Raw genomic sequence first — 57,671 nt, 5'->3', positions numbered from 1 at the left:
CAGATTTAAATGCTTTAAATGCGATGTTGCCCATGAAGTATCTGAGCTGGTTGCCAGCGCAACGCCCAGCCCTGCATCCTTTGCATCCCGAAGATACTCGGCCACGCCTTCTCTGGCTTTTTCATTTCTGATATATTGCGTGTGAAGCGCTGCAGCCTGATACTGAATATCCTCTATATTCAGCTGATTTCCTAATTCCTTTTGCAAATAAGGATAAAACTGTTTGTCATCTGAACCAACACTTTTCACAAATTCCTCCAGCGGGAGTTCAAACTGAAATTGTGATTGCAGCACTTTTTTAAAAGCATGATACCAAGCAGTTTCTGTGTCTAAGATAAGCCCGTCGAAATCAAAAATAACACCTTTTATCATGAATTTCCTCCTTCACCAACGTCTTTCTTTTTTAAGTAATAATATTTAATAGAATCGTAACCGTAACAATACTGACCACCGTCGAGATAAACGTAATCGTTGATACAAGCTCCGGCTCCGTATCAAATTCAATGGCATACATCGTGGTTGTTGCGGCTGTCGGCATGGCAGAAATAATAATCAATACTGTCCCGATTAACGGGTCCATCGGCACAAGCCAGACAAAGATGGCTGCCAGAATCGGTGCAGCAATCATTTTTAAGGTAACGGAAGAAAGCACAACCTGCCAATCTATCTTTAATGCTGTTAATGATCCCAGCTGCATACCGAGCATAATCATCATCACCGGAATAGCGGCGTCTCCGACCATTTCAATCGTAGAATGGATATAATCTGGTATTGTAATAGATTGCAGCGAAAAGAAAAAGGCTAATATCGCCGCATAGGTTGTCGGCATTTTTAAGATATTCATAAATGCTCTCCGCATCCCGCTCGTACTTCTGGATGCATAGTAAATGCCAAAGAAATTATTCTGCAGGGATTGAACTACCATGATAAAAATGGCATAAGGCACTGCCGCATTGCCGATACTATATAAAACTACCGGCAGACCATAATTCCCCGAATTCATAAAGCCAGTTGAAAGAATGGCAGCACTCTCTTTATTCCCGTCCCAGCCAAAAATTTTTGCCAGCATTTTATTAATAAATACCATGACATAAAATAAGGCAAACATATAAATGAGAATCACTAAAAATCCAGAATCAAATTCTGCATCATACAACGTTACAAAAACAAGTGCCGGTGAAAGAATATATAAACAGACAGCAGACACCGACCGCACATCCAACACACGGATACGCTGCAGGATAAATCCAGTTGCAAAAACAGCCATAATCGGTAAAATAACTTCAATAAATAATAACATATGTACATCTCCACGCTTTTTTTCAATTAATTCAAGTGTATCATATGGCGTCAACTCTATTTTTATGCCAAACTGTCATCAGCTGTAAATTCCCTTCAAAATAAAGTTTCTATATAAATTGAAGTAAGAAATTACACTTTTATTTTCATATAAAAATGGCGAAACAATGATTGAAAACAGTAACTAGCGACGGTTTTTGATGGGGCGAGTAATCGCAATGGTTTTCGGTGGGACGAGTAATCGCAGTCCCAGTCCCAGAAGAAAAACACGGAGACTCCTGGTCGGCTAAGAACGGTCACGTCCTGTGACCAACGACCGACACTAGGACGTCCTGTCCATCGTGGGAAAGCGCGGAGGGAAGACCCCGCAGAAAAAAAGCGAACTTTTTTTCTACCCGCGGGGCATAAGTGCGACTTTGCTTCTGTCTGCGCCTGACGGCTTGCCAATCAGCAAGTCTTCTTTAAAGGAGATGAGCTCGGGGCCCACGGAAAGCGTAGTGTTTTTCTGTAGCGGTAGCTATTAATATTAATTTCAACTTAAATATTTAGTTATCATTCCTTAAGAAAATCCTCGTAAACTAAAAAAAGTTGACAAATCAAAAGAAAACGTACATACTAGTAAAGTTAAGAAGTAACAGTTGTGATTTGGCATTCTGTGAAGCTTTTTGTAAATGCTTATTCACACTGGCGCGGCTAAGGGGCCGCAAGGATGCAGCAGAAGGTTTGGGGCTGCATTGCTTAAGTTAGAAAAGATGATTTTAGAATATTTACCGCGGACATTCCGTAAGCGTTATACGGATAGATGGCTCAGCAAATCTAACTGAGTCAGGACAAATAAACGAATCATATGATTTAGGAATGGATTTAATTTCTCCTGAATTTTATGTTCCAACTTAAAATTAATTTTGATATCACGTGTTACTTTAATCATAAAGGGGTACTCTTTAAAGAGAGTATCCCTTTTCCAAATTTCACATATTTTTGAAAGGAGCATCTAATATGCCGACAGACTTGCCAATCGGTTCCATTATAGCCATGACCGTTTTACGAAAAATAGATACTGGATATGTTTTATCTGCTTATGGAGAAGAAGTGCTGCTTCATCATAACGAAGCACAATCCGTCTTAGAGCTGGACCAATCTGTTGATGTCTTCCTCTATGTAAATAAAAAAGAACAGGTAAATGCCACTACATATTTACCCTCTGTCACGCTTGGATTATATGATTGGGCGGAGGTTGTGGGTGTTCTTCCCCGTTTAGGTGTTTTCGTCAACATCGGCACCTCGAAGGATATTCTTGTTTCCAAAGACTCCCTGCCTTTATTCCAGGAAAGCTGGCCGCGTTCCGGAGATCGTTTATATATCACGCTGCAGCTTGATAAAAAAGGACGCCTGTTGGGAGTACCTGCATCTGAAAATATTATTGCGAATAATGTCTTTGCCGCACCGGAACAGCTGAACCAGCAGACGGTTATCGGCACTGTTTATTATACGAATAAAGAAGGGGCAGCGATCATCACCAGTGAAGGCTATCGCGGTTTTATCCATCGAACAGAGCGAAAAATGGAACCTCGCGTCGGACAGGTGGTTGAAGGAAGAGTGATTGCCGTGAAAGAAGACGGATCCATTAATGTCTCTCTCCGCCCGCTGAAGCAGGATAGTTTATCCGATGATGCAGATGCTATTTTAAAGCATCTGGAAGCGAATAACGGCGCCATCCCTTTTCATGATAAAAGCGACCCCGAAGAAATCCGGGCCACATTTCAAATCAGTAAATCTGCTTTTAAACGTGCAGTAGGAACATTATTAAAGCGGGGACAAATCAAACAGGAAAATGAACAAATCATTAAAGTGGAATAATCCAGTCATAAAAATAAAAGCAATGTCTGCTTTTTCGAACAGACATTGCTTTTATTTTTAAGCTTCTACACTTTTGTAAGCGTCCAGAACTGCTGATATAATGAATCCAATTGCTCCCGCAAACATACAAGCAATTCCAATTCCGCCAAATCCAGCTCCTGCAAAATCAACTTTTGGTGCGATTGATGCTACAAGAATCAATAAAATTCCCACAAGTGCCAAGAATAGATTTGGATAATAACCAGCATGGGATTCTTTGGAAGTCATTCTAACGAGAAAAATACTGATAAGTGCTGTAATCGCTGTTAAAATAGCTCCAAATGTGATAACTGCTTCTACCATTTCCTCACCCCGCCATTAATTAATTACACTACTTTTAGTCTACAATTGAAGAATAAGAAAGTCAATATTCATCTCATCTGCATAGGAAGGAATATTGAAAAGGTATCAGGTTGTATATTCGCCATTAATCCGCACATAATCATAAGACAGATCGCATCCCCAGACAGTAGCCTGATCTGTCCCCAGCGCTAAAGACACCGTTATCTTTATTTCCGGATTCTCCAGATAGGATTGAATTTGGTCCAGGTTCTCCTTATCGCCAATCGGTTTTCCTTGATAAATTAAGGTATCTCCAAAATAAATTGCTATCTTTTCCAGATCCACTTCTATTTCATCTTCACATTTTCCGATTGCCATGGCGATACGCCCCCAATTGGCGTCTTCTCCAAAAATAGCCGTTTTCACAAGTGGCGAATTAACAATGCTTTTCCCTATCTTCTTCGCTTGCAGAAAACTGGAAGCTTCATTTACAGTTACCTCCACCAGCTTGGTTGCTCCTTCTCCATCACGGGCAATTTCTTTAGCCAGATCGATACTCATTGCTGTCAGAGCTTCTTTGAATGCTTGTAAATCTACCTTTCCAGCAGCCCCGTTTGCCATAATTGCTACCGTATCACTTGTACTCGTATCCGTATCAATACTGACCATATTAAATGATTGATTGACCGCTTCCTTCAATAATTTCTCCAGCTCATCTGCAGAAATAGCTGCATCTGTAACAAAATAAGAAAGCATCGTAGCCATATTCGGCTCTATCATTCCAGAGCCCTTCGCCATTCCAACCAGGGTAGCATCACCGATTTTGCACATTTTTAGTTTGGGATAGGTGTCTGTTGTCATTATTGCTTCCGCCGATTTATCTAATCCGCCTTCCACCAGATTATTTTTAAGATTTTTTATGCCTGCCCGCATCTTATCCATTGGCAGCTGGTACCCTATCACTCCTGTCGATGAAGGTAAAATATCCTCTGGAGCGATGTCTAATTCCGCAGCAATTAATTCGTTTAACTCGATCACATTTTTTATGCCTTCTTCTCCTGTCGCTACGTTTGCATTTTTACTATTGATCGCAAAGCATTGTAATTTTCCATTCGCAACATTTTGCTTTCCAATAGGAATAGGCGCTCCGCAAAATCTGCTTTGTGTAAACATGGCAGCCGCATTTGCCAGCTCTGTTGATAAGATAACCGTGAAATCCAGCGTTTCATCTTTGATTCCCAGGCTTTTCGAACATGTATAAAAACCTTCAGGCATATTTTCTAAAATATATTCCTTATCTTTCAGTAAATTTTTCATTTTTATGTACTGCCCCTTTTATTTAAAATCTCAACTTTCGCACATTAAAAAGTAACTTCATTTCCATAGAAACAGGAGTTGATTGTTCCTTCGCTAACACCCTTGATAAAGATTATAGAAGGTGAAGTGTAAAGCACCGCTGCGGCGACCATTTAGCTTCCCTAGGGGCACGCTCTTCAGCTAACTTTTTCCAAGAAGAGCACTTAGCAAAAGTGGATCTTCAGATGGTGCTGATCCCTCAGGAGTCAAAACGGTCCGCCTCCGCTAGCAGGATATTCTATGCGTGAAAAACAACTCACCAAACAGAAGTTTAATCAGATAGAACCTATTTTTCATGCTGCATGGTAACATGATCCGCCAAGATTCCTTTCTGTGCATCGAAGCGATTCCCTGTATTTCATATCCATGCTGTCATGATTGGTTATTCAGGCGAAAGCTGCTATTTCCTTCAGCTTATTAAAATCTTATTTCTTTCATTCGCTGTAGAATCCTGTCAGAGCGCAGGCCAACCACGCAGACTCCTATGAGAACAGGGCGAGCTGAAGATCCACTTGAAAAGCGGTTTTCTTTTCAAGTTAGCTGAAGCCGTCCCCATGGCAGACTAAAAGCGCAACGTCCTGGGGTTGCGATTACTCACCCCATCGAAAAGAGTTGTTGCAACGTCTGCACTAGTACGTCCTGGGACTGCGATTACTCGTCCCATCGAAAACATTTGTACGTCGGAAAGCGGAGTGGTTGGCCGGAGCGGAGCTATGCACCATCATCAATTCCAAAAAGGCCGGATATTTCACCAAAATGCAAGCATGGTAATGAAGAACATGTTCATCTTGGAATAGCAATATATATTTGCTTATTCTTAGGTGCGAAAATTGAGTTAATATCTTAAAATATACTAATCTATAGTTGTCGTAAGAAACTTTCTGATGAAAAATAATATATAATAAATATGCACTAAAATGATTAAATATGCAATATGTATTTTGAAATTATTCGAATAAATAGACGGGTAACATGCAGGGGACCCAAGATAACACTTTTTCTTCTAAAGAAAACATGACATTCACAAATGCTTTAGCTAGGACTCGGACTGCGATTACTCGTCCCATCAAAAGCACTGCACTTATACTTTATTCCTTTAATTCTTTATACTTAAAGTGCAAAAATAGAATACAATTCCCATAAATGGAGGTATACTTATAATTGGTATATATTTCTATGATATGAATATAAGGAGGAGGAAATATGCAAACGTTCGCAAATTACGCCTATGAACGACCGGATCTCCCGAAAGTGAAAGAGGATTTTTATCAAAAGCTGGAGCAATTCCAAAACGCTGCTTCCATGGAGCAGGCAATCACTGCTATTGATACCATTAACGCGATTCGGAATCACCTTTCAACCATGTATAACCTTGTATTCATCCGTGCTTCCATCGATACCCGCGATGCATTTTATCACGAAGAACGGGATTTTTTTGATGCGCATCTTCCGGAAATTCAGGAATTATCTACCGCATTTTATAAAGAACTCCTGAAATCTCCTTACGAAGCCCAGCTTCGAGATAAGTATGGTTCCCAATTATTTGATTTGGCGGAATGCGAAATCAAGGCTTTCTCGAAAGAAATCATTCCACTGCTGCAGACAGAAAATAAGCTGACCTCTGCTTACTCCAAATTAATTGCATCTGCCGACATTGAATTCCGGGGTGAATCATATACGCTGGCACAGCTCGGCCCATTTGCAGAGGACCCGGACCGCCAAACCCGAAAAGAAGCATTGGAGGCCAGACAAAGCTTTTTTGCAGACAATAAAGAAAAGCTGGATCGCCTCTATGACGATTTAGTGAAAACACGTCAACAAATTGCGGAAAAGCTAGGTTTCAAAAACTTTGTTGATGTTGGCTATCTTCGCATGCAGCGTGTTGATTATAACGCAGAAATGGTCCAGCGTTACCGCAAACAAGTGGAGGAAGTCATTGTACCGATTGCCACAAAGCTTTATGAAAAACAGGCTAAACGAATTGGTGTAGATTCCTTGAAATTCTATGATGAAGCCTTTGTTTTCGCTTCTGGAAATGCCGCTCCGAAGGGCAATCCAGATTGGATTATTAAAAATGGCAAGCAAATGTATGATGAATTATCAGAGGAAACCAGTGCATTCTTTCAGTTTATGCTGGACCGCGAGCTGCTGGATTTAGAGGCAAAAAAAGGCAAGGAGAGCGGCGGATATTGTACGTATATAGAAGATTATCAGTCTCCGTTTATTTTCTCTAATTTTAATGGAACCTCTGGAGATATCGATGTCTTGACGCATGAAGCAGGACATGCTTTTCAAGCTTATTCCAGCCGTCATTTTTCTGTGCCGGAATATTATTTTCCGACAAGCGAATCTGCTGAAATTCACTCCATGAGCATGGAATTTTTCACCTATCCGTGGATGGAAAATTTCTTTCAAGAGGATGTGGACAAATATAAGTATGCACATCTCTCTGACGCGATTCAATTTCTGCCATATGGCGTTGCAGTAGATGAATTCCAGCACCTTGTTTATAAAAATCCAGACTGGACATCAGAGGAGCGTAATCAGGCTTGGCGCAATCTGGAGAAGAAATACCTGCCGCATCGCGATTACAATGGAATAGAAAGCTTAGAATCAGGTGCTTTCTGGCAGAAGCAGGGGCATATCTATGAGGATCCGTTTTATTATATCGATTATACGCTCGCACAAATCTGTGCCTTTCAATTTTTAAAGAAATCACAGGAAAATCGGGAAAAAGCATGGCAGGACTATCTGGACCTGTGCAAACTCGGCGGCTCCAAGCCATTTTTAGAGCTTGTTCAATCTGCCGGTTTAGCGTCTCCTTTTGAAGAAGGAACGGTCGAAGCGGCGGTTGATTTTATTGAAGATTGGCTTGATCAGGTTGACGATCAGGCGCTATAACACATTTAGGTGAGAAGCTGATAAAGAAGGCTTCTCTCTTTTTTTGTCTGCTGGGTTTTGCCCTGACATTATGATAAAATAGGAGTAGTTTTAAGGAGAAAAGGAGATTACAATGACTTATCGCGCATTATTTTTAGATATTGACGGAACCATCCTGCAGCCGGACCACACCTACACGCCGTCCACGCAAGAAGCAATCCGGCAAGTAAAATCTGCTGGGTTAGATGTGTTTTTATGCACAGGCAGACCGTTTGTGGATATCCAAAATTTAGCCTCTAATTTTGAGATCACCTCCACGGTTACCTATAATGGCGCCTACGCGCTTCATCAAGGAGATGTTATTTTTAACGCACCGATGAAACAAGAGGATGTAGAGAAAATGGTATCCATTGCCGGTCAAAGTGAAAGTGAGCTGGTGCTCTACACAACCGAAAATAATTACTTCACTTCTCTAACGAATCCGTATGTGAAGGATTTCAATAACGTATTCCAGCTGCATCAAAATAAAATCTTCAGACCGGATGTCGCAGATAAAATTGTTTCAGCTTCCGCAATTAATGTGACAGAAGAGCAGGTAAAGGACTTTGAAATCACCGAGGATTACCACCTCTCCAAGGTCAACGTGCCTCATGCGAGTGAATCCTATGATGTGCTTCGGACTTCTGTCAATAAAGGGATTGCTATTAAACACATGCTGGAGCATCTGAATATCTCTCCTTCTGAGGTAATTGCTTTTGGAGACGGAATGAATGATAAAGAAATGCTCCAGTTTGTCGGCACAGGCATTGCCATGGGAAATGCCGATTCCAGATTAGTGGAATATGCGGACTTTCAAACAACATCAGTGACAGATTCAGGTATTTTTAACGGATTGAAAAAGCTTGGTCTGGTGAAATAGGTTAACGAAAAAGCATGGAAAGGCAGTATTTCCATGCTTTTTCTATCTAGCTAATATATCATTTAGCGCAGCTTCTCATACTCCAGCATGACCGCTTCCGTAATCGGATGATTCTGTTCTAATCCGCTTACCTCTGCAAAAGCTGCCGCCGGCCCTTTTTTTTGAATCATTCTTTGAAGCTTCACTGCTTCTTCATCGCTTTTATTTTGAAACCGTAAAGCAGCTGCCATCGCTTTGGCTAAATATGTCGGCGCAGCAGATGTAAATTCCAAATACATACTTGCCGGTCGTACAAATCTGTCTTTCGGCCCCAGCTTGCGAACCGGTCCTCTGCCCACACGGGTAACTTCATCGGAAATATGCGGGTTTTGGAATCGGCCGATGATTTTTTGGATATAGTCTGCATGCGCTTTGGCGTCAAATCCATAGGCTTCTATTAAAGCCTGGCCAGTCTCCTGTAATACGCCGTTTAAGGTATCCATCACCGCTTCACCCTGTAGTGCTTCATCAATGGTTTCATATCCATGGCAGCTTCCCAAATAAGCTGTCGCTGCATGCCCGGTATTGACAGTGAACAGCTTGCGCTCAATATATGGCCCAAGTTCTTCAACATAGGTGATTCCTTTAATATCAGGTAGCTCGCCTTGAATAAATGTCTTCTCCACGACCCATTCATAATAAGGCTCCACACGAACATCCAGCAAATTCGCATTTGTTTGATTCGGTACTATTCTATCTACTGCCGCATCTGGAAAACCAAATAAATCGTCAAAGCCTTCCTGATCTGTTTCACTGATTTCCTGGTAAACATATTCCTTTAATAACGTACTGCCGCCAATCATATTTTCGCAGGCAATGATGGCAAGCGGCTCGCGGTGAATATCGATTCTTTCCACAAGTCCTTTGGCAATCGCTTTTGCGATGACAGGCAAAATATTCGGCCCGACAGCGGTTGTAACGATATCCGCATCGATGATAGCATTCGTCACAGCCTTCGGGTCTTCTATACTGTTAATACCAGAAATATGTTCTACAGTGACCGCATCACTTGTTTCATCTGCAAAATGAACCTGGTATGATTTGTGTTGATTAATGCTTGAGATAATTTCATCGTTAACATCTACAAAGGTAACCTCGTACCCTGACTGATCCAGTAAAAGTCCAATAAAGCCCCTGCCGATATTTCCTGCACCGAAGTGAACCGCCTTCATCAGTCATTCACCTCATTAAGGGTTGCTATAATTTCCTCCTTAGTAGCTGCCTGTGTCAATTTCTCCACATTCTCTTCTTCTGAGCAGATAATAGCAATCTGCGATAATATTTCTAAATGCTCATCCCCTTTTCCCGCAATACCAATCAACAGTTTTACGATATTTCCATCGCCAAAATCAACGCCGTCTGGAACCGTGACAACTGACAGTCCGGTTGCTAAAACTTCTTTTTTCGCATCTTCTGTCCCGTGCGGAATAGCTAATGCATTTCCCATAAATGTCGTTGCAATCGCTTCACGCTCCAGCATCTTATCAATATAGCTTTCTTTCACATAACCATTATTTAATAAAATGCCGCCAACGTAACGAACCGCTTCCTCCTTAGATGCGAGCTGTACACCTAATTCAATATTCTCTGCGCTTAAAATTTCTTTTGTCATGGATATGCACTCCTTTTTTAAAACTTGGATAAAGTAACTACTTATCTTAATTAACGGTTTTCCTCTTGGTAAAACTTTTCCTGAATAAATAATTGAAACTGCTTTGTCAAAGCTTGCTTAATTTCTTTTTCTTCTGCTTCCTGAAGCAGCTGCAGATACGTATCATCCTGAATAATCAAACCGCTGATAAAGCTTAAAATATCTAATGCTTCCGGATGCACGGCTTCCGGAGCAAGCATGATCAAAATACGTGATACATCCATCTTTGTTCCGTCCATTGCCTCTACTTCTTCCTTCTTAGGTAATTGAAAAACATAGAATCCCGGCCCGTTAATCGTATCTGATCTGGTATGAAATAAAGCAAGCTTTGAATCAGGAATCCCTAAACCGCCCTGAGCTTCTCTCTTGGTCAATTTTTCAAACAGAATTTTTTGATTTTCAATCAGGCCGTGCTGCTGTAATTGAAGACAAATAGATGCCAAGAAACGCCGCTTCCCTTCTTTCAGATGAAATAATTTAAACCGGTTTAACACCTGTAAAATGGTGTCTGAATAACGATGCATTTCTTGAAGGTTTACTAGAAAATCTCCTTCCATCATCTTATTTGTTTTCACTGATGATGAAGGCCGTGTTAATGCTGCTTTTCGGATGGCTGTCTTCACTTTGGCAGCCTCGTCCTCTGTCAGCATCGGTGAAATGTGCACATAGCTTTGATTCAAATTTTCTAAAAGAACGGTCGAAACAATGACATCATATTCTAAAAGCTCCTCTTGCTTTAAATCAAAAATGGATTGGTGCCTGGCCAGCTCTATTTCTGGAAATTTACGTTCTAATTTGGTGGCCAGCATTTTTGATGTCCCAATCCCTGTGGAACAAATAACCAGAACACGTACATCTTGACGCTCCTCGGTCTGCAGAAGTGTCGCTGCAAAATGCAGGACAATATAAGCAATTTCTTCTTCCGGAATCTGCAACTCCGGAAAGACAGATGCAGTACATGCTTCAATTATTTCGAAAAGCTCCATATAATCCCGTTTGATTTCTGCCAGCATCGGATTATGAATATTCATCTGCTGTTTCATTCGATAGATAGCTGGCTTTAAATGCGTGGTTAAATCGTTTAAAAAGCGGTTATTTGCCGATAAATCAATCTGCAGCTCTTCTCCTGCTTTGCGAATGAGCTCCTTCACCCGATGTGCCAGATCCATACTGGCCTCTTCCAGCAAATAGGATTGATTTTCTCTAAGCTTTGCTCCCATTAAATGCATCGTAATATAGCCAATCTCGTCCTCCGGAATCTCGATGGAAAAAGCAGTCTCCAGTTTTTCAATTAATTTAGCTGCAATGTGGTATTCCTGCTTCCCCTGAATCTCCTGTTTATACCCCTCATCAAAATGGATGGTATCTCCTTTTTGCAGTCTTTCAATCGCAAGCGCCAAATGAACAACCAGCCCGACATACGCACTGTCTGCCAAATAATAAGGAAGCTCCCTGCCGATTGCCTGCACCTGCTCTTCTATTTTCTCTAATTTCAGCGGGTCAACGAGACCTAATAACCGGTCAGAAATTGTTTCACCCTTTGCTTTTTCTTCCTTATTTTTTGCTTTGATTTTCTCCACAAATTCAAATAAATCAATATGACGGGAGATTAAATTACTTAATACAGCCCGTTTTTTCACTTCATCCCCTTGAATTTCTACGCCATATCCTTTTTTCCGGACAAGCTCTAAATCAAAAGTCTGGATACGCTTCTCAATGTCATCCAAATCCTGAGAAATTGTAGCGATCGTCACATTCAATTCACTGGAAAGGGTAAATAATTTAATCGGCTCATGAACCTGAATCAATGTATTCAATAAAATAGATTGTCTTTCTTCTTCCGATAATTCGACCCCGTCCAGCAGTGCAACCTGTTCTTTTAATTGCTGCTTCTGCTGCAACTTTCCGTTAATCCTAATTCCAGAACCTGCCTTTTTATAAAAAGTCAGTTGATAAGCCGCTAATACATCCTCTAATTTCTTTAGTTCACGGTGAATGGTTCTGGTACTGACGTTCAGTTTATCCGCTACTTGTTTTACTGTTTTGTCTTCTTCATCCGATAGTAAAAAAGACAGGATATTTCGTTCACGACTAGTAAGATACATTGCCATTCACCTCCCTTCCGCAGATAGCCTTCCCTTAATAGAGAAGGCTATTACTTTATTATAACTGCACAGAACACATCAATCCTTTAATCGTTCGACCAATTCATCGTAGCGCGGGCTGTTTAAGAAATTATCGACAGAAATATGCTCTGCATCCGGACGTTTTGCTTTCGCCCTGTCTGTCAGTGTTTTTTGCGTAATGATAATATCCGCATCATCCGGGATTTCATTTATTGCTTTATTGGTTACATCGATGGCAATATCGTTTTTCTTGAATTTATTCTTTAATAAGGAAGCTCCCATTGCACTGGAGCCCATTCCGGCATCACATGCAAAAATAATTTTATTCACTTCTGTTGGGTCCTTCACAGGTGTTTCGATATCCGCTTCTTCCTTTTCTCCTGTCAGAGAACTGCTGACACTGCTTTTCTTTCCTTTCATTGCTTCCATCTTTTCAGTAGAAGCGGTAAGATCCTCTTCCCCGCCTTTTGAAGTCTTCAGGATAAGGGAAGCAATACCAAAGGAAACGGCAGTTGCTATAATAACACTTAAAATAACTCCGACATAACTGTTAGCAGGTGTCATGAATATAACAGCGAAAATACTTCCTGGTGAGGCAGCAGCTCTCAACCCTGCATCAAATAATTGAAGTGTAAATATTCCTGACATACCACCAAAAATGGCTGCAATAATTAACGTAGGCTTCATTAAGATATAAGGGAAATAAATTTCATGAATACCACCTAAGAACTGAATAATTGCTGCCCCTGGCGCAGATGCTTTGGATACGCCTTTTCCAAAGAAAGCAAAAGCAAGTAATATTCCTAGACCAGGTCCAGGATTCGCTTCAAGAAGGAACAGAATAGATTTTCCTGTTTCTAATGACTGTTCTGATCCAAGCGGTGTCAGAATACCGTGGTTAATCGCGTTATTTAAAAATAGTGTCTTGGCAGGTTCGAGAATAATACTGGTTAACGGTAATAAACCCGCACTGACAATAGCTTCAACACCTCTTCCTAAAGCATTTGTTAAGCCAGAAACGATTGGTCCAATTCCAGCTACAGCAATCATCGCAAGGATAGCGGCTAAAATCCCAGATGAGAAATTATTATATAACATTTCAAAGCCCTGGCGAATTTTTGCCTGAAATAGATCATCCACTTTCTTCATCAGATAACCGGCTAACGGGCCCATTACCATCGCTCCAAGGAACATTGGCTGTTCTGCTCCGACAATAACCCCCATTGTCGCAATGGCACCTACAACTCCTCCACGGAAATCATAGACCATACGTCCGCCTGTGAAACCAATCAATAATGGCAATAAATATTTAATCATTGGATCAACTAAGCTAGCCATCGTTTCATTTGGAATCCAGCCATCCGGAATAAATAAAGCTGTAATTAACCCCCAAGCAATAAAAGCACCGATGTTCGGCATAATCATTCCACTGAGGTTACTTCCAAATTTTTGTACTTTTGCACGTAATCCACCGTTTTGTGTTGACATATTGTTAAACTCCTTTCCCTTTTGAATTCATTTCTTATCTTTATTTTATGCCGTGTCCTCTAGGGAAAACAACTTAATCAAAATGCAACTTTGTCACGTGTTTGTTGCCAAAACAATATTAGAGAATTGTCATGCTTGGATAGAAGAAGAGATGCGATATAGCGTTAAATGGGAAAAAAGAGACATCTGCCAGACAGGTAAAATATATCCTCTCTAACAAAATGTCTCTGGTAAGCCTCAACAAATTATCATGTTCTTCATTTTTTTTGACCAAGCAATTTCACAAGAAAAAGCCGCCATATAACATGGCTCCAGCAATAATAAATGCCGGATGCACCTGTTTTATTTCTATCAGATAAAAACTGATAACAACAATAATGGCTGTTTGCAGCAGTCCAATACTGATATATGCTTCTGTCCAGAAATTCCAGGCAATCACACCCAGCAGCACTGCAATAACTGGCTGGACAAATACCGTCAGCCGATGGACGCGTTCGGATTTTTTATATTTGAGTAAAATGCCGCCCAGTAAAATCATTAAAATCAACGAAGGGGCAACCGTGGCAAAGATTCCGACAATGGAGCCTGCCACACCGCCTAGTTCATAGCCGACGTATCCTGCCATTTTGGTGGCTATCGGTCCGGGCAGTGAATTGGCAAAGGCCAGCACCTCTCCAAATTCCTGCACAGACATCCACCCATAATTACGCACGACCTCATTTTCGACCAGGGTTATCGAAGCAGGACCGCCTCCATAGCCGATGATTCCCGGAATAAAGAAAGCAACAAAAATATCCCATAAAATCATGAGCGTTCACCTTCTTTCTCCTTCTTTTTCACCGGAAGAGCAAAAGCGATAATTAAGAGAAAGCCAATCACAATGCCCGGATGAATATGCAGGTAATTTAGCACTACAAATATCACCGCAATCATGATAATCGCACGTATCCAGCCGAGACCTTTTCCCGCTTTATGAAGGAACTGCCACGTCAGAACAGCCATCATCATCCCGACAACAGCTACCACCGCTGCAGTCATGCCCTTCACCCAATCAAATTCGCGGACCTCTGATAGCGTTCTTAATAAAATAATAACTAATAAAACCGTTGGAATCACAGAAGCAACCAACGCATTCAGCATACCAATCCAGCCGGAGACACGATAGCCGATATAGCCTGCCAGCTTGGTGGCTATCGGTCCAGGCAGGGTATTGCTGATGGATAACATATCAGTAAATTCGTCCTCATCCATCCATTTATACTTCTCGACAGCTTCCTTCCGCATAAGCGGGATCGAGGCCGGCCCGCCGCCGAAGCCCAGCATTCCTATCCGGAAGAAAGCGATAAAAATATCCCATTGCTTTTTCATGAATATAACAATCCTTCTTTATCTCATTTTCAAGCCTGTTCTACCATACAGCGATATGCCCGTCTGCTCTGGACTCGGTTCCTCCAGAGAGCACGCCGGTTTCCGGGTTGCGCCAGATGATTTGCCCGCGTCCGAAGCTGTTCGGCTCCAGCTGTATGTGTATATCATGTCCTTTTTGACGCAATTCTTGAGCAATTGTATACGGAAATCGATGCTCTACCTCTATCCTTTTCTCTTTCAACCATTGCCATCTTGGTGCATCCAAAGCAGCCTGCGGATGAAGTCCAAAATCAATCGTATTCATCACAACCTGAACATGTCCCTGCGGCTGCATAAACCCTCCCATCACGCCGAATGGGCCAATTGCTACATTGTTCTTTGTAATAAAACCGGGAATAATCGTATGATAGGTTCTTTTCCCGCCTGCCAGCACATTGACGTGCGTCTCATCCATAGAGAAATCCCATCCTCGATTTTGCATCGCAATCCCTGTTCCGGGGATCACTACTCCTGAACCAAAGCCCTTATAATTACTCTGGATAAAGGAAACCATATTCCCTTCTTCATCTGCTGTTGCTAAATAAACTGTTCCGCTGCCAGCAGGGTCTCCTGCATTAGGAAGAATCGCTTCCTCGCCAATCAATGCCCTTCTCGAAGCCGCATATTCCTCACTCAAGAGCTGCTTCGTTGTATAGCGCATTTGGATTTCCTCGGTAATATGCCGCTTCCCGTCTTCAAAAGCCAGCTTCATCGCTTCCATTTGCTTATGATATGTATCTACCGATTCCTTGGCTGTCATCGAATAGCCTTTTAAAATATTCAACGCTTTCAGCGCAATGATTCCCTGCCCGTTCGGAGGAATCTCCCAAACATCATACCCCCGGTAATTGACCTTTATCGGAGCTACCCATTCTGTTTCATGCTTTTCTAAATCCGTCTTTGTTAAAAAACCGCCGGCTTCCTCAGAGGCCCGGGCAATTTTGTCAGCCAGCTCTCCTTCATAAAAAGAAGCGGCATCCGTTTCTGCAATCGCTTCTAACGTCGCTGCATGATCAGCTGATTTCCAGATTTCCCCCACTTTAGGAGCTCTGCCGTCAGGTGCAAAGGTTTCAAACCAGGCAGCAAAATCATAGCCCTCTTCCTTTTGATACATTTGATAGGCTTTCTTCCAGAAGCGTGCTAATATTGGCGATATCGGAAAGCCTTCCCGGGCATATTCAATAGCCGGCTGCAGCGTTTCTTTTAAAGACAATTTGCCAAATCGTCTGGACAACTCTGCCCATGCTTTAGGTACACCAGGCACCGTTACAGGTATCCACCCGAATGGAGGAATCGTATCATATCCTTTTTCTTTGACTGCCTCTATGGAAATATGTTCAGGAGACCTTCCGCTGCCATTCAAACCATGCAGCTCCCCTTTTGTCCATACAAGGGCAAACGCATCTCCGCCAATTCCATTGGATGTCGGCTCTACCACTGTTAAACAGGCCGCTGTCGCAATCGCAGCATCAATGGCATTGCCGCCTTTTTTCAAAATTTCTAACCCCGCCTCCGCTGCCAAAGGCTGGCTCGTCGCAACCATCCCTTTTTTTGCGTATATAGATTCTCTTGCAATTGCATAAGGATTAAATTTTTGATGTATCTGCTCCATCTGCTCATCCTTTCAAGGACTATTTGGTTATCGTCTGACCGGCAAGAAAAACCGGATATCCCATCAAAAAAACACGGAATATGAAAGACTCTATCCCCTTTCTTTAAGTCTATCATACTTGTTCTGGAATCTGTAAGCGTTCTTGCTAATCTATCCATCTAAAAAAAGACTCTTCCTGCCATTCATAGGAAAAGTCTTTTCAAATCAAATTTAATTATCTGCGAAAAAAAGTCCAAGCTGTGCTAATAAGGCACTGCACAGATACGTTCCTGCAAATACAAAGACAGCAACAATCGCAATTTTCCAGGAGGTTCTCCGCAAATCAACAAGCCGGTTGGCTACGGAAATACCGGCAACCGTCAAAATTGGTGTTGTAATCGCAAGAAAGTCTACAGACTGGATTGCTTCAACGAAAAAATCTGAAATCAGGCACATCGTTAAAGATGTAATTGATACCCAGCCTAAAATAGGAAAATCACGGATGACTTTGATTGGAACTAATTTCATAAGATCAGCAATAATCACACCCATAAATGAAAATAACCAAAGGATTCCTAACCCGACAAAGGTCATGGATGTAATTGGTGTCGAATCCGGGTTTTTAACCAGCTTGATTTCTTGTGCAAATAAAATCAATGCTACACTTAATAAAAGTACGAACGCATATCGGATATAACGGCGCATGGTCGGGTTCATTTTTTGTCACCTCTAACTAAGAACTTATATACAACCTGCTGTAACGGAGCGGCAAGGAATACCATCGTAAATGTACCGATAAAGCTGGTTAACAGCTGACTGGCGGAAGCATAGGCTAAAATGGTGTTTTCCATTTCAGGAACTCTTGCTACCAGCGTGGCAGATGCCGCACTCATCATGCTTCCTGAACCTACTCCAGAAGCCATCGCAAGTGCCTCAACACGAATACCGAAATCAAGCAAAATCGGTGCAAATATACTAAAAAACATCGTCCCGAATAACGTACCGATGACATAAAGCGAGATAACTCCCCGCCCTTCCGGAGATTCCAATGTATACTTTTCGGAAATATACGCAAGCTCTCCTTCCCTTCCTAATCCTAAGGTGGCTCCAATTGCTTCGCGGCGCAAGCCTATCAATATAGCAATTGGCAGTCCGAAAAGAACTGTTCCCAGATTACCAATCTCCTGAATAATAAACACCCAGCCGACCTGCAGAATCTCTCTGATCTGCGGAGCAACATCGGACCCGTACCGAGCCATTAATGGAAGCATAATAAAAATTAAATATTTGCTTGCAAAATCAACATTCTTCTTACTGTATATCTTTTTCAGAATACCTTTCCGCAAAAACGGCAGAGCAAGGATCATCGCAATGGCAATCGCAAAAACTAATGGAAGCATCGAAATGGTCATTGAACCGATTGTAAACGATTGAATACCAATCAGCTCAGCTGCCGCAATAACTGCCAGGACAAACAATACAAAATAAACAAAATTTTTGACCATATCTATTCCCCAATTCTTAAAGTACGTGTTTAAAAAGCCCCTTTTATTAGGCCTTTTGAACATCCTTTTAAACGCAACTAGTTGGAACCATCCACAATCTGATTAATCACCGAAAGATATTCCGAATAAGAACGTTTGTACAATTTTTCCTTGTCCACATTTTCATCTATATTTTCTAATACTTCCGCAACAAATTCCGGGAAAATGCTATAAATAAATTCCGGATCCACATCAATGAAATCATCACCATGAATCGTTCCTGTAAAGCCGCTGTAGCCGATTTGGATACATGGAATCATATACGATAAATCACCAATATCCCCAGCCGCACTAATAAAGCTCTCGTTATCGATTTCATCAATTTCCGAAAAATTATCAAAAACAGCTTGTACAAAGGTGGAAAGGTATCTGTTCTGAATAAACGGAAGGTACCCCATTTGTGTATGTGTTCCCACGTCCCCCTGCAGGGCAATCGCGCTTCCCTTAGCTGCATCATCCAGTTTGGCTGCCGCTTCTTTTAAATAATCCACGGTTTTTGTCCGGAGATCGGTGCCAACTGTGATTTCATTCGGAACCACATTGGTCGACATATCGGAGCCCATTACAATAGGATTAATACGAACATGCTCCTTCTCATCCAGCTGCTGTCTCATTAAACCGACTGCAGTATTGAAAACCGTGGACATGCTGTAGGCATTCTTGCTGGAAAACGGATCAAAACCGGCATGCGTTGCTTTTCCTTTAAAGGTATACTTTTTATAAAGAAAACCAGCTAAATCGCAATTCACATTCACTGTCCGGTTATCAAACTCGCCGCCAATGGCATGTACGCAAATAGCTAAATCGATATCATCAAAAACACCCAGCTTCATCAATTCCGGCTTGCCGCCATAATGCGTGATCGTTCCCTGTTCAATCAATGCATCACGATAAGCCAAATCTAAATACTCTTCTGCTGGGACAAAGATAAAACTTATTTTATTTTTCCAATTCTTGCTGGCATTCGTCTTCACGTAATAACGATAGATTGCCAGTGCGATGCCCACTTGCGTATAGTGTCCACAGTTATGAGCCGCTCCTGTCTCTTTATCAGCGTACATATGTGATGGTGCATACACGGCATCCAGCTCAGCAATAAACGCAATATGTGTATCCCCTTCTTCGGGCCCTAATGTCGTCTTGAATCCTGTCGTACTGAAATGCTCGATGTCCACATCTGGATCAACTTCCTTTAAAAAGCGGATGATATTCTCTTTTGTCCGCTGTTCTTTATAGCCTAATTCCGGGTGGTAATAAATATCCTCTGCCACGTCTTTTATCAGCTGATATTGCTCTTTAAAAAACATAATGGATTCTGAACGCTCCTTTTCAACATGTTAAAGTGTTAAAGCATGATAATATCTTATCATTCGACAAATTTCACGTCAATACAGCTTTTTCACACTTTTTTGATATTATTTTGAACATCATGGTACAGGCTTCCAAAAAAGAAAAAGCATAGGAAACAGAGGTATCATAAAAAATCTGCTTCCTACACTTTTTTTGCTATATCAACCGCATAGCCTATTCACTGACTTCAATATCATATTTCCGTAACCAATAATCAATCTGGCAGAGATGAGCAATTAACTGCGGCCCTCTCATCAGCTGACCATACCACGGATCCTTGAACTCTTTCCCCGTGCTTTCTACAATTTTCTCTACCTTATCCTTCTTCAAAAACTCAAAGATCCTTGCTTCGGAGTCGGTTAAAATCTTCCGCATCCACTGCGACACCTGCTCCGTATATTCCGGCTGAAATGTCCTTGGATAAGGGCTCTTCTTCCGGTAAAGCACCTCTTGCGGCAGAACGCCTTCCATCGCCTTTCGTAAGATCCCTTTCTCCCTGCCATTTGCCATTTTCATTTCCCAGGGAATATTCCAGACATATTCCACAAGATGATGATCTGCATATGGAACACGCACTTCCAGCCCTGCACCCATGCTCATTCGATCTTTTCTGTCCAGAAGCTGGGACATAAACCACTGCATATTTAAATAAAACAATTCCCTGCGCCTTGCATCTACCTTGCTTTCTCCATCGAGGCGAGGCGTTTCATCTATTGTCGTTTGATATCTGTCCTGCACATAATCTGCAATTTGTAATTTGCTCTGCCAATCATCATGCAATAATTCAACTCTTCCATCTAAAGACCGAATCCATGGAAAGCTGTCTCCCACGGCCGTCGGATCATGGAACCAAGGGTACCCGCCGAATATTTCATCTGCACACTCTCCAGACAAAGCCACGGTTGTATGCTTCTTCATTTGCTGGCAGCACCATAATAAGGAGGAATCAATATCTGCCTGCCCCGGCTGGTCTCTCACTTCGACCGCTTCTTTCAGCAGGGAAGCAAGCTCCATCCCTGTAATCACTTCTTCATGATGATCTGTTGAGAAAGCTTCCACCATTTTTTCAATCCATTGCTGATCACTGGAAGGCTGAAATTTACTCTCCTGAAAATGCTTTTTATTACCTTGGTAATCGAGGGAGAAGGTCGATAAAGCGCCCAGTCCTTTTTCTTTGTAGTGATTTGCCGCTATGGCTGTAATTGCACTGGAATCTAAACCGCCTGACAGGAAGGTAGCCACAGGTACATCTGCTACAAGCTGCCTTTGAACGGAATCGATAAACAGCGTCCGTACTTTTTCTGCTGTCTCTTCTAAGGAATCCTTATGCTCTTTACTTTCTAAATTCCAATAACGCCAGACCTTTATTCCTTCTCTCGAAACAGCCATCGCATGCCCGGCTCTTAATTCATTGACATCTTTAAACAACCCATGCCCCGGTGTTCTGGAAGGCCCCAAACCAAAGATCTCCGAGAGCCCGGTCCGATCAATTTTTGTTGTTACCTGCGGATGCGCAAGAAGCGCTTTTATTTCGGAACCGAACACAAACGTTTTTCCTTTTTCACTGTAAAAAAACGGCTTTACCCCTAAACGGTCACGTGCAATAAACAGCTTCTCCGCCGCATTATCCCAAATAGCAAACGCAAAAATACCGTTTAAGTGGTCCACACAGTCTTCCTTCCATTCCATATAACTTGTTAACAGGACCTCTGTATCCGAGGATGTCGTAAATGTATACCCCCGTTGCATCAGGCTTTTCCGTAATTCCTCTGTATTATAAAGCTCTCCGTTATAACAAATAACGTATTGCTTATGTTCCGCCTCTTTGGTCATTGGCTGTCTGCCGCCCTCTAAATCAATAACAGAAAGACGGGTATGGCCAAATCCTACGTGACCATCCAGCCAATAATCCGTTGCATCTGGACCGCGCAAAGACAATGTAGCTGCCATCTTTTCTAATGTGTCTCTCTCGTCCCTCGCACGTTTATCCCAGCTAATGAATCCGGTAATTCCACACAAATGGCCTCATCCTCTCTGGCAATGTCTCCAGTTCCACATTAGCCTATGCTATGCCGGCCAAGTTCGTGCATAACCAGAGGAATGTTTGGTTAGAAAAATGGATTGTTATGATGGTGTTCAAGTTTCATTTCATACTTTCCGCCAAAATAAAAAGACCATCTTCACGATGATCCTTCATTTGCAAATTTATTTATCTTTTATCGTTACACCCTCTGAGCTTCCGATGATGACAGTATCCGCCATATCAATGAACAGACCAGTTTCCACCACACCTGCAATCGCCTGTATTTTCCGGTCTAAGTCAGCTGGATCCTCTATCCTTTCAAACGGACAGTCTACAATATAATTTCCATTATCGGTGACAAGCGGCTCTCCATCCTTCAAACGAAGCACCGGCACACAGTCAAGCTTCTCTATTTCATGAGCTGTACGTTCCCAGGCAAACGGCAGGATTTCTACCGGCAAAGCATACGCTCCTAAATGGTCAACCATTTTTGACTCGTCCACGATAATAATTAACTTCTCGGCAGCCTGCGCAATGATTTTCTCTCTAAATAACGCTGCACCGCCGCCCTTGATTAATTGAAAATCCGGATCCACTTCATCTGAGCCGTCAATGGTTACATCCAATTCCTTTGTTTCCGCAAAATTAGTCAGAGGAACGCCGAATTCCTTTGCCCATGCACCGGTCTGAATAGAAGATGGAATTCCTTCTATTTGAATGCCTTCCTGCTCAATTCTTTCACCTAAAGCGCGAACAAGCCAATATACCGTGGAACCTGAACCTAAACCGACTTTCATTCCATCCTTCACGAAGGTCGCCGCTTTTTCGCCGACTGCTTTCTTTAATTGCTCCTGTGTATTCATCATATTTGCCTCCTGAATGAAGATTCTTAATATCCGAGATGATCTGACGCTTATAAATTACTCATTATGTATCCGTATCCATTATAGCGCAAATGAGAGTTTTTAGAAATAATCAAATATGTAATTTGAATGAATTTAATGGCAAACAAGTATGATGGTCCCCGCGTCAACCGTCAACTTACAAAGAAGCATTATTATGATATAATCCACCATATAGGGAACACTTATCGAGATGGGAGTGAACTGGCAATGAAACGAGTTTAGCAGAGATTTTTCGGAATGAAGGCAAAGCGGAAGACAGATCAGCTTTAGCTAACACAACCGTTGAACTAATTACAAAGTTTTCAACTCCAATTCCTGAAGACTGGAAGAATAAACTGCACCAACAAGAAATAAGCACATTGGGGTCACTTATCAAGCAAGTAGATGAATTTCAAACCACAGAGGAAATAAACCAATATTTAAAATAGATAAAACACGGGGATTTCCGTGTTTTTTTGTACCTGTAGAAATGTAAAGCTTCAGTACCTTTTTTGATGAAATTTTTAAGTACAAACAATATCAAACGTTAACTAACAAGAACGTTCCCAAGGACCAGCATGTAATATTGAAGCATACTCTTTAATGAATAAGCATAAATGGTTATTTTCCAGTAATACCCTTTATTAATCAATGCTCCTGCAACAGCTTCATCAATGGACTTTTTAAAATGCTCGTCTACATTTATATAATAGTTAGTTGGCGTTAGATACTGATTGTGTCTTTCGGGTTGTAATCCATAACAATGCCACTAATTGCATTTAAAACTGATTTGGAGGATTCTTTTCTGTCATCCTAATATACAACCTTGTTGCCAAGACCATTCACATATTCCCGATACTTACTTAGAGTGACAATATAAGAATCGTGTACAAATGGCTTAAAACGATTCAATGTATCTTCAACCATCAAGTTGTCACTAGATAAATTAATAAACTACTTCGATTTTTATTCAGTAGATTAAGGATATATTCTGTTTCCTGCTTCCCTAGCTAAAGCTAAACTGACAGTATTCATGTGGTCATCTCATTTATTTAATTTATATTAAGAAAAAGAGCCACCACCTGAAAAGTTGATAGCTCTTTGATAGGGTGGAAGGATTTATTGCAGTTTTATTTCATTTTTTCTTACTGGTTAGGGAGGTTAAAACATCATAGGTGTTAGCATTTAAATATAGGAGTGAACCTGAGTTTTGTGAACAGTGCAGATGCAGCAATAGGACCAGATAGGACAGAAAAAGAAGGTTTATCCACTTACTGATACTTTCCAAGATGCTGAAGCACAAGGTAAAGGAGTCAGAACACAATATGAATTTTGGAACGGGAATGCTTCTCCATCTTCCCATAAAATAAAAAATAAAAGTGTTACAATAGAGTAAGATAAGAATTGAAGGGAAGTGAGTAAGGTGGAATCAAAATTTAAATTTAAATTGAAACAAATACTAATACTTCTAGCTTTTGTTGCAGTGCTGATAATTCTTAATATCACGTTAGAATTTTCACCCTTAGCAAATATTCTGGTTATGGTTCCCTTTATTTTGCTAGGATGTTGGTTCACTTACCAAAATTATAAAAGAAGAGAGACGGAGATTAAACATTCCAATAAAAAGGATTACTCTTAGGGGAAATCAGGCAGTCGAAAAACCCTCGGCTGCCTATTTTCATGTTGAAAATTGCTCCAAATTGACCGTAATTATTTGGTATAATAGAAGTACCACACAAAGGCAGTGATGAGCTTGTTTCACACTAGAAAACACACGCAAAACGAAATCGATTTTGTTTAGAAGACTTAGTTCCCCAAGATCAATTACTACGAAAAATAGATAAATACATTGATTTCTCTTTTATTATTTAAAAAGTAAAACCTTATTATTGTGATGATAAGTTCCACCCGTGGCGCAAAAGTACCCTCTTGCCCACAAATGCTGTCCCCAATATCTTTTCTTTAGTTCTGGAAATTCGTCTTGTAATAACCTTGATGATCTTCCTTTCAGATATTACATGATTTTACTTGGGGCAACACTTGGTGTACAAGATAATAATAAATGGATATGATCTTTGCAAACACTATCTTGCAAGATGGTTATTCCTCTTGCTTCACAACCTTGCCTAATCAATTCTCTTGCTCTTACTACTATATGTCCTTGCAACACCTTATATCTATACTTCGTTACCCATATAACATGATACTTAATATCATATACTGCATGACCGCTTTTTCTATATCCGTCCATACCATCACCTCTTCTGTTAGTATGGACAAAAAAGATAAGGCTAAAAGCGGATATCGTCTAAAGACGGTGGAGTTAGTCCACGCATTTGGAAATTAAAACTTCAGCACTTCTTTTAATGAAACAAGCAGTCTCTGTCCGAGATTTTTGTGAAACAGGGCCAAAACTGTCATGGATAATTATTCTTGATTAAGAATACACCCTAAAAGAAAAGACCCGCAAGCTGCGAGTCTTTCCCAATCATTCTATTAAGGCAATACTGGTTCGTCCTGAGTCACACCAACTTCATAACGAAGTATTTCCTGTCCTTCTTGTCGAATATCCCAATTTACTACGCGTTCGTTAACCGGAGCTAATTCTGCACGGTAAACCGTTGGGAACACAGGCACTTGTTCTACCATATATTCTTGCCACTCACTATACACTTCTTGTCGATATTCTAGATCCATCGCTTCTGGAGAAACTCCTTCTTCTAGAAGACGTGTATTTTCTTCATCCTCCCAGCGAGTGAAATTATATATTACATTTGGTCCCCATAAGCCTGTCGGGTCAACATCCGTTCCTACTGACCAAGCAGCTGAATAAACATCAATGTCTGGATCATCATTACCCTGCTGTCCAATTCGATCATAGAAATCATTAAATTCTAATAAACGTCCATCAATTTTTTCGACTTTAATTCCAACTTGTTCCCATGATTGGATATAATAATTTGCTAAAGGTTCTGCGGTGTCTCCGCCTTCCATCGTTGCATAATTAAGCACTAGCTCTTCTCCGTCTGGATTTTCACGGATGCCATCTCCGTCTACGTCTTCATAGCCGGCTTCATCTAAAATTTGATTTGCCATATCCGGGTCATAAGTTGGCGTTTCAATAGAGTCATCATGATAAATTTCATAGAAAGACGGCATTAATGTGGTTGCATTCCAACGTAATCCATTATAAAAGCGTTCTCCTACAGCATCATTATCTACTGCATACCACATTGCCCGGCGCAATTCGACATCGCCGACTTTTGAATTTTCTAAATCCATATCTACTTTTCCATTCTCATCATCCCATGTTCCTAGTTTAAATCCGACATATGAATAAGATCTGTCGAGTCTTCCTAAGAAATCTACATTTGTTAAAGAATCTACTACATCTGGATATTGATCCGTAGGGAAAGAATCCACCATATCTACTTCTCCAGTTTCCAAGGCCTGTACGACAGTTTGAGGAGCAATTACTTTTAGTGTTACTTTATCTAAAGAAGGCTCGCCTCTCCAATAATCCTCATTCTTCGTATATGTTACAGACTCACCTGGAGTGATAGACTCCACTTTAAACGGGCCAATCCCAATCGGGTTTTCACGTACCGCATCAGAAGAAGACATATCTGCTACTGGAATATCTTCAAAGATATGTTTTGGCAACGCATAAGACCATATTCCGCCTGAAAGTAAGGAAGGTGTTGCTTGTTTAAAGGTCATTTTCAACGTTTTGTCGTCAATAATCTCTAATCCTTCTATACTATCTGCTTCCCCATCATGATATTCTTCTGCACCGACGAGGTTTACAACATCCCCATAACGCGGACCGTCATAATCCGGGTCAGCTATAACTTCAATGGCAAATGCCCAATCCTCTGCAGTTACTGGTTCGCCATCATGCCAATTAACTTCATCACGAATTGTAAAAGTAAATTCATTTCCTTCCTCATTGACCTCAAATTGAGCTGCACCCTCTTGAGTATAAGTGAACGTATCGTCAACTTCTAAAAGCGCCTCATCGAACCAATCAATTACTTCCGAATCATATACGTCTGAATAAAAATTAAAATTCAAGGTTCCAGCAAAAACGGTATCTGATACAAGTCCAAAATTCAACTCTCCGCCATCCATTGCTTCCCCTTCTTTACTAGGACTAAAATCAGCTATATCATATATCTCCCCATCAGCTTCTTCTGAATCATTATTTTCTTCTGAACCGCTATCTCCGCTGTCTCCGCCTCCGTCACCCTCAGCATCATCAGAACCGCCGCTGCAGGCTGCAAGTACAAGAAGTAGAACCAACATCATTGCAAATAAAAGCTTGCTAAATTTTGCTTTACTCATCCTTGTAAACCTCCCTTTTAATTATATTTCTTTTACGCCGGCAAGGACTACCGGCAATATATACTAAACATCAAGCTGCTGTAAGCAATTGATGTAAGTAATTGATGTAAGTAACAGAATAAATTTCTAACCTCTCCGTTGTCTTGCATCTGCCGCACGCCGCAATGCTTCTCCGACATTACGGACACTTAGCATTAATAATAGAATCAATACTGCAGCCGGCACCCATATCCACCAGCGAAATTCCAATGTTTGCGGATTTGTTGCATAAGCTAATAATGTTCCTAAACTCGGCGTGTCCTCAGGAAAACCAAATCCTAGAAAGGATAATCCAGACTCTATTCCAATATTTTGCGCTAAATTCAACGTCATCGTTACGATAATTAAGGATGTAATGTTGGGTAAAACCTGTTTAAAAATAATGCTAAAGTTAGAAGAGCCTAATGTTTTCGATGCTTGTGCATAATCAAGCTCTTTCTCCTGCAATGCTTTGGAGCGGATTAACCTTGCTATTCCCATCCAGTTAAAGGCTGCCATAATGACAGCGAAAGTGAAGATATCATAACTTGGTGTCATCGTTACAAAAACAATAATAATCATTAGAAATGGCAATACCATAAAGAAGTCGATAATACGCATCATGAAATTATCGATGTGCCCTCCAAAATAACCAGATACAACACCAAAAGCGATTCCGAATACCCCGCTTATAACTGTTACTAAAAACCCAATTGCTAAAGAATTACGTGTGCCAATAATTAATTGGCCAAATACATCACGTCCGCCATAATCTGTTCCTAATATAAATTGGTCAGAAGGCGGTTCATTAATAGCGAATAGATCCACCGTCACAATTTCAGCCTGATTTAGAAATAAAGAAATTCCAAATACGAAAGCGGTAATTAAAATTAAGAAAATCAATGAAACCAAAGCCAGTTTATCCCGAACCAACTCCCTTAATAAGATATTAAGGGAAGAAGGACTCTTTTGTTCAGCAATTTTAGCCGTATTAGCTTCCATATATTATTCACCTCAGTGTCTGTCAAAATTCTATTTAATACGGATCCTCGGATCTACCATACCTAAGATAATATCCGATAATAAAGCACCTAAGATGCTGGCAATACCGAATAATAAGGTAAGTGCTGTCACAACACTAAAATCACGCTGCCCGATTGATTCTAAGAATAAAAGCCCCATCCCCGGATAACCGAAAATCCTCTCGACAAACACAGTACCTGTAATTAAAGATGTGATTTCCCAGCCAAAGAAAGCTGCAATCGGCAGGACTGAGTTCCGGAAAATATGTCTGTTATAAACACGGTTTTCAGAAGCTCCCTTTGCTCTTGCTGTAATAATAAAATCCTTTTGCTTTGTATCAACAATTTCACTTCTTAAATATTGCACCGTGCCGACAACAGAAATCAATGCGATGGATATTCCTGGTAAAAGTGAATGATTTAATTTACTCAGGTAATATTCCATTGTCCCGGGTTGCATTCCAGGAGCCACACTGCCGCTTGTCGGAAACCATCCCAGCTGGTACCCAAAAATCCAAAGAATAACTAAAGCGAATATAAAAATAGGTGTAGCAAAACCAAGGTAGGTGTAGCCTGTAATTGCTGAGTCCAAAGGCGAATCATTATAACGCCCGCTGATAAGTCCAAGCGGGATGGCAATTAAATATGTAAATACAAGTGCAACAACAGATAACAGGACTGTATTATTTAATCGCTCAGAAATGACCGCTGTTACATCCGTTTTAAATCGATAGGACTGTCCTAAATCTCCCTGTACCAGGCCAGTAACCCAATCTGCATATTGGATATACCATGGATTATTAAGCCCTAACCGCTCACGCTGAATTTCCAAAGCTTCCTGTGTAATTGTCGGATCAATCAAACCGGTGAGTGCATCCCCAGGCATAAGCTGTGCCATAATAAATACAAGCACACTTAAAAATACAATTTGGGGAAATGTAATTAATAGCCTTCTAACAATAAATTTCCACATAGACGAATCAACCTTTCTCTGGCAAAGCAACTTTATGAGTGCTAGAAATAGACTGAAGACCGAAAGCCAGCCCGTTACCGTCAAAATACCTATCATAAGACTCACGATATTCTTTTGCTATTTCTTGCCGGAATTTAAATTGCCTCTCACGATTTTTAGGATCAATATCGGGAATAGCTGCAATTAACCGTTTTGTATAAATGTGCTGTGGGTTTTCAAAGATGTCTTTTGTGCTGCCCTGTTCCACATACCTTCCTTTATACATGATTGAGATATTGTCACACATATGCTTTACCACTCCCAAATCATGGCTGATAAAGAGATAGGTTAGATTCAATTCTTTCTGGATTTCCTGAAGAAAATTAAGCACCTGCGCCTGTACAGAAACATCCAAAGCAGACACAGGTTCATCTGCAATAATCAGTTTCGGTTTTAAAGCAATCGCTCTGGCAATTCCGATACGCTGTCTCTGCCCGCCAGAAAATTCATGCGGATATTTAAAAATACTGTCAGAACTCACATTAACGATATCTAAAAGCTCCTGTACACGTTTCCTCTCTTCTAATTTTGATAATTTTTCATAGTTCCGAAGGGGCTCTGCCACAATGTCCAATACCCTTTTTCTCGGATTTAACGAAGAATAAGGATCTTGAAAAATCATTTGGACATCTTTTCGGAAATCTTTGGTTTTTGCTTTTTTATCAGTAACGTCTTTTCCATTAAACAATACTTGTCCAGAGGTCACATCTTCCAAACCAATAATCGCACGCCCTGTGGTTGATTTTCCAGAACCAGATTCTCCTACCAATCCATATGTCTTCCCTTGCTCCAGTTCAAAAGACACCCCGTCAACCGCACGTATATGATCAACCGTTCGATTTAAAATTCCACCCTTAATCGGGAAGTATACTTGTAAATCTTTCACCTCAAGAAACGCCATTTTCCTGTTCCTCCTTATTATCCGGGAAGTAAAAATGCTTATAACAAGTACATCTGACAAAATGCCCAGGTTCCACTTCATGTAAGTCTGGGTTCTCCTCGTGATGAGATGCATCGACCCAAGGGATACGCTCTGCAAAACGACAGCCTGTTCTCGGCAGGTTTTTTAACGTCGGCACAACACCTTGAATCACATGAAGCCTGTCCTGTCCTTCTGTCGGCACCGAATTTAATAAGGATCTTGTATAAGGATGAAGCGGATTAGCAAACAACTTATCCACAGGTGCTATTTCTACAATTTGCCCAGCATACATAACCGCCACCCGGTCAGCCATTTCCGCAACAACGCCTAAATCATGAGTAATCAAAATAATCCCTGCATGTATTTTTTGTTTTAATTCTTGGATTAAATCAAGAATTTGCGCCTGAATCGTCACATCCAAAGCAGTAGTCGGCTCATCAGCAATCAACAGCTCTGGATCATTGGCAATTGCAATTGCTATAATGACACGCTGCCTCATCCCACCGGATAATTCATGTGGAAATTGCTCATAAACTCGCTCTGGTCTTGGAATGCCTACTAAATTAAGCAATTCAATCGTGCGTTTCTTTCTGCCCTGCTGCCCCAATTTTTTATTATGCAAAAATAAGTTCTCTTCAATTTGTCTGCTAATGGGCATCAATGGGTTTAATGCAGTCAGCGGATCCTGGAAAATCATCGCCATCTCGTCTCCGCGTATTTTGTTCAGCTTCGATTTTGGCATCTTAACAATATTTTGATTATTTAACGAAATTTCTCCCTCTATTTTCGCTCTCGTGTGTAAACGCATGATTGAAAATGCCAAAGCGCTTTTTCCTGAACCGGATTCTCCAACAATCCCCAATATTTCATTTTTATTCAACGTAAGCGTTACATCATCCACCGCTGCGTAATATTCATCGTCAATCCGAAAAGATGTTTTAAGGTTTTTTATTTTTAGCAATTCATTACTCAAACCCGTGTCCCCCCTTACTCAAATTGTTTTCTCTACGCTGTATGAATCTCTCCGTAAAAATTTCAGCCCCCTCCTTTTCTATTTATTGAATACTCAGATGACAAAAATTTGAGTAATTTCTGAATAAAAAAATGCATGTACACTCATTCATTTTAATTAATTCCTAACTAAAAAGATTTGTACAAACATTCCTGGTCTAAGCTCTGCTCTTCTACTAAATCATATCTGTTTTATCACGGAGAACCGTCCGTAATCTCCCTGAATCACTCAACTTCCACTGGCTGAAGTTTCGTTTTATAATTGCTGCAGCAATCATCTATGATATAAATCTAGTGCACCGATTAAGCGACTGTTTTATCTCGTATAACATTATGTAGTATGATAAAAGTATAACTGTTGAAATTTTTCTGAAAATTGTCCGTAAATAAACGAGAATTTTATCGCTTTAATACAGTAAAATCTATTCTATTTTCTCTCATCTCTGGCTCTTATAAAATATTGCATTTTTATTTCAAAAAGTTAAAGTTCGAAAACTTATCGTAAACAAACCTTAATATACTTTGAAATTATAGTTTATAACCTCCCTAAAATCAATAGGTTTTGACAAAAAATAAAATTGGAAACGATATACATTTTTTTCTTTACGACATTAAAATCCTTTAAAACCAAGGGCTTATTCCAATAATTTACTACAAAAACCGGAATAATTTTTTTCATTCTTTCTCTTTTCTTTCGTGTCGTTTTATCGGTCAGAGTCATCTACATACCGTCATTTTTAACATATATTAACAATTTAATAAAGGTGGATATACCTTTAAAACAGGATTAAATTGGATATTTTAACGTTAAACATTTATCTATTATCTTGAAATGATTTTAGAAAATGCAACAAAATTTGATTTTATCTGCAGACCTTTTTGTTTCTATTCATTTTTCACAACACTAAAAAACTTCATTCCATAAGGTTTCCCTTACGGAATGAAGTTTCATTTTACAAAGCGACATATGATTTAACTTTTTTTGGCTTATACTTTTCGGATAACTCTTGAATTCGCTGCATGTTCCCGATATCGAGGTTCCCACCACTCACGATGACTCCGCAATGTCTAGAACGAAGCTGATGATGATGTGCGAATAGGGCTGCCAGAGCGGCTGCTCCAGCTCCTTCCATCAATGTTTTATTCCGTTCAAGCATATATATAATCGCTGCAGCAATTTGTTCATCAGTTACAGTGACAATATCATCGACATATTCCCGGATGATCGGTAAAGTATGCTTTCCGGGTTCCTTTACTGCAATACCTTCTGCAATGGTGTTCACCTGCGTCCATTTTTTCACCTGTTTAGTGCGATAGCTGTCATAAATAGCTGCAGCTCCTTCAGCCTGTACACCAATCACTTTGATATTTCGGTTGATATGCTTAGCAGCAACTGCAATTCCACTGATTAAACCGCCGCCGCCAATTGGTACTAAAATCGTATCGATACGGTCTTCCTGACGCAGCAGCTCCATAGCAATAGTACCTTGTCCAGCCATAATATCATGATCGTCGAAAGGATGAATATAGGTTGCGCCAGTTTTCAGCTGATGCTCCAGTGAGGCCTGATAAGCTTCTTGAAAGCTCTCTCCTGTCAGGATAACATCTGCACCATAATTTCTGGTTGCATTCACTTTCGCAAGCGGTGTGCCCTCTGACATAAATATTGTTGCCTTCACACCTAATTTGGATGCGGCATGTGCAACTCCCTGCGCATGATTTCCGGCAGATGCAGTAATAACACCATTCTCAAGCTCTTCATCTGTCATCTGCATCAGTTTGTAGCTTGCGCCCCGAAACTTAAATGCACCCGTTTTTTGCTGATTTTCCATCTTACAATAGACATGCTTCCCTACTAATTCATCTGTTGTATGTGATGTTAACAGCGGTGTTTGATGAACAATTGGCTTTAATTTCTTCCATGCTTGATATACTTTTTCACCAGTTAAGCGATCCCCAAGTGAATCCACACTCCTTCAGTCCTCTTATTCATTATAGTTTTCTATCTATCTCTCTATCTTCTCATAATTAAAGCTGCTTATCATCTCTAAGCACGTTTTTCTTCAAATGCCTTAATCGCATCTTCTTCTAAAAGCGTCAGTGCGATATCGTCCCAGCCGTTAAGAAGCTTTTCCTTATGGTAAGCTGGAATATCAAAGGAAACAACCGTGCCATCTGCATCTGTAATTCTCTGATTTTCTAGATCAACATCCAGGGTTAAACCATCTTCCGCTTTTTTCATCCATTGCTGCACCTGTTCTTCATTCATCTTTATTACTAATATGCCGTTTTTCAACGAATTATTATAAAAAATATCGGCAAAGTCCGGAGCAATAATTACTTTAAATCCGTAATCCTCCAATGCCCATGGTGCATGCTCACGGGAGGAGCCGCAGCCAAAATTATCGCCTGCTAAAAGCACTGTAGCATTTTCATATTTTGGCTGATTTAAAACAAAATCATCACGTAAGTTCCCGTCATCGTCAAAACGCCAATGGAAAAATAAAAATTCACCAAAGCCGGTGCGTTCAATTCGTTTTAAAAATTGCTTCGGTATAATCTGATCTGTATCTACGTTACTGCGATTTAACGGAGCAGCAATTCCTTTATGCTCTTTAAAAGCTTCCATCATCTACTCCTCCTAACTCGGTACTCCAACATATTTTCTCACGTCTACAAAATGTCCTTCAATTGCTGCTGCAGCCGCCATTTCTGGACTTACCAAGTGTGTGCGCGCTCCATTTCCTTGTCTTCCTTCAAAGTTCCGGTTTGACGTCGATGCACATCTGCCGCCAGCAGGGACAATATCATCATTCATTCCCAGACACATACTGCAGCCTGAATTTCTCCACTCAAATCCGGCATCTATAAAGATTTTATCAAGGCCGATTTCCTCCGCCTGCTGTTTTACCAAAAATGATCCAGGTACCACGATTGCTTTAATACCGTCTTTTACCTTCTTGCCTTCTACAATTTTCGAGGCTTTTTTCAGGTCGCTCAGTCGGGAATTCGTACAAGAGCCAATAAAGACATGATCGACATGAATCGATGTGATCGGCTGATTTTCTTCTAAATCCATATAGGTCAGAGCACGTTCTACTTCGTCCGGATACTCCGAGTCGGCAATTGTCGGTGTAGAAGCATTGACTGGAACGCCCATTCCAGGGTTTGTTCCCCAAGTTACCTGTGGTTCAATTTCGTCTGCATAGATGGTAACGGTATGATCAAATTCTGCACCTTCATCTGTTGCCAGTGCTAACCATTCTTCTGCTAAAGCTTCAAAAGCTTCTCCTTCTGGAACCATTTCACGGCCGCGAAGGAATTCTACGGTTGTTTCATCCGGACTGATTAAACCGGCACGTGCGCCAGCTTCAATGGACATATTACAAACCGTCATTCTCTCTTCCATCGTTAATTTACGAATGGCGTCACCAGTGTATTCCATTACATATCCTGTTCCAAAACGAACGCCGAATTTTGCAATAATCGCCAGAATCAAATCTTTCGCTGTCACTCCAACACCTAAATCTCCAACGACTTGAACATTCAATGTTTTAGGTTTGTCTTGCCAGATTGTCTGTGTTGCCAAAACATGCTCTACTTCGCTGGTTCCAATCCCAAATGCAAATGCTCCAAATGCTCCATGTGTGGATGTATGGCTATCCCCGCAAACAATGGTTTTTCCCGGTTGGGTTAAACCTAACTGCGGTCCAATGATATGGACAATCCCTTGATCCGGATGATACATATCCGCCAGCTTCACGCCAAAATCGGCACAATTCTTTTTTAGAGCTTCCATTTGTTTTTTGGAAATTTCGTCCTTCATGTTTTCTCTGTTAATAGTTGGAACGTTGTGATCCATTGTAGCAAAGGTTAAATCCGGACGCCTTACCTTTCGTCCATTCAGCCTTAAACCTTCAAACGCCTGCGGAGACGTTACCTCATGAACAAGATGCTGGTCGATATATAAAAGAGCCGGCTTTCCTTCCTCTTCTTTTACAACATGCTTATTCCAAATTTTTTCAAATGCTGTCAAAGCCTTTCCCAATTTCTACACCTCCGAAACGATACATATCATCCTTAAAATAGTTCAACTTCCTTATACATAAGAGCTACAAATTGAATCAGAAATACACTTTGTCGTTAAATTTTCGATAATCGCTTCTGTTATTTCATCTGTACTCAATTGTTTGCCATCTTTAATTTTTAAATCTGCTGTATGATAGCCCTGCTCCAGGCAATCCATCACCGCGGATTCGATTGCTTTCGCTTCTTCCTGCATCCCCAGGGAGTATTCCAGCATTAATGCCGTGGATAAAATCATGCCGATTGGATTCGCAATCCCTTTTCCAGCGATATCAGGAGCTGAACCATGGACCGGCTCATACATTCCTAAACCGTCTGTGCGGACACTTGCTGATGGAAGCATGCCAAGCGATCCTGTCAGAACCGAAGCTTCATCGCTTAAAATGTCGCCAAATAAATTCTCTGTGACAACTACATCAAATCCGCTTGGATTGGTAATCAGCTTCATTGCAGCGGCATCTACCAGCAAATGCTCTACTTCTACATCTGGATAATCAGCTGCTTTTTCATTCACGATTTCTCTCCAGACCCGGCTGGATTCTAATACATTTGCTTTATCCACCGAAGTTAAATGCTTATTACGTATTTGTGCAGACTCAAAGCCCTTTTCTACGATTCTTTCAATCTCGTGTCTCGAATAAGCGAGTGTATCTACCACGTCTTCTCCATTGTTTCTGCGTTCACTAGGTTCGCCGAAATACAAACCGCCAGTCAATTCACGGACAATCATCATATCAGAATCTTTGACAATTTCTTCTTTTAAAGGAGAGGCATGTAACAGGGGCGGGAATGTCTTCACAGGGCGCAGATTTGCAAATAAGCCTAAGCCTTTGCGAATTCCCAGTAACCCTTTTTCCGGTCTGAATTCCGGCGGCTGATTATCCCATTTAGGACCTCCCACTGACCCGAGCAAGACAGCATCTGCTTCGTTACATGCATGAAGTGTATCATCTGGCAATGGCACACCATAACGGTCAAGAGCATCTCCGCCAATTGCACACTCCTGGAGAATAAACCGATGATGATATTCACTTTCAATCGCTGCGAGTACCTTTTTTGCTGACTCCATAATTTCTTTACCAATTCCATCTCCAGGTAACAGGACAATTTTCTTTTCCATTATTATTTCTCCTTCTTCTTACTCGTGAACGAGCTGTTTAATAGTAGTATTCTTTTGAACAAAGTAACATTTCACCGCTTGAACAAATGCATTTATGGAAGTTTGTCGAAACACGTCGCATCTCCTGCAAATCATTCGGCATCTCCAAACTCCCCTTTTACCTAAGAAAGCCTGTTTACACCTGTTTCGACAATTTCCTCAGGTGCCTGGTGTCTTCTTTTGATTGATACGCGCTATATACAAACAGGGCTGCAAGGAAGATCTGGATAGCTGGTTTCATACGTCCATTGAAGGAGGCTGGAAATCCAGCCTCCTTCCAATCCATCTTCTATTTTTTCAAGCTGCTTAGATTATTAGTTTAAATCAACTCTGGGTGACTGCTCACCATCTTTAAGAGCCGTATCAAAAAACTTAATTTTGAGCGTGTGCTTTTTCATTTTTTTCCGTTACATCGTTAATTGGTTTTTTAACAAATGGCATTAAAGCACGCAGTTCTCTCCCAACAACTTCAATTTGATGTTGATTTTCACGACGGTTGATTGCGTTAAACTGCGGACGGCCTGTTTGGTTTTCGGAAATCCAGCCTTTCGCAAAGGTACCATTTTGGATATCAGAAAGAATATCCTTCATACGCTCTTTTGTTCCTTCATCAACAACTCGAGGTCCAGATACGAAGTCGCCCCATTGTGCTGTATCGGAGATAGAATAACGCATGTTTTCTAATCCACCTTCATAAAGCAGGTCAACGATTAGTTTTAATTCATGCAGACACTCAAAGTATGCTACTTCCGGCTGATAGCCTGCTTCTGTCAATGTTTCAAATCCTGCTTTTACAAGTGCAGTAGCTCCACCGCACAGTACAGCCTGTTCTCCGAATAGATCTGTTTCTGTTTCTTCCTGGAAGCTGGTTTCCAATACGCCTGCTCTTGCTGCGCCGATACCATAAGAGTAAGCAAGTGCTACTTCTTTTGCATTTCCAGTGTAATCTTGTTCCACGCCGTATAATCCTGGTACACCGGCTCCTTCTTCATACGTGCGTCGTACTAAATGTCCAGGTCCTTTTGGTGCTGCTAAGAATACATCTACATTTGAAGGAGGCACGATTTGTGTAAAGTGGATATTAAATCCATGAGCAAATGCTAATGCATTTCCTTCCTGCAAGTTATCCTTGATGCTTTCTTCATATACTTTTGGCTGCATTTCATCTGGAAGTAATACCATTACTAAATCAGCCTGAGCTGTTGCTTCTGCTACTGAAAATACTTCAAAACCGTCTGCTTCTGCTTTTTGCTGTGACTTTCCTGGACGCAAGCCGACGATAACATCAAATCCCGAATCTCTTAAGTTCATTGCATGTGCATGACCTTGTGAACCATATCCAATAATTGCGATTTTTTTATCTCTTAGTACCTCTTGATTGATATCCTTGTTGTATAATACTTTTGCCATAATGTAATCTCCCTCTCATCTTTGTCTATTATTATAATTATTTATTATCCATGGGCTGACATATTGTTCAGCTCACTAAAACCTTGTTCAGGTTGATAACCTCTTGGAAATGCTGTTAATCCTGTTTTTGTTAAATCTTTGATGCCATATGGCCGCAGCAGTCCAATCAATGCATCGACTTTTTCCGGCTTGCCGGTAACCTGTATCATCAGGCTGTCTTTGCTGATATCAATCACATCTGCACGGAATGCCGTAATCAGTGTCATAATTTCAGGTCTCGTCTGATTGTTCGCGACCACTTTTACTAAAGCGAGTTCTCTAGTCACAATGGCTTTATCTGTGACATCTAAAACCTTAATGACATCGATTTGTTTATTCAGCTGCTTCGTTAATTGCTCCAGCTTCTGCTTATCCGAAATTTCGACAACAAATGTCATTTTGGAAATACCTTTTACATCCGAAGCGCCGACAGAAATACTTTCAATATTGAACTGGCGTCTGTGGAGCATGCCAGTGATTCGATTTAATACCCCGCCGCGATCTTGAACGGTGGCAATGATTATCCGTTTCATTTTATTTTGTCACCCCAATCATTTCGTGCATTCCTTTGCCTGGTGCAATCATCGGGTATACACATGTCTGTCTTTCAATCCGGCAGTCAATAACAACCGGGCCATCATGCGAGAAAGCTTCCTCCAGCGCATCTGGAACATTCTTTTCATCCTCTACACGCATTCCTTTGATTCCATAACTCTCTGCCAGTTTCACAAAATCAGGGTTTTCTGAAAATAAGGAATGAGAGTAACGTTCTTCATAAAATGTTTCCTGCCACTGTCTTACCATTCCAAGTGCTTCATTATTCAGAATAACCACTTTTACTGGCAAATTCTGTGTTTTCAAGATAGACAGCTCCTGCAATGTCATTTGAAAACCGCCATCTCCTACGATAGAGATAACCATCTTATCCGGCTTGGCGATTTGTGCGCCGATTGCTGCAGGAAAACCAAAGCCCATCGTGCCAAGCCCTCCAGAAGTCACCCAATTATCCGGGTTCTTGAAGGTGTAGAACTGAGCTGCCCACATTTGATGCTGTCCTACATCGGTTGTCACAACCGCTTCTCCATTCGACTTTTCATATACCTGCTCGATTAGCCATTGCGGGCTGATTGGGTTATCCTCGCGGTTGTACCATAACGGATATTCTTTTTGATTCTTCTTGATTTTATCTAACCAGGCTGTATAATCTCCGCGGTTTACTTCCTGCTGCAGAAGTACGTTCAACGCCTGTTTCGCATCTGCTACGATTGGGATTGCTGTTTCAACGTTTTTCCCTATTTCAGCTGGGTCAATATCGATATGAGCTACTTTTGCATTAGGAGCAAAATGCTGCAGATTTCCAGTCAATCGATCATCAAACCGTGCTCCGATATTGATAAGCAAGTCGCTTTCATAAATGGCTCTATTTGCTGCATACGTTCCATGCATTCCACCCATGCCAAGCGACAGGTTATCTCCGCCGGGATAGCTTCCCAGTCCCAGCAGTGTCGTGACAACCGGAATCTCCCAATTGTTGACAAATTGCTTTAACTCTTCTGTTGCTCCTGCAATTAAAATTCCTGCTCCAGCGAGTATGACCGGCTTTTCTGCTTTGCTTAGTTCATCCGTTACTTTTGAGATTTGCATCGGGTTCGGATAAACTGTCGGCTGATAGCCCGGCAAATAAAAATCATCCTCGTAATCATTGATTGTTACAGTTTCGGAAATACTTTTAGGAATGTCAATAACTACCGGACCTGGTCTCCCTGTTGTTGCAACATGAAATGCCTCGTTCACGATTCTCGGCAAGTCCGCGATATCATTTACCTGGTAATTATACTTTGTAACTGGTGTCGTGATTCCCATGACATCTGCTTCCTGAAAAGCATCTGTTCCAATAACCTGTTTCGCAACCTGTCCCGTGAATACAACTAATGGAATCGAATCCATCATAGCATCTGTAATTCCTGTAATTAAATTCGTTGCCCCCGGGCCTGATGTTGCAATAACAACACCTGGTTTCCCTGACACTCTTGCATAACCTTCCGCCGCATGTATGGAGCCTTGCTCATGTCGCGAAAGTACATGCTTGAAGGTTGTATCGTTACGGTGCAGCGCATCATAAATTGGTAAAACAGCACCCCCCGGGTAACCAAACACTACTTCAACACCTGCTTTTTCCAATGCCTGAACTAACAAATCAGACCCTGTGACCAAATTACTCTTCACTTCCACCCCTTGATTTGCATTAACTTTCACAACAATGCCCCTCCTTTTTCTTTTGAAAACGTGCCATTCACCACGCTTTCGGATGAATGATTGTGTTACACAAACGGAATACGCTGATATTTTCCTATTTGCTAAAAAAACTGAAATTTTCAATTAAACTAACTATTTGTCATGCGATTGGTTTCGGGTTTTTACGAAAATAATTAAAAAAGACCCTTTTCCCCCCATGTACATGCTTTCTTATCATGTATGGGGCGAAAAGGATCTGCTTTTCACGGTACCACCCAGTTTTACAAAGTTCTTTCAAACTTTGCCTCAATAGCTGCTAGAGCTATGTTTGATAACAGGTACATAGATTACCATGCACCTGGTCACATATAATTGGAATATTCCTTTCCATGTGACACTCAGGGACGATGTCGGAATAAGTAGCTATTCTGGGCTTCCAGCACCCCCAGATCTCTGTGAAAGCTATGGTCTTTTCCTTTTTTCCCGTCAACGTATTTAATATATTGGTGAAGTAATAACTTCTTGATATTTTAAAAATGTTTCGTTAAGAAATATCTTATATTGCGAACAATCATATCTTGTTTCTGTATGATAGTCAATAGTATTTTGTAATTTTTTTAATAATTCTATTTAGTCTGATTTTATGTATGCGTTTACATTGCTGATATATATTGTCATCGTACTTTTTGTTAAAATTAGATTACAGCTTATTTTTCTTAGGTTAGATACTTTGGCAAAGTGCTTATACTGCTGCTTCAAGCCGGCCATCCTAACAAATTAATTTAAATCCCGCTCCATTTAAACATGAAGAACCTCCATCAGATGATAATCGAATCACCTGATGAAGGTTCTATAAATTTAATTATGTTAATCACGATTCAAATAGTCAGTGACAGCACCTTTAGAAGAACATTTTACATTATGTGCGTATTTGCCTAAGATACCTTTTTTATATAATTCCGGCGCTTCCCATGCTTTACGACGCTTGTCCAATTCTTCATCAGACAGATCCACAAAGATTTCCTTCGTGGATGAATCGATAGTGATACTGTCGCCTTCTTCAAGGAGTGCGATTGGTCCGCCAGATTGTGCTTCCGGAGAGATATGTCCTACTACTAAACCATGTGTGCCCCCAGAAAAACGTCCATCTGTCAGCAATGCTACGGTTTCTCCCATTCCTTTCCCGACTAGAATACTGGAAATAGAAAGCATTTCCGGCATCCCTGGTGCGCCTTTTGGACCTACATAACGGATAATAAGTACATCGCCGTCTTTAATTTCATTATTCATCACGGCTTTTGTTGCTTCTGCTTCGGTATTAAATACGCGTGCAGGACCGGTATGTCTGGTTACTTTCACTCCGGATACTTTTGCTACCGCGCCTGTTGGAGAAAGGTTCCCTTTTAGAACAATCAAAGGTCCATCTTCTCTTTTTGGTTCATTTAATGGCATAATTACTTTTTGACCTTCTTTTAATGATGGTGCATCCTCTAAATTCTCTTTAATAGTTTTCCCAGTAACCGTCATACAGTCTCCATGCAGATAGCCATTTTCATAAAGCATTTTCATTACTGCCTGGACACCGCCAACATTGTGAAGATCCTGGAATACAAATTGCCCGCTTGGCTTTAAATCAGCAAGATGCGGCACTTTTTCCTGAAGACGGTTAAAGTCGTCTATGGTTAAGTCCACTTCTGCTGCATGAGCAACTGCCAGCAAGTGAAGAATAGCATTCGTAGAGCCGCCTAGTGCCATCACAACAGTAATCGCATTTTCAAAAGCCTCTTTAGTCATTATATCTTTTGGATAGATTCCTTTTTCCAACAATGTTCTGATGGCTTCCCCTGCTGCTTCCACATCGGCAAGTTTTTCCTGTGATTCTGCCGGATTGGAAGAGCTTCCCGGTAAGCTTAATCCCATGGCTTCTGCTGCGGAAGCCATTGTATTTGCGGTATACATCCCGCCGCATGCCCCTGCGCCCGGACAGGCATGACATTCAATCCGATTCATCTGTTTATCATCGATTTTCCCTGCATTATGCTGCCCGACACCTTCAAATACAGAAACAATATCAATGTCTTTTCCATCAAGATTTCCAGGTGCAATGGTTCCGCCATATACAAAAATTGCCGGAACCTCTGCATTGGCAATTGCCATCATACATCCAGGGATATTCTTATCACAAGCGCCTATCGCAACAAGACCGTCTAAATTTTCTGCCCCGACAACTGTTTCGATGGAGTCAGCAATCAAATCTCTGCTAGGAAGAGAATAGCGCATTCCCTGTGTTCCCATAGAAATACCGTCAGATACGGTGATTGTGTTAAAAATTAACGGCACACCGTCAACTTTTCTAACTCCTTTTTTAGCAACTAAAGCTAAATCATTCAAATGGATATTACACGGCGTTACCTCTGCCCATGTACTGGCAACTCCGACCATCGGTTTTTTAAAATCCTCATCGGTCACCCCGACTGCACGTAGCATCGCCCTATTAGGAGCTCGCATGGTGCCGTCAAAAGCTTTACTTTTTATCCTTAAATCTTTCTCCATTTTTACACCTTCCTTTTTCGACTATTATAGGTATAATATTCGCATAGTTCAATTTATTTAGTGTTTTTTCTTTTTTATAAACATCCTGGAAAGCGATTTCTATGCCGGAATGAACGGGTTTTAAATTTTTTAATGTCTCTCCTTAACGACAATTCTCTTCTCTGCTGCGCCCATATAATATGTAACTTTATATTGACAATACGGTTGAGGTTGCTATATTGGTAAGAAATACTTTTTCATATGAATCTGCATTTTTAAATACTTTTATGTTAAAATATCCGTATGTTATTAATTGGATATCGACAAACATCCGTTTTTAACCTCACAAAAGTATCTTAACCTTATAAAAAATGTTACATTGTTTGCCAATAAAACATTTTAAAGACATTGTATTTTTTTATAAAACTGGATTCTTGAAAAGTTGCTATCATATCCAATAATACCAGTTTGGTACTTATTGATATTCCATTTATTAAATTCATTTTAAAGGAGCTTACCATTCATGCTAAAAGATCAGCACATTCTAAGAATACCTGGGCCGAGTCCTATCCCTCCAAGTGTAGGGCGCGCAATGAACCAGACTATGATCGGTCACCGCGGGAAAGAAACGAAAGAATTATTAGAACGGATTCTTCCAAAGCTAAAATCTGTATTTGGAACGAAGCAGGATGTGATTCCTGTTGCCGGGAGCGGGACAGCAGGTTTAGAAATGGCTGTCAGCAACGCTGCACACCCGGGAGATGATGTTCTTGTTATCGTCAGCGGAGCATTTGGTGATCGTTTTGCAAAAATATGCGATGCTTTTCAATTAAAGCTGCACCGAATTGATGTGGAATGGGGAGATACAATTGACCCTCAAGCCGTTCAAGAATATTTACAAGCACATCCGGAAATCAAGGTAGTCTTTGCTACATATTGTGAAACCTCTACCGGTATTTTAAATCCAATTGAGCAGCTTGCCAAAACCGTACATGAATCTTCTGATGCTCTTTTCGTTGTGGATGGTGTGTCCTGCCTGGGCGGCGTGGAAGCTAACATGGACGAATGGGGTGTGGACATTTATGTAACAGGTTCGCAAAAGGCATTTATGCTGCCGGCCGGTTTAATGTTCATTGCAGCAAGCGAGCGTGCCTGGAAGGTTATTGAAGACAATCCGCAGCCGCGCTTCTATTTAGATATGCGCGTTTACCGGAAAAACTTAGAAAAAGTATCTACACCGTATACACCTGCGCTTTCCCTTTTATTTGGACTCGATCAAGTTCTGAATCTGCTGGAAGAGGAAGGCCTGGAAAATGTGTACCGCCGGCATATCGTTATGCGTGATATGACAAGAGCTGCTTTTAAAGCACTGGATATTCCTTTACTGGCAGCAGATGAAGATGCTTCTCCAACCGTAACAGCGGTCCGGCCGGCTGACTTTGATTCAGAGGCGCTCCGTTCTGCAGTCAAGGAACAGTTCAATTTAACCATGGCCGGCGGACAGCAGCACCTGAAAGGATCGATTTTCCGTGTCGGGCACATGGGCTATTGCTCTCCTGCTGACGTGCTGCAAACAATCAGCTTAATCGAAATCGGTCTTGTGAAAATCGGAAAAGATATCCAGCTTGGCAAAGGGGTTCAGGCTGCCCAAGAAATTTATTTGCAACAGGAGGAAAAGTAACTCATGACATATCGTGTATTAGTCAGTGATCCATTAAGTGACGAAGGAATTAAACCATTAAGAGAAATCGAAAATATAGAGATTGTTAAAAATCCAGGCTGGGATGAAGCAGCGCTCTTAGAAAATATCGACCAATTCGATGCTTTACTCGTTCGCAGCCAGACACAGGTTACACGTCCTTTACTGGAAAAAGCATCCCGCTTGAAAATTGTCGGACGTGCCGGAGTCGGCGTAGATAATATTGATTTGGAAGCAGCAACAGAAAATGGAATTATTGTCGTAAATGCACCGAACGGAAATACCAATTCTGCTGCTGAGCATACTGTGGCCATGATTATGTCCCTGTCCAGAAATATCCCGCAGGCTTTCTATGCTTTAAAACAAAAGCAATGGGACCGCAAACGTTTTGTCGGTGTGGAATTAAAACAAAAAACACTGGGCGTTGTAGGGCTGGGAAGAATTGGTGCCGAAGTAGCGAAACGCGCCAAAGGACAGCGCATGAATGTAGTTGCTTATGACCCATTCTTAACCGATGAAAAAGCAGAGCGGATGGGAATAACAAATGCTACGTTAGAGGAAGTGCTTCGAGCGGGTGATTTCATTACAGTGCATACACCGCTGTTAAAAGAAACAAAACATCTAATTAACGCAGAAGCCTTTGAATTGATGAAGGATGGCGTACAAATTGTTAACTGCGCCCGCGGCGGAATTATTGATGAGGATGCTTTGTATGACGCGATTGTTTCTGGAAAAGTAGCGGGTGCGGCATTGGATGTATTTGAGCAGGAGCCTTTTACAGAACATAAATTACTCACCCTGCCAGAGGTTGTGGCAACACCGCATTTAGGCGCCAGCACAATCGAAGCGCAAGAGATTGTAGCCATCGATGTCAGCCATGATGTTATCCGCTTCTTAGAAGGTAAAGCAGTCCGCCACCCAGTGAACATGCCTTCTATCCCTAGTGAAGCAATGCATCAAATCGAGCCTTATTTCTATTTAGCGGAAAAACTGGGTACATTTATTATCGATTTAGCAAATGAAGTCATAAATGACATTCGTATTACGTACTCCGGCGAATTAAGTGACATCGAAACAGGTCCGGTCACTCGCAATGCAGTGAAAGGTATCCTGAAACGATTCCTCGGCAGCCGTGTAAATGATGTCAACGCATTATACTTGGCGGATCGTAAAGGAATTACTGTCAGCGAAAGCAAAACATCGGCACAAAAAGGATTTACAAATCTGATTACGATAGAAGTAACTGGACCTTCCGGAAGCAGAAAAGTTGCCGGAACACTATTAAACGGTCTCGGAGCACGCCTTGTCCGTGTTGATGGCTATCAGGTGGATGCGACTCCAGAAGGACATATGGTTGTTATCCAGCATATTGACCAGCCTGGTGTTATCGGACGCATGGGAAGTGCATTTGCAGAGCATAATATCAACATTGCTACCATGCAGGTGGATCGTTCAGATGTAGGTGGAAATGCCATTATGCTGCTGACCATTGATCGTCATTTAGAAGATAAAGCTCTTTCCGAAATTGCATTATTAGACGAAATTAAATCTGTTACTGCGATTGATTTGTAAAATATATTAAAAAAACCGTTTGAACCATGGCGTGCAGCTGTGTTCAAACGGTTTTTTTATGGATAAAATTCCTTTATAAATTAAGGGTCCAGACATTCCCCCCCAATTAAGATTGCAGGATATTTTTTAACTCCGTAAGTGATTTGATTTCATAGGCTGGTTCGATGTCCGTCCTATTTTCTGCATCAAATCGATTCAACCAGACAGAATCAATACCTGTCCGATTAGCTCCAATAATATCTGTATTCAAATTATCACCGACCATGACTGCCTCTTCCGGATCAATAGCGAGATGCTGTAAAACATGATGAAATATCTCCGGATCTGGTTTTCCTGTTCCGATATCTCCAGAGATAAAAATTTTCTCGAAATAAGGAGGTAATTCAGATGAAATCTCTAATTTAAGGTTTTGGAGACTTGGCGAACCATTTGTAACCAAAGCAAGGCGATAATCCTTTCCCAGCTCTGTAAGAACAGACAAAGCATCCTCAAATAAATGCGGGCTCTCTATCCGATATGATCTAAAAGCCTCTGCCAATTTTTTAGCAAGTTCCGGCAGATCCGCCCCAGTATCTTTTAACCCCTCCAGCCAGGCTTTCTCCTGGTATACAGGAGCTATTTCCCGCAGCTTGCGGAACTCCTCCCCCGGGTCTTCAAACGTTGCCCACAGACCTTCAAATGGATTGATGCCAATTTTTTGTGTATAGGCATAGGTCGGGTAAGAAGCATATAATTCTCTTGCCCTCGTACGAACATTTTTTTCCAATTCAACCGGATTAGTACCTGCTTCCTTTTCCGCCAGCCGACATGTTAAATCAAAAGCATCCTGTACACTTTTTTTGTCCCATAAGATTGTATCGTCCAAATCAAATAATACCATTTTTTTCATTATTCATTTCCTCACTTTTCCATTTTAATCGTACCCGTAATCATAATTTAATAAATTAATTTAAAATTTAGTCTTGCTAAAATCTTTGATATGTCTTATGATATATAGAAATTTAATCAATGGCAAGGAGACTTTTGATATGGAAGAACAAACTATTCGCGTGCAGCGTTGTGAGACAAAAAAAGAAAAGCCACAGGATGATCAATTAAGTTTTGGGAAGATTTTCACGGACCATATGTTTGTGATGGATTATTCAGAACCGTTAGGGTGGCATAATGCGAGCATTGTACCATATCAACCACTACAAATTGAACCTTCTGCAATGGTATTCCACTATGCACAGTCTGTTTTTGAAGGTTTAAAAGCCTATCGTACGGATAACGGAAGCATTGAATTATTTCGTCCAGAGAAAAACATGGAACGTTTAAACAGATCAAATGATCGTTTATGTATCCCTCCGATTGACGAAGAATTTGCTTTAAAAGCCATTAAACAACTGGTTTCAATTGATCGTGATTGGGTCCCTCATACAGAAGGTACATCGCTATATATTCGCCCGTTTATTATTTCAACAGAAACTTACATCGGCGTGTCTGCATCTACACGCTATAAATTTATTGTCATTTTATCACCGGTAGGCGCTTATTATAAAGAAGGCATCAACCCGGTAAAAATTGCAGTAGAAGATGAATATGTACGTACCGTAAAAGGCGGTACCGGCGAAGCGAAAACAGGAGGAAACTATGCTGCAAGCTTAAAAGCACAGGAGCTGGTTGCTCAAACTGGTTATACGCAGGTTCTCTGGCTGGACGGTGTAGAAAAGAAATATATTGAAGAAGTTGGAAGCATGAATGTTTTCTTCAAAATCAACGGTGAAGTAATCACACCTAAACTGAACGGCAGCATCCTTTCCGGAATTACACGTTCCAGCGTCATCGAGCTGTTACAGCACTGGGATATCCCGGTGGTTGAAAAACGCATTTCTATCGAAGAATTGTATGAAGCTTACCAAAGAGGAGAATTAGAAGAAGCATTCGGTTCTGGTACAGCTGCAGTTATCTCTCCGATCGGCGAATTAAAATGGGGAGATAAACAACTGATTATCAACGATGGAAAAACAGGAGATATCTCGAAAAAAGTCTACGATACGATTACAGGTATTCAATATGGCCATATGGAAGATCCATTTAACTGGATGCAAAATATTGAAACCGAAAGTCCTGTAAAGCATTAATATTGAAAAACCAGACTGGAAAAATCCAGCCTGGTTTTTTTAGTTTCATAATATAAAACGAAACTTCATTCAGTGGGCGTTTTTGCTTTTCTCCCGCTGAATTAGCCTAAGTGATTCAGGGAGTTAGCGTCCGTTATCTCCCGTCTAAATAAATTTATTTTCGTTCTTTATTTTGAGGCGGGAGTTTTACGGACGATTCTCCGTGATAATCAATAATTATCTGATGCTGTATACGTTTTTAGAGCTTTCTTTACAGTAATTTATTACCTGCAGATTGCCATAATTGATACCATTCTTCTCTCTTCAACGTAATATCCGCTGCTTTTACCATTTCCGACAAACGTTTTGGAGTCATCGTTCCAATAATTGTTTGAATATTCGCAGGATGACGCAAAATCCATGCTATTGCTATCGTCTCACGGGCAACACCATATTTTTCTCCAAGTTTGTCCAGCTCTTTATTTAATTCCGGATAAGCATCCCGATCCATAATAAACCCGCCGAAGAAACCGTAACGGAGCGGGGACCAGGCCTGAATTGTCATATTATTTATCTGGCTATAATCAATCACTCCGCCATCTAAATCCTTTGCCTGATCAAAGGCCGTATTTGCATATAATCCCTGATCAATCATACCGGAATTTGTAACACTTAACTGTAACTGATTAGCCACGAGATCCTGCTCCACATATTTTTTTAATAACTCGATTTGACGCGGCCGGAAGTTACTTACCCCAAAATGCCGGACTTTCCCGCTTTTTTCTAACTCTGAAAATGCTTCTGCCACTTCTTCCGGCTCCATCAGCGCGTCCGGACGGTGAATCAAAAATACATCTAAGTAATCTGTCTTCAAACGCTTTAAGCTTTCTTCAACAGATGAAATCAAATATTCCTTGGAAGAATCATAAAATCCGTTACGGATGCCTGCTTTCGACTGAATTATCATTTTTTCGCGAATAGCGGGGCTCATATTAATCGCATCCGCAAATACCGATTCAGACTTTCCTTTTCCGTAGATATCTGCATGGTCAAAAAAATCGATTCCATGATCCAATGCATTATGAATCACTTTATTCGCTTGCTCTTTCGTACTTTGCTGCATCACCATACATCCTAAAGAAATGACTGGAACAGATAATTCGCTGTTTCCCAATTGTATACGCTTCATAATAATTCCCTCCCTGCTTTCTATTTTATCACAAGCTTCGACATTCCCGATAATAATCCGAGCTTGTTTTACTTTTTTCTTTATGGGAAATCAAGAACGTCAATGAATCTTTAAAACATCGGTGTTCTTGCCAAAGAGAGGTCCGCTACGACGGGTTTCGATGGGACGAGTAATCGCAAAAGCTCTTCGATGGGGCGAGTAATCGCAGTCCCAGTCCCAGTCCCAGTGTGAAGACCGCGCAGAAAAAAAGCGAACTTCTTTTTTCTACCCGCTGGGCATAAGTGCGACTTTGCTTCTGTCTGCGCCTGACGGCTTGCCAATCAGCAAGTCTTCTTTTCACCCGCTGGGCATAAGTGCGACTTTGCTTCTGTCTGCGCCTGACGGCTTGCCAATCAGCAAGTCTTCTTTAAAGGAGATGAGCTCGGGGCCCATGGAAAGCGTAGTGTTTTCCACAACGGTCGCATTAACCTGACAATGTTGAAGATTACTCCCTCAATGAAACCCATTGGAGCGAATATATTCAGCATTTTTTTATATACTTTCCTATTCTACAAGAAAAACCTGTGGTGAGAAGGAGTTTCTCACCACAGGTTTTTCTATTCAGAACATTAGAGCGGGTAAATTTTCAAGCTGAAAGTCAGGTTATTTTTTCCGATTCGCAATGCTGCCCTCAGCCATTTGAATCATTCGTTTAACCATCTCACCGCCGACCGCACCGTTTTCACGAGCAGTCGTGTCAGCTCCTAAATTCACATGCATTTCATCAGCGATTTCCTCTTTCATCTGATTCACTGCACGTTCTGCTTGCGGTACTAACAACGCATTTCTTCGTTTGTCAGCCACCAGAGACCCTCCTCTTTTATTCAAAAGCAAGTATCATACTTGCTTGCTCCTATCTTGTGCAGAACGTTATAAACTATACAAGAAGTTTTAGCATAAGTGCTGGAAATTGTACATATGTATATCAAGGTGATTAAAAAAAGCTGAAAGCATTTTTAAGGAGGAACTACTTGATGTTAAAAGCAGATTACAGTATGGATATTAACCTGCCTCAATCAGACGTATGGCGTTATTTAGAAGATTGGTCTAATTGGGCGAAGCAGGTGCCCGGTTATCAAACACATAAGAACATATCCCCGACAGACTCGATTTGGGAGCTTCACGGAAAAGCAGGCTCCATTACTAAGGATGTAAAGCTCTATGTCAAAATCATAGAAATAACATCTCCGTCTACCGTTCAATTTCGGGTTCGTGATTCAGAAGACCGTTGTTTAGGAAGCGGCTGTTTTGAGCTTTCCCAGCTTTCTTCCCGTTCCTCCACACTGACCTGTCTATTAGAGCTTGAATTAAAAGGTTTAACAGGTAAAATAAGCGCACCATTGATTGGCTCCCTCCTTCCCGGCTTGTTGGAAAAGTTTGTCCAGCGAATTGCAAAGCCTCTGACAGAAGCGGATTCTGTTGCTTTACCACTTTAAAGCTATGCTGTTTACTCTTATTCTCAACAGTGATACATTTATATAGGTCTAATTATCATTGTCGGGAAAGGAACATAGCACATGGTTAACGCAAAACAATCGCATGCATGGAAGCAATATGCCTATATTATTATTGGAGCAACCATTGTCGGACTATCCTATAATATTTTCTTCCTGCCAGCACGATTAGCTGCTGGAGGTCTGTCCGGAATCAGCACGATATTATTTGAATTATATACGATTAATCCAGCACTCAGCCAATTTATCATTAATATCCCTATTTTTATTATTGGATGGATTACTTTAGGGAAGGATTTCAGCCTAAAAACATTGATTGGAACGTTTTGGGTTCCATTTGTCATTTTTTTATCAGGAGATATTCCGATTACAGTGACCAATCCATTTCTGAGCGCACTTTACGGCGGACTTATTCTTGGTGCGGGATTAGGGATTGTATATAAAGGAAATGGTTCTACCGGGGGTACAGCAGCTATTGCCCAAATTGTGAAGAAATTCACTGGTATTTCCAGCGGCTACTCGCAATTTATCGTAGATGGACTCGTTGTGATTACTTCGATTTTTGTATTCAGCTTCGAACTGACACTGTTTGCATTAATGGCAATTTATATCAGCGGTAAAGCAATAGATATTGTCCAATTACGAACATCCGCAACGAAGCTGGTAATGATTATCACGGATGAGGAAGAAAAAGTACAGCAGCTTATTCAGAACGGTATTGACCGGGGTCTTACGAAAATCCGTTCTGTCGGCGGTTATACGAAATTGGATAAAACCATGATACTGGTGGTGGCACAGCAGGCGGAAGCAGTTAAGCTGAAGAAATTATTACAGGAAGAAACACCTGACGCTTTCACTATTTTTATCAGTGCATCCGAAATTCTCGGGAGAGGCTTCTCACTCGATAAATACGATGGACAAAAATTTTAAAACAGGAATGGAAAGAGCCAGAATATCCGGATATTCTGGCTCTTTTGCTATTTATATGGTTTTTTCTATGCCGGCAGCATATTCATTATATTTTGATAAGCAAAACCTCTGACCTGCTCCTCTGAATAATGTTTTTGCAGTTCATTCAGCAAATACGTATAGCCCGAGGCGTCCGGAATATGATCAATATAACAGCTGATGCCGTCAAAGTCTGATCCAAAACCAATATTCTTTTCTCCGCCAAGAGCACAGACATGATCAATATGCTCCAAAAGGTCAGCAACCGTTGCTGTTTCTGCCCCTTTTTTCAAGAAGACCGGATAGAGCGCAAAATGAATAGGCGCTTTTTTTTCAATCAATGCTTTCAACTGGTCATCGTATAGGTTTCTTGGATGCTCACAAATTGCCCGAGCGTTTGAATGCGAAGCAATTGGATAATCAGCCAGCTCCACCACATCCCAAAATGCTCGAACAGAAAGATGAGATACATCTGTCAAAACATTATTCGCATTATTTAACTGGACTACTTCCTTGCCTAATCTGGTAAGTCCGGCTCCCCGGGGTTCTTCAGCGCCATCAGCACATAGATTTGCCGGATTCCATGTCAATCCAACAGATTTAACTCCCATTTGGTAAAGCGTCTTTAGTTTTTCAAGATCATTGCCAATTGCTTCGGCTCCTTCTAACGTCAATACGGCACCAATCTCATCGGAAGCAAGCGAATGAATATCCTTCCAGTTTTGAATAAACCGTACCTTCTCATTCTTTCCCACAATTTCTTCATGAAAAATGGCTGCCTGCTCTTGCGCATACTTCCACTGATCTGTTGTCGCCACATTTTCCGGATCAACAAAAATCGCAAAGAACTGGACCGCAACATTTCCCGCTTCTAACAGCTTCAGATTCGTTTCTATCTCCGGCGCATCTCGAAAATCAAGCTTTCTTTGCTCCAAGCGTGCTGTCTGTAATTTAAGCAGTGCGTCACAATGCGTATCAATTACCTTCATGCTGTCTCCCTCACTTAAAAGAATTATTATATTCTTTCTGTCTTAACTCCACACGCCGAATTTTACCAGAGGATGTTTTCGGCAATTCAGAAACAAATTCAATTTTTCGCGGATACTTATATGGTGCGATTTCATGCTTTACATAGCTCTGCAGGGCTGCAACTACTTCGCTATTTCCAATAATATTATCTTGTAAAATAACAAATGCCTTTACAACATTGCCTCTTACCGGGTCTGGGCTGGCAACGACAGCACATTCTTTCACATCCGGATGTTTTACGAGCGTATCCTCCACTTCAAAAGGTCCAATCGTATAGCCGGAGCTGATAATAATATCATCGCTTCTTCCTTCAAACCAGAAATAACCGTCCTCATCCATGCTTGCCTGGTCTCCGGTAACATAATAATCTCCGCGCTGTGTTCTTTTCGTTTTTTCCTCGTCTTTATAATACCCTTTAAACAAAGCAGCTGTATCAAGCGGAATGGCAATATCTCCAACCTCACCAGTTTTCACCAGCTTCCCGTCTTCATCAATAATAACGACATCATTTCCCGGAGTTGGTTTCCCCATTGAACCCGAGCGTACTTCCATCCCTTTTAAGAATCCGAGCAGCAAGGTACTTTCTGTCTGCCCGTAACCATCTCTGACTGTCACATCAAAATGATGTCTGAACTTATCAATCACTTCACGGTTTAAAGGTTCTCCGGCAGAAACTGTGCTATGCAGTGCATTCAAATTGTAATCATCTAAATTAGAAAGCTTCGCCATTAAACGGTACTCTGTCGGCGTACAGCAAAGCACATTAACCTGATGCTTTTCCAGCAGCTCCAAATATTTTGCTGCATCGAATCTTCCTGAATAGACAAACGCTGTTGCTCCCATCCCCATAATGGATAAAAATGGACTCCATACCCATTTCTGCCATCCGGGTGCAGCAGTTGCCCAAACTGTATCGCCATCTTGAATACTGAGCCAATAACGAGGAGCAGAGGACATATGTGCAAATCCCCAGCCATGAGAATGAATAACTGCCTTTGGATTTCCTGTTGTTCCGGATGTATAAGATAAAATGGCAATATCGTCTCTTGATGTTTCTACCGTTTCTAACTGATCAGAAGCTGCTGCTTTTTCTTTATCAATTGATACCCAGTCTTCTATCTCTTTTCCCACACTGAATTTAGCAAGCTGCTCATACTCTACAACTCTTTTAAACTCTTCCACACATGCTTCTGTCGCAACAACTGCATCAATTTCGCCATGTGAGATACGAAATTGCAAATCCTTGGTCCGCAGCATCTCAGAGCTTGGTATAATAATCATTCCTGTTTTTAAGGCTGCAATATATAGTTCATACGCTTCAATACAGCGCGGCAGCATAATCATTATTTTATCTCCGCGTTTTAAACCGTGATTTAACAGGATATTCCCTGCCTTATTTGCATTCTTTATCAGATTCGTATACGTGATTTCTTTTATATCTCCATTTTCTTCTTCTAAAATAACCGCTTTTCTTCCTTCATCTGCAGCATATTTTTCAAATTCAGAAGTAATATTATATAATGCAGGTGCAATCAAATCTGATTTTTTCATCTTATTCCTCCTCAAATTAGTACCTCGTACTATACGTTAGTCATTATATCAAGAAATAAGAACAAGTTCAAAAGGATTTAAATTTTCTGATAGGATTAAAGGTATAAAATTCTTCCTTCTCTCTTTTAGACAGCTAAAATTATATCCCTCTGTAAATAATGGTGTATGATAATAATTAAAAGGGAATAGTAACAGGAGGGAGTGTTGCTGATGTCAGCATTTAATGAGAAAGATTTCGATAAAGCTTATAATGAGGAAACGAAAAAAATAAATAAACAGCTCGATAAAGATATTATTTTCGCCATGATTGGGGACATCAATACGGGAAAATCATCTACCATTAACCAGCTTATTGGTGATGATGTCGCCAAAGTCGGTGCACGTCCTGGAGAAACGATTGGTATTGATAAATATGTATACCGGGACAAAATTATTTTCGCAGATACGCCCGGGCTTGATGATATCAACCACACTAATTCGGAAGAAACCTTTCGCTTTTACCGCGAAGCAGATGTCATTTTATTTTTCCTAAACGCAGCTGGAACAGTTTTTTCAGAAGGGGAAAGAAAGTCATTTGAAACCATCAGAAAAGAAAATAAGCAGATTGTTTTTATTTTAAATAAAATTGATGCAGCAGATGATATCCCGGCTCTCGTTCAATATGTGAAGGAGCATACGTCAAAACGTTATCCGGTTATCCCGATTTCCTCCCGGACCGGAGAGAATATTGATAAATTACGGAATGAGATATTAGAAATCCTGAAAAAAAAAGAAAAGGAAATTCAATTCGCAAGACTTATTAAAGAAAAGTCGCAGACGGCGAACAAATGGATTTTAGGCGCTTCGGCCTCAGCAACTGCTGTCGGAGCAACACCGCTTCCTGGATCAGATTTTATTCCATTGACAGGAATCCAAGTCGGGTTAATGATTAGACTGGCAACCTTATATGAAAAACCATTATCCAAAAAGAAAGCAAAGGAGCTGACAATTGCCACGATTACTGGTAATATCGGCAAAACTATCTTTCGTCAGGTCTCCAAATTTGTTCCTGGTGCAGGCTCTGTCATCGGCGGAAGTGTTGCAGGCGGGATGACACTTGCGATGGGGTATTCGGTGAAATATGCTTATGAAAATAATATTGAATTGAATGCAGAGACGTTGAAGTCTCTTTACAGTTATTTTTATAAAAGAGGGAAACAGGAGGAGAAGGAAGAAAAGGACTAAAAAATAGAATAAAGAAAAGGAAAAGAACGATTGCTTCTAATCTGCGAAGCAATCGTTCTTTTCCTCTATTATGGCGATATACTTACCCCTCAAACTCGCTCTTTAAAATAGAATATATTTTAATGTCCTCTTGTTTCCCTTTTCTCCGCATCGACTTTCTCAATGTTCCTTCATAGATCATCCCTGTTTTTTCCATTAATTTATAGGAAGCTTCATTTTTCGGATGGCATCTTGCATGAATCCGCTCCAGTTTCACTTCTTCAAAACCAAAACGAACGATTTCCTGAACAGCTTCTGTTCCAATTCCCTTTCGCCAATATTTTCTAGAAAGCGCATAGGCGAGCTCGGCAGAATAATGCTTTTGATTCCAAGATAAGTCAATGGTGCCGATAACACGATTGTTTTCCTTCCAGACAATGACCCACGTTGCTCCCATATGACGTTCGTTACTAGCTAATATGAACTCTATAAAGCCTTCCGTATCCGCAAGCGTCTGATGCGCTCTCCAGGTCAGATATGTTGTTAGATTTAGGTCAGAAGCATAATCAAAAATATCCTGCAAATCTGTTTTCTCTACATTCCTTAAAATGAGCCGGTCCGTTTTCAATACTGGAAATGGATTAAACGGATTATTATTCACTTCCTCTCCTCCCTCTTCACGTAAAAAATTAGTACAATTATATCCAAAAACAATCGTGTTTCCAAGTACTTTCTATATTACGAAATAGGAGACAAAACTAAAATGGATAACGAAAGAGACTCTTTCCTGTGTAGGTGCGAAAATAAAAGGCTGGCCAACTATCTAACCAGCCTTCACCCTATTCAAATCCGCTGCTTATGCATTTCCTTCCCATCATACGTATACAGTGTTTCTTTTCCTTCAATAATTGTTTCTAAATGCACGGCTCTTCCCCATAATTGATAGACATATGGTAAAACATGCTCCAAATATTTAATATCCAGCTCAATACCTTCAAAACCATGCCGCAGATAGAGCTCTCCATTACGAAGATAGTCGCCATTTTCTACAGTAATATATGGAAAACCGCCGTTTACACGCTGAGAAACAAGCTGATCGCGTACTTCTACATAATCCTTTTCTGTAATCCGATAATCTCTTCCTTTTTTCTCAAAAAGATACATATCCTCTTTTGCGACCAATTCCTTCGTTAAATAGTTGCGGATAAAGGAAATATCAGACTCCATTTCCCTTACTTCAAAAATTTTATCTCTTCCTTTATTCGGTTCACATCCATTTCTTATCATTTCTTCCGTTGGATTATTATAACGCTCCTCAATATCCTCAAAGATTTTTATTCCTAAATAATATGGATTAATGGATGTCCGGGACGGCTGCACCACGCCGGCATTCAATTTTGCATATTCTAACGTTTCCGAGGAGGTTAAATCTAATTCCCGCATTATGCGCTGATGCCAATAGGATGCCCAGCCTTCATTCATTACCTTCGTTTCTAACTGCGGCCAGAAATAAAGCATTTCCTCGCGCATCATCGTTAATACGTCACGCTGCCAGTCTTCCAGTTCTCTGCTGTATTCTTCAATAAATAATAATAAGTCCTTTTCTGGAAAGGGGGGAATTTTCTTTTGTCTTTTTACCTTTTTCGTCTGCGAGCTTTTGCCACGCTGATCTAAACTCCACAGATCATCGTACTCACCGCGTTTTTTGTGAGTGTCCTCCTCTATCATATCATCCGCTGCTTTGGGTGGCAGTTTAAACCGGACAATTGAAGGATCAATATGCTCCTGAATCGATAAAATTGCATCTAAAAAGCTCTCCACCTCTTCTTTTCCATGCACCATTTCATAATGGGCGATACGCTCTGCTGTTGCTGTCATACTTTCCACCATATCCTTGCGCGTATTTGCAAAGCGGATATTATTCTTAAAGAAATCACAATGCGCCAGAACATGGGCAATAATCAGCTTATTTTGAATCAGGCTGTTCGTATTTAACAAAAAGGCATAACAAGGATCCGAATTGATTACCAGCTCATAAATTTGGCTCAGGCCTAAATCATATTGCAGCTTCATCTTATGGAATTGCTTACCAAAGCTCCAATGGGTAAAACGTGTCGGCATCCCATAAGCGCCAAATGTATAAATAATATCCGCCGGGCAAACCTCATAGCGCATCGGATAAAAATCCAGACCAAACCCTTTGGCTACCTCCGTAATTTCTTCGATAGCTTTTGTTAACTCCTTTGTTTCGCTCAAGTAGATTCCTCCCTTTATTCAGCTACTATTAGTCTATGTCCTCTGAATAAAATCTTGCCATTCCTATAAAACAGCTCAAAGATTAGTATATTTCTTTGAGC

General features: G+C 40.8%; 45 protein-coding genes and 1 pseudogene (1 of these 46 only partly in view). 9 read left to right on the top strand and 37 right to left on the bottom strand.

The genetic code is table 11. From position 1 onward, the window contains the following. Both ACFO3P_RS08445 and ACFO3P_RS08440 read right to left on the bottom strand, forming a co-directional pair. Window positions 1-372: the 5' portion of an HAD family hydrolase gene (locus ACFO3P_RS08445; protein ID WP_042530082.1), read on the bottom strand. It extends 285 nt beyond the left edge of the window; only the first 372 of its 657 coding nucleotides appear in the window; it begins with the start codon at window positions 370-372; the stop codon falls past the left edge of the window. Window positions 373-403: 31 nt separating this feature from the next. After that, window positions 404-1,300, bottom strand: coding sequence for an AEC family transporter (locus tag ACFO3P_RS08440; protein ID WP_042530080.1), 897 nt, complete (start codon window positions 1,298-1,300; stop codon window positions 404-406). A gap of 998 nt (window positions 1,301-2,298) precedes the next feature. On the opposite strand from ACFO3P_RS08440, the gene ACFO3P_RS08435 reads away from it, so the two are divergent. Next, complete coding sequence (locus tag ACFO3P_RS08435) at window positions 2,299-3,159, top strand: CvfB family protein (protein WP_289584423.1); 861 nt, start codon at window positions 2,299-2,301, stop codon at window positions 3,157-3,159. Between the two features lie 57 nt (window positions 3,160-3,216). Here ACFO3P_RS08435 and ACFO3P_RS08430 read toward each other — a convergent pair whose 3' ends face one another. Further along, window positions 3,217-3,501: a hypothetical protein gene (locus ACFO3P_RS08430; RefSeq protein WP_289584424.1), complete on the bottom strand. Its 285-nt coding sequence runs from the start codon at window positions 3,499-3,501 to the stop codon at window positions 3,217-3,219. A 105-nt stretch (window positions 3,502-3,606) separates the two neighbouring features. Then, window positions 3,607-4,797, bottom strand: coding sequence for a bifunctional glutamate N-acetyltransferase/amino-acid acetyltransferase ArgJ (gene argJ / locus ACFO3P_RS08425; protein WP_289584425.1), 1,191 nt, complete (start codon window positions 4,795-4,797; stop codon window positions 3,607-3,609). Between the two features lie 1,242 nt (window positions 4,798-6,039). Here argJ and ACFO3P_RS08420 point away from each other — a divergent pair. Together ACFO3P_RS08420 and ACFO3P_RS08415 are read left to right on the top strand one after the other, a co-directional pair. Then, on the top strand, window positions 6,040-7,737 hold the full coding sequence (locus tag ACFO3P_RS08420) for a M3 family oligoendopeptidase (protein ID WP_042530073.1): 1,698 nt from the start codon (window positions 6,040-6,042) through the stop codon (window positions 7,735-7,737). A gap of 112 nt (window positions 7,738-7,849) precedes the next feature. Beyond that, complete coding sequence (locus ACFO3P_RS08415) at window positions 7,850-8,635, top strand: Cof-type HAD-IIB family hydrolase (protein WP_042530071.1); 786 nt, start codon at window positions 7,850-7,852, stop codon at window positions 8,633-8,635. Window positions 8,636-8,697: 62 nt separating this feature from the next. Here the strand turns inward: ACFO3P_RS08415 and ACFO3P_RS08410 are convergent, their stop codons facing one another. From ACFO3P_RS08410 to ilvD, 26 genes and pseudogenes are all read right to left on the bottom strand, one after another. Then, entirely contained in the window at window positions 8,698-9,846 is a 1,149-nt protein-coding gene (locus ACFO3P_RS08410; RefSeq protein WP_042530069.1) for a mannitol-1-phosphate 5-dehydrogenase, read from the bottom strand. Continuing rightward, on the bottom strand, window positions 9,846-10,286 hold the full coding sequence (locus tag ACFO3P_RS08405) for a PTS mannitol transporter subunit IIA (RefSeq protein WP_042530067.1): 441 nt from the start codon (window positions 10,284-10,286) through the stop codon (window positions 9,846-9,848). The genes ACFO3P_RS08410 and ACFO3P_RS08405 overlap by 1 nt, the downstream gene beginning before the upstream one ends. A gap of 50 nt (window positions 10,287-10,336) precedes the next feature. Then, on the bottom strand, window positions 10,337-12,430 hold the full coding sequence (locus ACFO3P_RS08400) for a BglG family transcription antiterminator (protein WP_289584426.1): 2,094 nt from the start codon (window positions 12,428-12,430) through the stop codon (window positions 10,337-10,339). A gap of 78 nt (window positions 12,431-12,508) precedes the next feature. Continuing rightward, window positions 12,509-13,939: a PTS mannitol transporter subunit IIBC gene (locus tag ACFO3P_RS08395; RefSeq protein ID WP_289584427.1), complete on the bottom strand. Its 1,431-nt coding sequence runs from the start codon at window positions 13,937-13,939 to the stop codon at window positions 12,509-12,511. 280 nt (window positions 13,940-14,219) lie between these two features. Next, window positions 14,220-14,747 (bottom strand): chromate transporter, encoded by a 528-nt coding sequence (locus ACFO3P_RS08390; RefSeq protein WP_193065510.1) that lies wholly within the window; start codon window positions 14,745-14,747, stop codon window positions 14,220-14,222. Then, on the bottom strand, window positions 14,744-15,307 hold the full coding sequence (locus tag ACFO3P_RS08385; protein WP_193065509.1) for a chromate transporter: 564 nt from the start codon (window positions 15,305-15,307) through the stop codon (window positions 14,744-14,746). Before ACFO3P_RS08385 ends, ACFO3P_RS08390 begins: the two co-directional genes overlap by 4 nt. Window positions 15,308-15,347: 40 nt before the next feature. Then, window positions 15,348-16,958, bottom strand: a complete 1,611-nt coding sequence (locus ACFO3P_RS08380) for a gamma-glutamyltransferase family protein (RefSeq protein ID WP_289584428.1) — start codon at window positions 16,956-16,958, stop codon at window positions 15,348-15,350. A gap of 210 nt (window positions 16,959-17,168) precedes the next feature. Continuing rightward, on the bottom strand, window positions 17,169-17,654 hold the full coding sequence (locus tag ACFO3P_RS08375; RefSeq protein ID WP_289584429.1) for a DUF751 domain-containing protein: 486 nt from the start codon (window positions 17,652-17,654) through the stop codon (window positions 17,169-17,171). Then, on the bottom strand, window positions 17,651-18,442 hold the full coding sequence (locus ACFO3P_RS08370) for a DUF3100 domain-containing protein (RefSeq protein ID WP_042530057.1): 792 nt from the start codon (window positions 18,440-18,442) through the stop codon (window positions 17,651-17,653). The genes ACFO3P_RS08375 and ACFO3P_RS08370 overlap by 4 nt, the downstream gene beginning before the upstream one ends. Window positions 18,443-18,519: 77 nt before the next feature. Further along, window positions 18,520-19,788: a M20/M25/M40 family metallo-hydrolase gene (locus ACFO3P_RS08365; protein ID WP_212928342.1), complete on the bottom strand. Its 1,269-nt coding sequence runs from the start codon at window positions 19,786-19,788 to the stop codon at window positions 18,520-18,522. A 217-nt stretch (window positions 19,789-20,005) separates the two neighbouring features. Further along, entirely contained in the window at window positions 20,006-21,850 is a 1,845-nt protein-coding gene (gene asnB, locus ACFO3P_RS08360; protein WP_289584430.1) for an asparagine synthase (glutamine-hydrolyzing), read from the bottom strand. A 186-nt stretch (window positions 21,851-22,036) separates the two neighbouring features. Beyond that, window positions 22,037-22,717, bottom strand: a complete 681-nt coding sequence (gene rpiA / locus ACFO3P_RS08355; protein ID WP_042530051.1) for a ribose-5-phosphate isomerase RpiA — start codon at window positions 22,715-22,717, stop codon at window positions 22,037-22,039. 1,924 nt (window positions 22,718-24,641) lie between these two features. Then, window positions 24,642-24,989, bottom strand: a pseudogene (gene tnpA, locus ACFO3P_RS08350) (IS200/IS605 family transposase); the annotation flags it as partial. A 245-nt stretch (window positions 24,990-25,234) separates the two neighbouring features. Next, complete coding sequence (gene opp4A / locus ACFO3P_RS08345; RefSeq protein ID WP_042530047.1) at window positions 25,235-27,082, bottom strand: oligopeptide ABC transporter substrate-binding protein; 1,848 nt, start codon at window positions 27,080-27,082, stop codon at window positions 25,235-25,237. 126 nt (window positions 27,083-27,208) lie between these two features. Beyond that, on the bottom strand, window positions 27,209-28,102 hold the full coding sequence (locus ACFO3P_RS08340; RefSeq protein ID WP_042530044.1) for an ABC transporter permease: 894 nt from the start codon (window positions 28,100-28,102) through the stop codon (window positions 27,209-27,211). A gap of 30 nt (window positions 28,103-28,132) precedes the next feature. Next, window positions 28,133-29,095: an oligopeptide ABC transporter permease gene (opp4B, locus tag ACFO3P_RS08335; RefSeq protein WP_042530042.1), complete on the bottom strand. Its 963-nt coding sequence runs from the start codon at window positions 29,093-29,095 to the stop codon at window positions 28,133-28,135. Between the two features lie 7 nt (window positions 29,096-29,102). Continuing rightward, window positions 29,103-30,035, bottom strand: coding sequence for an ABC transporter ATP-binding protein (locus ACFO3P_RS08330; RefSeq protein ID WP_193065373.1), 933 nt, complete (start codon window positions 30,033-30,035; stop codon window positions 29,103-29,105). Continuing rightward, window positions 30,022-31,029, bottom strand: coding sequence for an ABC transporter ATP-binding protein (locus ACFO3P_RS08325; protein WP_212928345.1), 1,008 nt, complete (start codon window positions 31,027-31,029; stop codon window positions 30,022-30,024). The genes ACFO3P_RS08330 and ACFO3P_RS08325 overlap by 14 nt, the downstream gene beginning before the upstream one ends. Window positions 31,030-32,020: 991 nt before the next feature. Beyond that, a complete protein-coding gene (ilvA, locus tag ACFO3P_RS08320) occupies window positions 32,021-33,037 on the bottom strand; it encodes a threonine ammonia-lyase (RefSeq protein ID WP_042530036.1) in 1,017 nt (338 codons plus the stop codon). A 77-nt stretch (window positions 33,038-33,114) separates the two neighbouring features. Next, a complete protein-coding gene (gene leuD, locus ACFO3P_RS08315; RefSeq protein ID WP_289585271.1) occupies window positions 33,115-33,696 on the bottom strand; it encodes a 3-isopropylmalate dehydratase small subunit in 582 nt (193 codons plus the stop codon). 12 nt (window positions 33,697-33,708) lie between these two features. Then, on the bottom strand, window positions 33,709-35,115 hold the full coding sequence (leuC, locus tag ACFO3P_RS08310) for a 3-isopropylmalate dehydratase large subunit (protein ID WP_042530031.1): 1,407 nt from the start codon (window positions 35,113-35,115) through the stop codon (window positions 33,709-33,711). Between the two features lie 51 nt (window positions 35,116-35,166). Then, complete coding sequence (leuB, locus tag ACFO3P_RS08305; RefSeq protein WP_289585272.1) at window positions 35,167-36,273, bottom strand: 3-isopropylmalate dehydrogenase; 1,107 nt, start codon at window positions 36,271-36,273, stop codon at window positions 35,167-35,169. A gap of 411 nt (window positions 36,274-36,684) precedes the next feature. After that, entirely contained in the window at window positions 36,685-37,722 is a 1,038-nt protein-coding gene (gene ilvC, locus ACFO3P_RS08300; RefSeq protein ID WP_042530028.1) for a ketol-acid reductoisomerase, read from the bottom strand. A 44-nt stretch (window positions 37,723-37,766) separates the two neighbouring features. Next, complete coding sequence (gene ilvN, locus ACFO3P_RS08295; protein WP_042530026.1) at window positions 37,767-38,294, bottom strand: acetolactate synthase small subunit; 528 nt, start codon at window positions 38,292-38,294, stop codon at window positions 37,767-37,769. Between the two features lies 1 nt (window position 38,295). Beyond that, window positions 38,296-40,017: a biosynthetic-type acetolactate synthase large subunit gene (gene ilvB, locus ACFO3P_RS08290; RefSeq protein ID WP_193065369.1), complete on the bottom strand. Its 1,722-nt coding sequence runs from the start codon at window positions 40,015-40,017 to the stop codon at window positions 38,296-38,298. 846 nt (window positions 40,018-40,863) lie between these two features. Next, on the bottom strand, window positions 40,864-42,549 hold the full coding sequence (gene ilvD, locus ACFO3P_RS08285) for a dihydroxy-acid dehydratase (protein ID WP_256705021.1): 1,686 nt from the start codon (window positions 42,547-42,549) through the stop codon (window positions 40,864-40,866). A gap of 502 nt (window positions 42,550-43,051) precedes the next feature. Between ilvD and ACFO3P_RS08280 the strand changes: the two genes are divergently transcribed. Together ACFO3P_RS08280 and serA are read left to right on the top strand one after the other, a co-directional pair. Next, on the top strand, window positions 43,052-44,209 hold the full coding sequence (locus ACFO3P_RS08280; RefSeq protein WP_212928349.1) for a pyridoxal-phosphate-dependent aminotransferase family protein: 1,158 nt from the start codon (window positions 43,052-43,054) through the stop codon (window positions 44,207-44,209). A gap of 3 nt (window positions 44,210-44,212) precedes the next feature. Continuing rightward, on the top strand, window positions 44,213-45,799 hold the full coding sequence (gene serA / locus ACFO3P_RS08275) for a phosphoglycerate dehydrogenase (protein ID WP_042530017.1): 1,587 nt from the start codon (window positions 44,213-44,215) through the stop codon (window positions 45,797-45,799). Between the two features lie 106 nt (window positions 45,800-45,905). Here the strand turns inward: serA and ACFO3P_RS08270 are convergent, their stop codons facing one another. Beyond that, a complete protein-coding gene (locus ACFO3P_RS08270) occupies window positions 45,906-46,688 on the bottom strand; it encodes an HAD family hydrolase (RefSeq protein WP_212928350.1) in 783 nt (260 codons plus the stop codon). A 139-nt stretch (window positions 46,689-46,827) separates the two neighbouring features. On the opposite strand from ACFO3P_RS08270, the gene ACFO3P_RS08265 reads away from it, so the two are divergent. Next, entirely contained in the window at window positions 46,828-47,922 is a 1,095-nt protein-coding gene (locus ACFO3P_RS08265) for a branched-chain amino acid aminotransferase (protein ID WP_042530013.1), read from the top strand. A 250-nt stretch (window positions 47,923-48,172) separates the two neighbouring features. Here ACFO3P_RS08265 and ACFO3P_RS08260 read toward each other — a convergent pair whose 3' ends face one another. Both ACFO3P_RS08260 and ACFO3P_RS08255 read right to left on the bottom strand, forming a co-directional pair. Next, window positions 48,173-49,090: an aldo/keto reductase gene (locus tag ACFO3P_RS08260; RefSeq protein ID WP_212928351.1), complete on the bottom strand. Its 918-nt coding sequence runs from the start codon at window positions 49,088-49,090 to the stop codon at window positions 48,173-48,175. A gap of 642 nt (window positions 49,091-49,732) precedes the next feature. Further along, complete coding sequence (locus tag ACFO3P_RS08255; protein ID WP_042530005.1) at window positions 49,733-49,933, bottom strand: alpha/beta-type small acid-soluble spore protein; 201 nt, start codon at window positions 49,931-49,933, stop codon at window positions 49,733-49,735. 170 nt (window positions 49,934-50,103) lie between these two features. On the opposite strand from ACFO3P_RS08255, the gene ACFO3P_RS08250 reads away from it, so the two are divergent. Further along, complete coding sequence (locus tag ACFO3P_RS08250) at window positions 50,104-50,565, top strand: SRPBCC family protein (protein ID WP_212928352.1); 462 nt, start codon at window positions 50,104-50,106, stop codon at window positions 50,563-50,565. Window positions 50,566-50,646: 81 nt separating this feature from the next. Further along, window positions 50,647-51,513 carry a YitT family protein gene (locus ACFO3P_RS08245; protein ID WP_193065277.1) on the top strand — a complete coding sequence of 289 codons (867 nt, stop codon included), beginning with the start codon at window positions 50,647-50,649 and terminating at the stop codon, window positions 51,511-51,513. A 65-nt stretch (window positions 51,514-51,578) separates the two neighbouring features. On the opposite strand, the gene ACFO3P_RS08240 is transcribed toward ACFO3P_RS08245, so the two are convergent. Next, window positions 51,579-52,520: a dipeptidase gene (locus ACFO3P_RS08240; protein ID WP_289585273.1), complete on the bottom strand. Its 942-nt coding sequence runs from the start codon at window positions 52,518-52,520 to the stop codon at window positions 51,579-51,581. 10 nt (window positions 52,521-52,530) lie between these two features. Next, on the bottom strand, window positions 52,531-54,111 hold the full coding sequence (mbcS, locus tag ACFO3P_RS08235) for an acyl-CoA synthetase MbcS (RefSeq protein WP_289585274.1): 1,581 nt from the start codon (window positions 54,109-54,111) through the stop codon (window positions 52,531-52,533). Between the two features lie 210 nt (window positions 54,112-54,321). Here mbcS and ACFO3P_RS08230 point away from each other — a divergent pair, with 210 nt between their 5' ends. Next, entirely contained in the window at window positions 54,322-55,335 is a 1,014-nt protein-coding gene (locus ACFO3P_RS08230) for a YcjF family protein (RefSeq protein ID WP_042529995.1), read from the top strand. A gap of 82 nt (window positions 55,336-55,417) precedes the next feature. On the opposite strand, the gene ACFO3P_RS08225 is transcribed toward ACFO3P_RS08230, so the two are convergent. Continuing rightward, window positions 55,418-55,975, bottom strand: a complete 558-nt coding sequence (locus ACFO3P_RS08225; protein ID WP_212928355.1) for a GNAT family N-acetyltransferase — start codon at window positions 55,973-55,975, stop codon at window positions 55,418-55,420. 182 nt (window positions 55,976-56,157) lie between these two features. Beyond that, a complete protein-coding gene (locus ACFO3P_RS08220; RefSeq protein WP_374705729.1) occupies window positions 56,158-57,570 on the bottom strand; it encodes a SpoVR family protein in 1,413 nt (470 codons plus the stop codon). Between the last annotated feature and the right edge of the window lie 101 nt (window positions 57,571-57,671).

Source organism: Oceanobacillus aidingensis (assembly GCF_042654105.1).
Classification (GTDB): domain Bacteria; phylum Bacillota; class Bacilli; order Bacillales; family Amphibacillaceae; genus Oceanobacillus; species Oceanobacillus oncorhynchi.
This window is presented reverse-complemented; position numbering and strand designations above follow the sequence as displayed.

Excerpts from the sequence above, each read along its gene's own strand:
- ACFO3P_RS08440 (WP_042530080.1), bottom strand. The coding sequence starts at position 1,300 with ATGTTATTATTTATTGAAGTTATTTTACCGATTATGGCTGTTTTTGCA.
- ACFO3P_RS08435 (WP_289584423.1), top strand. The coding sequence starts at position 2,299 with ATGCCGACAGACTTGCCAATCGGTTCCATTATAGCCATGACCGTTTTA.
- ACFO3P_RS08430 (WP_289584424.1), bottom strand. The coding sequence starts at position 3,501 with ATGGTAGAAGCAGTTATCACATTTGGAGCTATTTTAACAGCGATTACA.
- argJ (WP_289584425.1), bottom strand. The coding sequence starts at position 4,797 with ATGAAAAATTTACTGAAAGATAAGGAATATATTTTAGAAAATATGCCT.
- ACFO3P_RS08420 (WP_042530073.1), top strand. The coding sequence starts at position 6,040 with ATGCAAACGTTCGCAAATTACGCCTATGAACGACCGGATCTCCCGAAA.
- ACFO3P_RS08415 (WP_042530071.1), top strand. The coding sequence starts at position 7,850 with ATGACTTATCGCGCATTATTTTTAGATATTGACGGAACCATCCTGCAG.
- ACFO3P_RS08410 (WP_042530069.1), bottom strand. The coding sequence starts at position 9,846 with ATGAAGGCGGTTCACTTCGGTGCAGGAAATATCGGCAGGGGCTTTATT.
- ACFO3P_RS08405 (WP_042530067.1), bottom strand. The coding sequence starts at position 10,286 with ATGACAAAAGAAATTTTAAGCGCAGAGAATATTGAATTAGGTGTACAG.
- ACFO3P_RS08400 (WP_289584426.1), bottom strand. The coding sequence starts at position 12,430 with ATGTATCTTACTAGTCGTGAACGAAATATCCTGTCTTTTTTACTATCG.
- ACFO3P_RS08395 (WP_289584427.1), bottom strand. The coding sequence starts at position 13,939 with ATGTCAACACAAAACGGTGGATTACGTGCAAAAGTACAAAAATTTGGA.
- ACFO3P_RS08390 (WP_193065510.1), bottom strand. The coding sequence starts at position 14,747 with ATGATTTTATGGGATATTTTTGTTGCTTTCTTTATTCCGGGAATCATC.
- ACFO3P_RS08385 (WP_193065509.1), bottom strand. The coding sequence starts at position 15,307 with ATGAAAAAGCAATGGGATATTTTTATCGCTTTCTTCCGGATAGGAATG.
- ACFO3P_RS08380 (WP_289584428.1), bottom strand. The coding sequence starts at position 16,958 with ATGGAGCAGATACATCAAAAATTTAATCCTTATGCAATTGCAAGAGAA.
- ACFO3P_RS08375 (WP_289584429.1), bottom strand. The coding sequence starts at position 17,654 with ATGAACCCGACCATGCGCCGTTATATCCGATATGCGTTCGTACTTTTA.
- ACFO3P_RS08370 (WP_042530057.1), bottom strand. The coding sequence starts at position 18,442 with ATGGTCAAAAATTTTGTTTATTTTGTATTGTTTGTCCTGGCAGTTATT.
- ACFO3P_RS08365 (WP_212928342.1), bottom strand. The coding sequence starts at position 19,788 with ATGTTTTTTAAAGAGCAATATCAGCTGATAAAAGACGTGGCAGAGGAT.
- rpiA (WP_042530051.1), bottom strand. The coding sequence starts at position 22,717 with ATGAATACACAGGAGCAATTAAAGAAAGCAGTCGGCGAAAAAGCGGCG.
- opp4A (WP_042530047.1), bottom strand. The coding sequence starts at position 27,082 with ATGAGTAAAGCAAAATTTAGCAAGCTTTTATTTGCAATGATGTTGGTT.
- ACFO3P_RS08340 (WP_042530044.1), bottom strand. The coding sequence starts at position 28,102 with ATGGAAGCTAATACGGCTAAAATTGCTGAACAAAAGAGTCCTTCTTCC.
- opp4B (WP_042530042.1), bottom strand. The coding sequence starts at position 29,095 with ATGTGGAAATTTATTGTTAGAAGGCTATTAATTACATTTCCCCAAATT.
- ACFO3P_RS08330 (WP_193065373.1), bottom strand. The coding sequence starts at position 30,035 with ATGGCGTTTCTTGAGGTGAAAGATTTACAAGTATACTTCCCGATTAAG.
- leuD (WP_289585271.1), bottom strand. The coding sequence starts at position 33,696 with ATGGAAGCTTTTAAAGAGCATAAAGGAATTGCTGCTCCGTTAAATCGC.
- leuB (WP_289585272.1), bottom strand. The coding sequence starts at position 36,273 with ATGGAAAAGAAAATTGTCCTGTTACCTGGAGATGGAATTGGTAAAGAA.
- ilvC (WP_042530028.1), bottom strand. The coding sequence starts at position 37,722 with ATGGCAAAAGTATTATACAACAAGGATATCAATCAAGAGGTACTAAGA.
- ilvN (WP_042530026.1), bottom strand. The coding sequence starts at position 38,294 with ATGAAACGGATAATCATTGCCACCGTTCAAGATCGCGGCGGGGTATTA.
- ilvD (WP_256705021.1), bottom strand. The coding sequence starts at position 42,549 with ATGGAGAAAGATTTAAGGATAAAAAGTAAAGCTTTTGACGGCACCATG.
- ACFO3P_RS08280 (WP_212928349.1), top strand. The coding sequence starts at position 43,052 with ATGCTAAAAGATCAGCACATTCTAAGAATACCTGGGCCGAGTCCTATC.
- serA (WP_042530017.1), top strand. The coding sequence starts at position 44,213 with ATGACATATCGTGTATTAGTCAGTGATCCATTAAGTGACGAAGGAATT.
- ACFO3P_RS08270 (WP_212928350.1), bottom strand. The coding sequence starts at position 46,688 with ATGAAAAAAATGGTATTATTTGATTTGGACGATACAATCTTATGGGAC.
- ACFO3P_RS08265 (WP_042530013.1), top strand. The coding sequence starts at position 46,828 with ATGGAAGAACAAACTATTCGCGTGCAGCGTTGTGAGACAAAAAAAGAA.
- ACFO3P_RS08260 (WP_212928351.1), bottom strand. The coding sequence starts at position 49,090 with ATGAAGCGTATACAATTGGGAAACAGCGAATTATCTGTTCCAGTCATT.
- ACFO3P_RS08250 (WP_212928352.1), top strand. The coding sequence starts at position 50,104 with ATGTTAAAAGCAGATTACAGTATGGATATTAACCTGCCTCAATCAGAC.
- ACFO3P_RS08245 (WP_193065277.1), top strand. The coding sequence starts at position 50,647 with ATGGTTAACGCAAAACAATCGCATGCATGGAAGCAATATGCCTATATT.
- ACFO3P_RS08240 (WP_289585273.1), bottom strand. The coding sequence starts at position 52,520 with ATGAAGGTAATTGATACGCATTGTGACGCACTGCTTAAATTACAGACA.
- mbcS (WP_289585274.1), bottom strand. The coding sequence starts at position 54,111 with ATGAAAAAATCAGATTTGATTGCACCTGCATTATATAATATTACTTCT.
- ACFO3P_RS08230 (WP_042529995.1), top strand. The coding sequence starts at position 54,322 with ATGTCAGCATTTAATGAGAAAGATTTCGATAAAGCTTATAATGAGGAA.